At 32.9% G+C, this 57,671-nt stretch carries 44 protein-coding genes (1 of these 44 cut by a window edge); 26 read left to right on the forward strand and 18 right to left on the reverse strand.

Annotated elements, in window-relative coordinates; genetic code table 11:
* The 7 genes from ASE21_RS20280 to ASE21_RS20310 form a co-directional block, all read right to left on the reverse strand.
* A protein-coding gene (locus ASE21_RS20280; RefSeq protein WP_057124514.1) for a TrmH family RNA methyltransferase crosses the window boundary here: on the reverse strand, window positions 1-491 show its 5' portion. Its footprint begins 298 nt before the window's first position; the window shows 491 of its 789 coding nt (coding positions 1-491); its start codon is at window positions 489-491; its stop codon lies off the left edge, out of view.
* Between the two features lie 188 nt (window positions 492-679).
* Complete coding sequence (locus ASE21_RS20285) at window positions 680-1,765, reverse strand: phosphoglyceromutase (RefSeq protein ID WP_057124515.1); 1,086 nt, start codon at window positions 1,763-1,765, stop codon at window positions 680-682.
* 127 nt (window positions 1,766-1,892) lie between these two features.
* Window positions 1,893-3,224 carry a DUF58 domain-containing protein gene (locus ASE21_RS20290; RefSeq protein WP_057124516.1) on the reverse strand — a complete coding sequence of 444 codons (1,332 nt, stop codon included), beginning with the start codon at window positions 3,222-3,224 and terminating at the stop codon, window positions 1,893-1,895.
* 124 nt (window positions 3,225-3,348) lie between these two features.
* The gene (locus ASE21_RS20295) at window positions 3,349-4,362 is read right to left on the reverse strand and encodes an AAA family ATPase (protein ID WP_057124517.1); all 1,014 of its coding nucleotides are present in this window, start codon (window positions 4,360-4,362) and stop codon (window positions 3,349-3,351) included.
* 37 nt (window positions 4,363-4,399) lie between these two features.
* Window positions 4,400-5,605 (reverse strand): DUF4350 domain-containing protein, encoded by a 1,206-nt coding sequence (locus tag ASE21_RS20300; RefSeq protein ID WP_057124518.1) that lies wholly within the window; start codon window positions 5,603-5,605, stop codon window positions 4,400-4,402.
* Window positions 5,605-6,372 (reverse strand): hypothetical protein, encoded by a 768-nt coding sequence (locus ASE21_RS20305; protein ID WP_057124519.1) that lies wholly within the window; start codon window positions 6,370-6,372, stop codon window positions 5,605-5,607. Before ASE21_RS20305 ends, ASE21_RS20300 begins: the two co-directional genes overlap by 1 nt.
* Before the next feature lie 12 nt (window positions 6,373-6,384).
* On the reverse strand, window positions 6,385-7,365 hold the full coding sequence (locus ASE21_RS20310) for a stage II sporulation protein M (RefSeq protein WP_057124520.1): 981 nt from the start codon (window positions 7,363-7,365) through the stop codon (window positions 6,385-6,387).
* Between the two features lie 20 nt (window positions 7,366-7,385).
* On the opposite strand from ASE21_RS20310, the gene ASE21_RS20315 reads away from it, so the two are divergent.
* The 6 genes from ASE21_RS20315 (at window position 7,386) to ASE21_RS20340 (ending at window position 13,140) form a co-directional block, all read left to right on the forward strand.
* A complete protein-coding gene (locus tag ASE21_RS20315; protein ID WP_057124521.1) occupies window positions 7,386-8,129 on the forward strand; it encodes an RDD family protein in 744 nt (247 codons plus the stop codon).
* A 32-nt stretch (window positions 8,130-8,161) separates the two neighbouring features.
* Complete coding sequence (locus tag ASE21_RS20320) at window positions 8,162-8,764, forward strand: trimeric intracellular cation channel family protein (RefSeq protein WP_057124522.1); 603 nt, start codon at window positions 8,162-8,164, stop codon at window positions 8,762-8,764.
* Between the two features lie 90 nt (window positions 8,765-8,854).
* On the forward strand, window positions 8,855-9,805 hold the full coding sequence (locus ASE21_RS20325; protein ID WP_057124523.1) for a peptidoglycan bridge formation glycyltransferase FemA/FemB family protein: 951 nt from the start codon (window positions 8,855-8,857) through the stop codon (window positions 9,803-9,805).
* On the forward strand, window positions 9,802-10,908 hold the full coding sequence (locus ASE21_RS20330; RefSeq protein WP_057124524.1) for a DegT/DnrJ/EryC1/StrS family aminotransferase: 1,107 nt from the start codon (window positions 9,802-9,804) through the stop codon (window positions 10,906-10,908). Before ASE21_RS20325 ends, ASE21_RS20330 begins: the two co-directional genes overlap by 4 nt.
* Window positions 10,905-12,401 (forward strand): oligosaccharide flippase family protein, encoded by a 1,497-nt coding sequence (locus ASE21_RS20335; RefSeq protein WP_057124525.1) that lies wholly within the window; start codon window positions 10,905-10,907, stop codon window positions 12,399-12,401. Before ASE21_RS20330 ends, ASE21_RS20335 begins: the two co-directional genes overlap by 4 nt.
* Window positions 12,394-13,140 (forward strand): acyltransferase, encoded by a 747-nt coding sequence (locus tag ASE21_RS20340; protein ID WP_242410314.1) that lies wholly within the window; start codon window positions 12,394-12,396, stop codon window positions 13,138-13,140. Before ASE21_RS20335 ends, ASE21_RS20340 begins: the two co-directional genes overlap by 8 nt.
* Here the strand turns inward: ASE21_RS20340 and ASE21_RS20345 are convergent, their stop codons facing one another.
* Entirely contained in the window at window positions 13,141-14,040 is a 900-nt protein-coding gene (locus tag ASE21_RS20345; RefSeq protein WP_057124526.1) for a glycosyltransferase, read from the reverse strand.
* Between the two features lie 48 nt (window positions 14,041-14,088).
* Here ASE21_RS20345 and ASE21_RS20350 point away from each other — a divergent pair, with 48 nt between their 5' ends.
* The 3 genes from ASE21_RS20350 to ASE21_RS20360 are packed head-to-tail and all read left to right on the forward strand — an operon-like array spanning window position 14,089 to window position 16,677.
* On the forward strand, window positions 14,089-15,186 hold the full coding sequence (locus tag ASE21_RS20350; protein WP_057124527.1) for a glycosyltransferase: 1,098 nt from the start codon (window positions 14,089-14,091) through the stop codon (window positions 15,184-15,186).
* A 4-nt stretch (window positions 15,187-15,190) separates the two neighbouring features.
* Window positions 15,191-15,595 carry a sugar 3,4-ketoisomerase gene (locus ASE21_RS20355; protein ID WP_057124528.1) on the forward strand — a complete coding sequence of 135 codons (405 nt, stop codon included), beginning with the start codon at window positions 15,191-15,193 and terminating at the stop codon, window positions 15,593-15,595.
* A complete protein-coding gene (locus ASE21_RS20360; protein WP_057124529.1) occupies window positions 15,592-16,677 on the forward strand; it encodes a glycosyltransferase family 4 protein in 1,086 nt (361 codons plus the stop codon). Before ASE21_RS20355 ends, ASE21_RS20360 begins: the two co-directional genes overlap by 4 nt.
* Before the next feature lie 8 nt (window positions 16,678-16,685).
* Here the strand turns inward: ASE21_RS20360 and ASE21_RS20365 are convergent, their stop codons facing one another.
* Both ASE21_RS20365 and ASE21_RS20370 read right to left on the reverse strand, forming a co-directional pair.
* Window positions 16,686-17,537 (reverse strand): glycosyltransferase family 2 protein, encoded by an 852-nt coding sequence (locus tag ASE21_RS20365; protein ID WP_057124530.1) that lies wholly within the window; start codon window positions 17,535-17,537, stop codon window positions 16,686-16,688.
* Window positions 17,537-18,220 carry a cell division ATP-binding protein FtsE gene (locus ASE21_RS20370; RefSeq protein WP_057124645.1) on the reverse strand — a complete coding sequence of 228 codons (684 nt, stop codon included), beginning with the start codon at window positions 18,218-18,220 and terminating at the stop codon, window positions 17,537-17,539. The genes ASE21_RS20365 and ASE21_RS20370 overlap by 1 nt, the downstream gene beginning before the upstream one ends.
* 341 nt (window positions 18,221-18,561) lie before the next feature.
* Between ASE21_RS20370 and ASE21_RS20375 the strand changes: the two genes are divergently transcribed.
* The 11 genes from ASE21_RS20375 (at window position 18,562) to ASE21_RS20425 (ending at window position 39,454) form a co-directional block, all read left to right on the forward strand.
* Window positions 18,562-21,579, forward strand: coding sequence for a tetratricopeptide repeat protein (locus tag ASE21_RS20375; RefSeq protein WP_057124531.1), 3,018 nt, complete (start codon window positions 18,562-18,564; stop codon window positions 21,577-21,579).
* Window positions 21,580-21,680: 101 nt separating this feature from the next.
* Window positions 21,681-22,544 (forward strand): PhzF family phenazine biosynthesis protein, encoded by an 864-nt coding sequence (locus ASE21_RS20380; RefSeq protein ID WP_057124532.1) that lies wholly within the window; start codon window positions 21,681-21,683, stop codon window positions 22,542-22,544.
* Window positions 22,545-22,692: 148 nt separating this feature from the next.
* Complete coding sequence (locus ASE21_RS20385) at window positions 22,693-24,447, forward strand: TonB-dependent receptor (RefSeq protein ID WP_057124533.1); 1,755 nt, start codon at window positions 22,693-22,695, stop codon at window positions 24,445-24,447.
* A gap of 171 nt (window positions 24,448-24,618) precedes the next feature.
* Window positions 24,619-25,068 carry a hypothetical protein gene (locus tag ASE21_RS20390; RefSeq protein ID WP_057124534.1) on the forward strand — a complete coding sequence of 150 codons (450 nt, stop codon included), beginning with the start codon at window positions 24,619-24,621 and terminating at the stop codon, window positions 25,066-25,068.
* Between the two features lie 589 nt (window positions 25,069-25,657).
* Window positions 25,658-27,334, forward strand: a complete 1,677-nt coding sequence (gene asnB / locus ASE21_RS20395) for an asparagine synthase B (RefSeq protein ID WP_057124535.1) — start codon at window positions 25,658-25,660, stop codon at window positions 27,332-27,334.
* 309 nt (window positions 27,335-27,643) lie between these two features.
* Window positions 27,644-29,260, forward strand: a complete 1,617-nt coding sequence (gene asnB, locus ASE21_RS20400; RefSeq protein ID WP_057124536.1) for an asparagine synthase B — start codon at window positions 27,644-27,646, stop codon at window positions 29,258-29,260.
* 184 nt (window positions 29,261-29,444) lie between these two features.
* Entirely contained in the window at window positions 29,445-32,183 is a 2,739-nt protein-coding gene (locus ASE21_RS20405) for a M16 family metallopeptidase (RefSeq protein ID WP_057124537.1), read from the forward strand.
* Between the two features lie 370 nt (window positions 32,184-32,553).
* On the forward strand, window positions 32,554-34,494 hold the full coding sequence (gyrB, locus tag ASE21_RS20410; RefSeq protein WP_057124540.1) for a DNA topoisomerase (ATP-hydrolyzing) subunit B: 1,941 nt from the start codon (window positions 32,554-32,556) through the stop codon (window positions 34,492-34,494).
* A gap of 108 nt (window positions 34,495-34,602) precedes the next feature.
* Window positions 34,603-35,538 carry a malate dehydrogenase gene (mdh, locus tag ASE21_RS20415; protein WP_057124541.1) on the forward strand — a complete coding sequence of 312 codons (936 nt, stop codon included), beginning with the start codon at window positions 34,603-34,605 and terminating at the stop codon, window positions 35,536-35,538.
* Window positions 35,539-35,765: 227 nt separating this feature from the next.
* Window positions 35,766-38,756: a protein translocase subunit SecDF gene (gene secDF, locus ASE21_RS20420; protein ID WP_057124543.1), complete on the forward strand. Its 2,991-nt coding sequence runs from the start codon at window positions 35,766-35,768 to the stop codon at window positions 38,754-38,756.
* A gap of 83 nt (window positions 38,757-38,839) precedes the next feature.
* Window positions 38,840-39,454, forward strand: coding sequence for an acyloxyacyl hydrolase (locus ASE21_RS20425; RefSeq protein ID WP_057124545.1), 615 nt, complete (start codon window positions 38,840-38,842; stop codon window positions 39,452-39,454).
* 56 nt (window positions 39,455-39,510) lie between these two features.
* On the opposite strand, the gene lgt is transcribed toward ASE21_RS20425, so the two are convergent.
* The 6 genes from lgt to ASE21_RS20455 form a co-directional block, all read right to left on the reverse strand.
* Window positions 39,511-40,470 (reverse strand): prolipoprotein diacylglyceryl transferase, encoded by a 960-nt coding sequence (gene lgt, locus ASE21_RS20430; protein WP_057124547.1) that lies wholly within the window; start codon window positions 40,468-40,470, stop codon window positions 39,511-39,513.
* Window positions 40,471-40,539: 69 nt separating this feature from the next.
* On the reverse strand, window positions 40,540-40,779 hold the full coding sequence (yidD, locus tag ASE21_RS20435; RefSeq protein WP_057124548.1) for a membrane protein insertion efficiency factor YidD: 240 nt from the start codon (window positions 40,777-40,779) through the stop codon (window positions 40,540-40,542).
* A gap of 21 nt (window positions 40,780-40,800) precedes the next feature.
* Window positions 40,801-42,279 carry a cysteine--tRNA ligase gene (cysS, locus tag ASE21_RS20440; RefSeq protein ID WP_057124549.1) on the reverse strand — a complete coding sequence of 493 codons (1,479 nt, stop codon included), beginning with the start codon at window positions 42,277-42,279 and terminating at the stop codon, window positions 40,801-40,803.
* 55 nt (window positions 42,280-42,334) lie between these two features.
* The gene (locus tag ASE21_RS20445; protein ID WP_057124551.1) at window positions 42,335-42,700 is read right to left on the reverse strand and encodes a four helix bundle protein; all 366 of its coding nucleotides are present in this window, start codon (window positions 42,698-42,700) and stop codon (window positions 42,335-42,337) included.
* 91 nt (window positions 42,701-42,791) lie between these two features.
* Window positions 42,792-43,463 carry a GTP cyclohydrolase I FolE gene (gene folE / locus ASE21_RS20450; RefSeq protein ID WP_057124552.1) on the reverse strand — a complete coding sequence of 224 codons (672 nt, stop codon included), beginning with the start codon at window positions 43,461-43,463 and terminating at the stop codon, window positions 42,792-42,794.
* A 186-nt stretch (window positions 43,464-43,649) separates the two neighbouring features.
* Window positions 43,650-44,846 (reverse strand): pyridoxal phosphate-dependent aminotransferase, encoded by a 1,197-nt coding sequence (locus ASE21_RS20455; protein WP_057124553.1) that lies wholly within the window; start codon window positions 44,844-44,846, stop codon window positions 43,650-43,652.
* A 122-nt stretch (window positions 44,847-44,968) separates the two neighbouring features.
* On the opposite strand from ASE21_RS20455, the gene ASE21_RS20460 reads away from it, so the two are divergent.
* The 5 genes from ASE21_RS20460 to ASE21_RS20480 all read left to right on the forward strand — a co-directional run bounded on the left by ASE21_RS20460 (window position 44,969) and on the right by ASE21_RS20480 (window position 52,798).
* Window positions 44,969-46,300 carry a PDZ domain-containing protein gene (locus ASE21_RS20460; protein ID WP_057124555.1) on the forward strand — a complete coding sequence of 444 codons (1,332 nt, stop codon included), beginning with the start codon at window positions 44,969-44,971 and terminating at the stop codon, window positions 46,298-46,300.
* 159 nt (window positions 46,301-46,459) lie between these two features.
* Complete coding sequence (locus ASE21_RS20465; protein ID WP_057124556.1) at window positions 46,460-49,090, forward strand: gliding motility-associated C-terminal domain-containing protein; 2,631 nt, start codon at window positions 46,460-46,462, stop codon at window positions 49,088-49,090.
* 19 nt (window positions 49,091-49,109) lie between these two features.
* Window positions 49,110-50,039 carry a type IX secretion system membrane protein PorP/SprF gene (locus tag ASE21_RS20470; RefSeq protein ID WP_057124558.1) on the forward strand — a complete coding sequence of 310 codons (930 nt, stop codon included), beginning with the start codon at window positions 49,110-49,112 and terminating at the stop codon, window positions 50,037-50,039.
* A 10-nt stretch (window positions 50,040-50,049) separates the two neighbouring features.
* Window positions 50,050-52,179, forward strand: coding sequence for an OmpA family protein (locus ASE21_RS20475; protein WP_057124646.1), 2,130 nt, complete (start codon window positions 50,050-50,052; stop codon window positions 52,177-52,179).
* Window positions 52,180-52,312: 133 nt separating this feature from the next.
* On the forward strand, window positions 52,313-52,798 hold the full coding sequence (locus ASE21_RS20480) for a hypothetical protein (protein ID WP_057124559.1): 486 nt from the start codon (window positions 52,313-52,315) through the stop codon (window positions 52,796-52,798).
* Between the two features lie 137 nt (window positions 52,799-52,935).
* Here the strand turns inward: ASE21_RS20480 and ASE21_RS20485 are convergent, their stop codons facing one another.
* Window positions 52,936-53,316: a DUF1573 domain-containing protein gene (locus ASE21_RS20485; RefSeq protein WP_057124647.1), complete on the reverse strand. Its 381-nt coding sequence runs from the start codon at window positions 53,314-53,316 to the stop codon at window positions 52,936-52,938.
* Between the two features lie 252 nt (window positions 53,317-53,568).
* Between ASE21_RS20485 and ASE21_RS20490 the strand changes: the two genes are divergently transcribed.
* The gene (locus ASE21_RS20490) at window positions 53,569-56,202 is read left to right on the forward strand and encodes a valine--tRNA ligase (protein ID WP_057124560.1); all 2,634 of its coding nucleotides are present in this window, start codon (window positions 53,569-53,571) and stop codon (window positions 56,200-56,202) included.
* Window positions 56,203-56,288: 86 nt separating this feature from the next.
* Here the strand turns inward: ASE21_RS20490 and ASE21_RS20495 are convergent, their stop codons facing one another.
* Window positions 56,289-57,608, reverse strand: coding sequence for an APC family permease (locus tag ASE21_RS20495; protein ID WP_057124561.1), 1,320 nt, complete (start codon window positions 57,606-57,608; stop codon window positions 56,289-56,291).
* Between the last annotated feature and the right edge of the window lie 63 nt (window positions 57,609-57,671).

Here is a 57,671-nt window from a genome sequence, read left to right on the forward strand (position 1 = left end):
CAGCCAACGCTTGATCGTACAATATTCGGATTGTATAAATCGCTTTTTGGGTCTGCAATTAAAACGGCATCAAGATTTGCCGCATCGGCAGTGCGTAAAACAGCGCCGACATTTCCTGGTTTTTCAAGAGATTCTGCTACTAAAATTAACGGATTATCGGATAATTTTAAATCAGACAATTGCAGTGATTTGGTTTTGGCTACAGTCAAAATACCTTCAGTTGTATCGCGATAAGCAAGTTTTTGATAAACTTCTTTATTGATTTCGATTAATTCAGCCGATGAACCAACTAATTTATTAATTTGATTTTCAGTAATCAAATCCGGTAAAAATAAAACTGTTTCAATTTTGTAACCGCCTTTAATGGCTAATGAAATTTCGCGTTGTCCTTCGATCAAAAAAGTTTCGGTTTGTTTTCTTGCTTTTGCTTTTTCCTGCAACAAAGCAAGTGATTTTATAAACGGATTTTGAACTGAAGTGATTTGTTTCATTTTTTTAAGCGACTAAGTTTCTAAGACGCTAAGGTACTGAGATTTTTTCGTCCTGCAAGGTTTTTAAAACCCTGCATGTTTCTGAATGATGATTTTTTTTGCCGCGAATTATACGAATTACACCAATTTCTTTTCTGATTTTACTAAATCATAATTCGTGAATATTTGTGCAATTCGCGGCAAAAAAACTATTTCTCAAAAATTTCTTTGACTTCGTCAGCAACAGGATGATCTGTTGTGAAATTATATCCCATAATTTTGGCAAAAGTCTGAGCAAATTGTTTCTGGTAGAATTGAGAATCTGTTTTGATTTCGCCTTTTGGAGCAATTTCAGGTCCAATTGCGGCAAACCAAATTTGCGAGGCGCCTTCTACATCTGCACCATGATCTGTCCATTGCGATTTAATTTTGTCGCCGCGTCCGTGATCAACAGTTATAAATAAAGTTGTTTTGTTTTTGTACTGCGAATCATTTTGTACAAAATCCCAGATTTCTTTAATCCATTTATCAACCTGATTTGCAGCATCAAGATACGATCTGTAATGTCCGTGATGTCCCCATTCGTCGGTTTCGCCGTAAGAAATATATAATATTTTTGGTTTCTTTGTTTTGAGTTCGTCCATTGCCTCATAATGTGTAAAAACATCAAGGCACTCATCTTCATGAAAAGGTTTAAACGAATTATTACGCATTTCGTTTAAGAGTTTTTGAGTTTGGGTTGGCTTATTTCCACCCACATTATCAAAAGCAGAAATTACAGGAAAACCGCTTCTTTCTTCATTTAAAATTCTGTCAAAAGCGTCCCATGCGCCAAATGCGGCAACTTTTCCTTTTAGTCTGGATTGTTTATTTAAGTATTCTAAAACATTTACGTTTGGATTGGGTTTGTAACCATTAGAATTAACCTGAAGGTCCACATTTCCGGTCATAATTTCGCTGTATCCGGGATAACTAAACCAATACGGATTGGAAACATCTACTTTACAACCAAGATCGCGATTTCCGTAAATTTGACCTTTGGAGGCAATTTCAGACCAGAAAAAAGGCATGATTTTTTGACGGGAAGCCGCAAAATCTGAACCGGCATAATTTTTATAAATATAAGTACTGTCTCCCTGATTGAATTTTTTATCATTGGCAATTGCCTGATCTAATCCTTTAAAAACTTCCTGCCATCTAAAACCATCGGTTGTAATGATAATGATGTTTTCTGTTTTTTGTGCAGAAGCAAAAAAGCTGGAAAAAATGAATAAAATAAGAATTGATTTTTTCATGTTAAAGATTTACGAAGTTCATAGAAACAAAGATTCAAAGATTTTTGATTGTTTTAATGCTTAACCAATTAACTTGACATCTTAATAACACTTATTTTACATTCTCACAACATAACATCTCAGAGTTTTATAAAATCCCTCTCGCTTTAATCTCCAGATATTTATTAATAGCATCCAAAGTCAAATTTTCAGGCTGCGTTAAAACCGAATGTATTCCGTATTTCTTTAATTCATTGGCGATAAGACGTTTTTCAAACATGAATTTTTCGGCAATAACTTTGTCGTAAACTTCCTGAATGGTGTCTGTCTTTTTGTTTATGATGGCATTTAATTCGGTATTTTGAAAGAAAACCACAACGAGTAAATGACTTTTTGCAATTCCTTTTAAATAAGGCAATTGCCGATTTAAACCGTCCATCGTTTCAAAATTCGTATACAGAATAATTAAACTTCTCTGATTGATGTTTTTCTTGATATCAACATACAATCTACTGTAATCACTTTCGAAAAAGTCGGTTTTAATGTTGTATAAAGTTTCGAGAATTTTCTGCATCTGCGAACCTCTTCGTTCTGCAAAAACACGGTTTTCAACTTTTTTAGAGAAAGAGAAAAGTCCGGCTTTGTCTTGTTTTTTCAAAATTACATTGGCTAAAACCAAAGTCGAGTTGATCGCATAATCTAATAAACTTAAACCATCAAAAGGCATCTGCATTACACGGCCTTTATCGATCGCCAAATAAACTGACTGCGATTTTTCGTCCTGAAACTGATTTACCATCAGCGCATTTTTCTTCGCTGTAGCTTTCCAGTTCAAAGTTCTAAGATCGTCGCCCTGAACATACTCCTTAATTTGTTCAAATTCCATTGTATGACCAATTCTGCGGATTTTCTTGATTCCGTATTGGTATAAATTATTCGAAAAAGCCAGTAAATCGTATTTTCTCAATTGAATATACGATGGATAGGCTGGTACCATTTGATCTTTAGCAAAAGAAAACCTTCTTGAAATTAATCGCAATGGCGAAGAAACATAAATGTTTAAGTAACCAAAATGATATTCGCCGCGTGCAGTAGGTCGAAGATCGTATCCAAATTCTTTTTCTTCTGAGGCTTTTAATCTTTTTACAAGTTTAAAATCACGAACCTGAAACTGAAACGGAATTTCATCAATTATTTTAACTAAAATTGGAAAAGTATAATGATTCCTGATCTGAATGCTTATTGGGTTTAAATCTCCGTTTGAAAGCTTTTCAGGTGCAATTCTTTCAGCTTCAATTCCTGTTTTAGCAAGATATAAAATTAGAATATCCAGACCCAGAAAAGTGAACAAAACCAAAATGATAAACCAGACTGCATTGTACAAATTCGGAAAAATAAAAGCACAGATAAATAATGCTATAATGCCCAAAAGCACATAGAAAAAGAAATTGTTGAGATATAGGCTTTTTATGAATTTCATTTTTAGTTTACAGTTTTAGTCTCTGTTTTTAGTTTTCAGTCTCAGTTTTCAGTCTCAGTTTCCGGTTCCCAGTCTCAGTTTAAACTGTACACTGTGACTGAAAACTGCGACTAAAAAAAGATATTTATCTAGGAATTTCTACTGTTTCGATAATTTGTTTAATAATTTCAGAACTTGTAATTCCTTCCATTTCACGTTCCGGAGTTACGATAACACGGTGCTGTAAAACAGGAATTGCAGCTTCTTTAATATCTTCCGGAGTAACAAAATCGCGTCCGCGAATGGCTGCAAAACCTTTTGAAGCATTCAGAATAGCAATCGATGCACGAGGTGAAGCCCCTAAATATAAAAAGGCATTTTCGCGTGTATTTACTACAATTCTTGCAATATATTCTAATAAGTTTTGTTCAACTCTGATTTGTTTGATTAAAGCCTGATACTGATTTATTTCTGCAGAAGAAAGAAGTGTTTGGATGGCTTCTAATTTTCCGTGATCCTGCAATAAATGCTCTCTCTGGATAATCAGGATTTCTTCATTTAATTTTGGATAATCAATTGTAATTTTGAATAAGAATCGGTCCAGTTGTGCTTCCGGTAAACGGTAAGTTCCTTCCTGTTCAATTGGGTTTTGGGTTGCAATTACTAAAAACGGAGTTTCAAGTTTATAACCAGAACCGTCAATTGTAATCTGGCGTTCTTCCATAACTTCAAAAAGAGCAGCCTGTGTTTTTGCAGGAGCACGGTTGATCTCGTCAATTAAAATTAAATTAGAAAAGATTGGTCCTTTTTTAAATTCAAATTCGGAACTTTTTAAATTGAAGACGGATGTTCCTAAAATATCAGAAGGCATTAAATCCGGAGTAAACTGAATTCGGCTAAAGCCAATATTTAATGTTTTCGCAAGCAGTTTTGCTGTAATAGTTTTAGCAACTCCCGGAACACCTTCAAGTAAAACGTGTCCGTTTGATAAAATCGCCACCAAAAGCTGGTCAACCATTTTGTGCTGTCCTACAATTACGGTTTCAATTTCTTTTTTAATGGCATTAACGTGCTCTAAAAGCGGTGCTAAATTTATTCTGGTTTCAAAATTCACATTTTCATTTGTGATTTCTGTTTCGGGTGTATTAATATCGTCCATGTTTGGTATGTTTATCTGATTGCGTTTTTATATTTTTTTAATGTAAAATCTTTTCGATTGCATTATTAATCCGGATCAAATCCTCTTCAATACTATCGTGGTAACTGTTTCTGTGTTCATTAATTAAGAATACCAGTTCCTGAATATCTTTTTCATCTTTTCCTGTTTTGTGATGCAGTTTTGTAACAAAAGTATCATCCAGTTTTGTGGTATCAATTAAATATTCGGTTCTGATTCTTTCCAGAAAATAAATAATTTTTTTGTCAATTATATTGGTATGGTCGCCTTCCTGATAATATAAATTTCCAATTGTTTTGGTAAAATCAATCGTCAAATTAGACAACGGCTGTAAAATTGGAACAATTCGCTGCTTTCTTTTGGCATTGAAAATCATAAAAATAAACATTCCGATTAAGAATAAATACCATGCCCATTTTAATGCCGGCTGACTTAAAATATATCGAAGCGGCGAATTGGAAACATGTTCATCATTCTGTACTTTTGTGTACCAAAAAATATCTCCTTTCGGAACATAAGAAAGTGCATTTTCTGCGTATTGAAAACGGTCTTTTTTCAATAAATTATAATTGGTAAAAGCTGCAGGATAAAGGTGCAGGAAGAAATTTCCGTTTTTATAAGGAACTTTTATAAAATTGACATTTCCTTTCTTTTTTGGATTTCCGTGATAGCCTAATACAGTCGTATTTAGTGTATCAAATTTTGTGAAATAATCTATAATTTCACTTGTCGATGTATAGGTTTTTTTGCTCAAATTTTTATTTGCCATCCATACAGAAGCACTATCTGTCGTACGAAAATTTGAATTATACTTAATTTTTAAACTGTCTAATAATGGTGGAGGAAAACTTGCCATACTCAGGAAAGCATTATTTCCGTGTGAAACGAAATACATAATTTCTTTTATCGACTGATCGTCAATATTGTTTTGTGCAGAAATATTAATAAAAGTTCCTTTTACGGTATACGTTTCAACCAGTGAATCTTCATTGTATTTTGAATCTAAAAATTCATAAGGTGTTACATCGGCAATTCTCTGGATTTTTTGTTTCTTAAAAATGCTTCCAATTTCTTTGTCAAAAACATATAACCCAAATGGAATTTTGTCATTGACAGAATAAGTTGGGCGCCAGTCAATTGGTTTTGGTTTGTTGTAATCTGAAACTAGAATGAAAATAAAAATAAGAACCAGTACAGCAATGTATATTTTGATACTTTTATTCATTAACTAAAGGTTTTTATTGAATTCTTAAATCTGTTTTGTGCTTTGCTGAAAGTAGTTTCATCAATTTCAAATTCACCGTACCAAATATAATTATAAAGGTAAGACAAGTAGGTAAACTCTTCTTTAAGTTTAGGGTTTTGAATTTCGTATAAATAATCTGAATTTGTTTTTTCTATATCCCATTCTATATAATTATTCTGTGCCATTATTTTTAATAACCAAAGATAATAATATCGTACAGCAGTACGTTTTTCGCCTGCTTCAAGACTTTCTTTTATCAGTTTTTCAAAATCTAAAAGGTGAATATTTTTTTCAATATCAGAATAATAAACGGTTCTTTTACTGGAATTTTTACCAAAAATCCATTGTCCTTCTTTATTAATAACTGCTTTTACAATTAAGTAAATCACAAGTATTATAACTAAGGCCGCAATAATTCGGATAAATATGGTAACAAAATTCAAAGAAGATTCTGTAGTACTAAATGAGAAAAGATTTCTTAAAATACTTGCCAGCCAGTCTTTAAAGCGCTGCCAAAGGCTTTTTTCCGGAGTTTTGTATTCATAAACAAAATCGGAACTTTTATATTTTTTCTGATAGTTTTTTGAAAAAGTTTTAGCTTCAATCGAATCTGAATCAACCTTAATATCTTTTTCAGTATATTTTACTGTGGAAATTTTCGGAGGTTCTTCTGTCGTCAGCGAATCCTGCGCATTCGAAATACTGCAGAAAAGAAAAAAGTATAAAATAAATAAAATTTTATTCATCACTGGGTTTTATTAATTCGTTTTGGCAGATAAAGCATGTACTTTTTTATAAACAATTGAAGGATAAACCAGGTAATAAAATGAAATTATTCCTAAAGTACCCAGTATAATAATACAGCTTAGCCAATTTGGCATATCGATAGAATATCGGGTAATAAAACCTTCAAGAAAGCCGGCACTGATTGTAAAGGGAAAAGTACTTAAAAATATTTTAAAACTGTTTTTAAAACCTATTTTAAAAGAATCTATTCTCGAAAAAGTTTTGGGAAACAAAATAGAAGCACCCAAAATAAATCCTGCCGTAGATTCGATTACGATACCAAAAATTTCCATTGCGCCATGAATCCAGATTCCGCGTACACTTTGCCAGAAAACATTTTGGTCATAAAAAAAATATTGAAACGCACCCAGCATCAGAGAGTTTTGAAGAAAAACATAAAATGTACCTATGCCGGCAAAAATTCCATACATATAGCATCTTGCGCCTACATAAAGATTATTCATCGTAATGCCAATGAAACTTCCCCAGTTAGATCCTGATCCGTAAACAGCCATTGGATTTCCTTTTTTGATGTTATCCAGTGTCATATTTACATAATCGTCGCCAAGAATTAACCGAATAAAACTTTCATCGTAACGTGCAGAGACCACGCCCATTGCAACGGTAATAAAAAAGAGGATAAAAGCATACATTAAATACCTTTTGTATTCAAAAAGTAAAAGCGGAACTTCAATTTTAAAAAACTCAACAATTCTGTTTTTCTCCGTTCGTTTCGTTTTGTAGATTTTTTGATAAATCTGCGAAGCCAAATGGTTTAAATACACAACTGTTTTACTTTTAGGGTAATACGTTTGAGCATAAGAAAGATCATTCATTAATTGAATGTACAAATTTGCTAATTCGTCAGGATTTTTCTTAGCTTTACCGAAAATAGCTAGCTCAAATTCCAGCCATTTTTCTTTATTTTGTTTGATAAATGCAATTTCTCTCATTGAGGGCTAAAATATAAAATATGTCAGAATTATCTATAAATACAACACAAAATGTTAAAATAAATTTTATCGCGGCTTCTGTGGGCGAGAGGCTGGGTGCATATTTAATTGACGCGGCGATTAAGCTCTCTTATATTTTTCTAATTGTATGGGTATTTTTTTACTGGATAGACATTGACAGACTAATGGGGAATATCGATACATGGTCACGAGCAGCAGTGATGATTTTGCTTTTTTTTCCATTAATTATTTACTCCATAACTTTAGAAAGTATTTTTGAAGGACAGTCATTTGGAAAGAAACTGGTTAAAATAAAAGTCGTAAAAATTGATGGTTATCAGGCCGGATTTGGCGATTATTTAATAAGATGGTTTTTTAGAATAATTGATTTCAGCTTATTTAACGGACTTATCGCTATAATTTGTGTTGCTTCGAGTAAAAAATCTCAGAGACTGGGAGACATGGCAGCCGGAACAGCAGTTATTACGCTAAAAAATAAGATTAATATCAGCCACACCATTTTAGAAGATATTGGCGAAGCCTACGTGCCAACATATCCTTTAGTAATTAAATTATCAGATAATGATATGAGAATTATCAAAGAGACATATCAAAGTGCTTTGGCAAAAAATGACCATGAAATTATTTACAAGCTGGTCGCAAAAATTGAAAGCGTAACCGGAATCAAAAATCAGTCTGGAAATAACAGCGATTTTATCAGGGTTGTCCTTAAAGATTATAACTTCTATACACAGAACATGTAATTATCTCATCACTAAATCTTTTGCATCTTAAAATGTTTCATTTATTAGATATTATCGGCACAATGGCATTTGCAATGTCGGGCGCATTAACGGCAATGCATAAAAAATTAGATCCGTTTGGGGTTTTTATTATTGCTTTTGTTACGGCCGTTGGCGGAGGAACCCTTCGTGATGTTTTAATAGGAAGAACTCCTGTTGGCTGGATGATGAACCTTCAATATGTTTATGTCATTATTTTAGGTTTTTTGCTGGCTATTATCTTCAGGAAAAAATTTGATAAATTAAGAACTTCTTTATTTTTATTTGACACAATTGGTTTAGGGGTTTTTACTTTAATCGGCCTCGAAAAAGGAATTACAACGGGTCTTCATCCGGTAATCTGCGTTGCCTTGGGAACTATGACGGCATGTTTTGGCGGAGTAATCAGGGATATTTTATGCAATGAAATTCCAACGGTTTTTAGAAAAGAAATCTATGCCACAATCTGTATTTTTGGCGGAATAGTTTTTTTTGTACTTCGAAAATTAAATTTAGAAGATGATGTTTTATATCTTGTAACTTCTGTGGTAATAATTTCTATTCGTTTATTGGCTGTAAAATACAAATGGTATCTTCGTGCTTTTGAGCATAAATAAAGATTAATGATTTAGTCACAGATTAAATTATTAAAAGATTTTTTCTGCTAATTAAAAATCACAAAAATCTTTCTAATCAGTGGTTGTAAAATGAATAAATATACTGTAAAAAAATACGATCACGACGATTATAAAATTTGGAATGATTTTATAGATCAAGCCAAAAATGCATCGTTTTTGTTTCATCGTGATTTTATGGAATATCATAAAGATCGTTTCGAAGATTTTTCACTTTTAATTTTTGAAGAAGAAAAATTACGAGCAGTTCTGCCGGCAAATAAACAAGGGAATTCGGTTCATTCTCATCAGGGACTTACTTATGGAGGATTGGTCTTTTTGGCTAAATTAAATGCAGAAAAAGCAGCCTTTATTTTAGATGCGATCTTGCTTTTTTTAAAAGAAAACGTCATTGAAATCTTTTATTATAAACCAATTCCCGTTTTTTATTTCCCAACAGGCAATCAGGAAATGGATTTTTTTCTATTAAAAAGAGGAGCAGTTTTAGAAAGGAAAGAAATGAATTTAGCGATAAATTTAAATTCGCCTCTGAGAATTTCAAAAAGTAAATTAAAACATTTCAGGAGAATTGAAAATTTGGATTTGGATATAATGGAAGAAGAAGATTTTAATCCTTTTTGGAATGAAATTTTAGAGCCAAGATTATCAGAAAGATTCAATGCAAAACCAGTTCACTCTAAAGAAGAAATAGCACTTTTAAAACAGCGTTTTCCAAATAATATCAGACAATTTTCTGTTTACCAAAATAATTGTATTATAGCCGGGATTACAATTTTTGAAACTGCAAATGTTATAAAATCACAATACGGTGCAACTTCAAAAAAAGGCGAAGAATTTAGAGCATTAGATTTTTTATTCATTAATCTGATCCATAAATATAAACGCAGGGGGAAACATTTTTTTGATATGGGAATTGTAAATTCTGATGACGAAAAGGATTATAATTGTGGTCTTTTAAAGCAAAAGGAAGAACTAGGATGTACGATTTACAATCAGGATTTTTATAAATTGGAAATAAAATGATACCATTTTTAGATCTAAAAAAAATCAATGAACCTTATGAAATCGCTTTTCAGCAAAAACTGAAATCAGTTTTAGAAAGCGGCTGGTATATTCTGGGATCAGAAACAGCATCGTTTGAAAAGGCTTTCGCCGAATACTGCCAGACTCAATATTGTATTGGAGTTGGAAATGGTTTCGATGCGTTAGTTTTGATTTTCAAAGGTTATATTCAATTAGGTAAACTCAAAAAAGGCGATGAAGTTATTATTCCTTCTAACACTTACATTGCAAGCATTCTGGCTGTTTTACATGCAGATTTAGTTCCGGTTTTGGTAGAACCGAAACTGGAAACCTACAATATAAATCCAGATTTAATTCCGGAAAAAATTACTTCAAAAACAAAAGCCATTTTAGCGGTCCATTTGTATGGACAATTGGCAGAAATGGATCAAATAAATGAAATTGCAAACCAGCATAATTTATTAATAATTGAAGATTCAGCTCAATCACACGGAGCAGTTAACAATCAACAATTAACAATTAATAAATTTAAATCAGCTTCTGCTTATAGTTTTTATCCGGGGAAAAACTTAGGATGCCTAGGTGATGGCGGCGCGGTTACGACAAACGACCGGGAATTAGCAGAAATGCTTTTTTCGCTTCGAAATTATGGCTCACAGCAAAAATATTATAACACTTATATTGGTGTAAATTCAAGATTAGATGAACTTCAGGCAGCATTTTTAAATTTAAAACTTCCAAATTTAGATTCAGATAATGATAAACGCAGAGCAATTGCAAAACGTTATTTATCTGAAATTAAAAGCGATAGAATTAAACTGCCTTTTTGGGACTTTTCAGATAATCATGTTTTTCATTTATTTGTCATTAGAACAGATAACAGGGAAGATTTAAAGAATTATTTAAATGAAAACAACATTCAGACAATGATTCATTATCCAGTTCCTCCACATAAACAAAAAGCATTTTCTGAATGGAATAATTTGTCATTTCCTGTTACAGAAAAAATTCATAATGAGGTTTTAAGCTTGCCACTGAATCCGGTTTTGACTAAAACAGAAATTGATTTTATTATCGAAATTTTAAATAATTATAATTGGTGAGTGATACAAAAAAGTCATATCAGCAAATTTTAAAAACGACTTCACTTTTTGGAGGCGTTCAGTTTTTTTCGATTTTAATTTCTATTGTAAGAACTAAATTAATAGCCCTTTTTATTGGCCCTGCGGGAATGGGAATTATTGCCTTGCTGAATTCGACTCTGGGTATTGTAAGCAGTATTTCAGGTTTTGGAATTGAAACAAGTTCTGTCAAAAGCATTTCTGAAAATTACATAAACAATGATCTGAAAACAGTTTCAAAAACGGTTCAAATTGTAAAACGGCTTGTTTTTTTTACAGGAATATTTGGAATGCTGGTTACAATTGCTTTTTCAAAAGTTTTAAGCATTCTTACTTTTGGAGATTCAAGCCAGACCTATTCATATGTATTACTTTCAATTACTATATTATTTAAGCAGTTATCCGGCGGACAATTGGCAATTTTGCAGGGATTAAGATCATTGCGGTTTTTAGCTGAAGCTAATTTTTACGGAAATCTTTTTGGACTTATTTTTTCGATTCCGCTATACTATTTTTTAAAAATAAATGCTATTGTTCCCACTATATTTATTGCTTCATTATCCGCTTTAATTTTTTCATTTTACTATGTGAAGAAAGTCAAAACGGAGCGGCATAAAATCCTAAAAACAGACTTAATATTTGAGGGAAAATTAATTGTAAAGCTAGGTTTTATGCTGACTATTAGCAGCGTCTTAACCCTTTTGTCAACCTATTTGATTCAAATTTATATTGGAAAAACAGGTGGCCTGGAACAAGTCGGATTTTACAATGCCGGATTTACCCTGCTGAACTCTTATGTTGGAATTGTTTTTACCGTAATGAGCACAGATTATTTTCCCAAATTGGCATCAATTAATGCTGATAATGAAAAAGTCCGAGCAAGTGTACAGCAGCAGGCTTTTATTTCTGTTTTAATTATTACGCCAGTCATTGTTTTATTTCTTGCGTTTAGTTCGTTGATTATAAGATTGTTATATACTTCAGGCTTTAATCCTGTTATTCCAATGGTTTCCGCTGGGATTTTAGGAATGCTGTTTCGGGCTGTTTCCTGGTCAATGGGATTTATTTTAATAGCAAAAGGTGATTCTGCAATGTTTGTAAAAACTGCTGTTGGATTTAATATTTTGTCTTTAATAATGAATATTTCCGGATATTATTTTTATGGGCTTGAAGGTTTAGGATTTAGTTTCTGTCTTTACTTTTTATTCCATTTTACAGGATTAAAAATCATTACCAAAAACCGTTATAATTTTTATTTCGGGAAAGATTTTTATCAAATTTATTTAGGTTGTTTTATACTTTGTATAATTACATATTTGCTGCGATTTATAGAAATACAAGTTTTAAAATACGTTTTATTTTCGCTTATGATTGTGCTATCCTTTAGTTTTAGTTTGTACGAAATCAATAAAAAGATGAATTTACGCGAAATATTTACGTCATTTGTGCAGCGAAAAAGAGATAAAAATGATTAAGAGCAGTTATAAAAAATTCCGGTCATTATATCATAAAATCAGGTTTTACTATTCTGTAAACTGGACCAAAACGCTGTATTTTAATTTTAAAAAATTCCCTTTTGAAACCGCTAAAAAACTTCCTGTCTTCTTTTACGGAAAAGTAAAATTTACATCGATTAAAGGCGAAATACAAATTGATGGAAATATTCAAAAAGGAATGATAGGTTTTGGTCAGCCTTATGAATTAAATACGGTTCACAAAGGAATTGCAGAAGTTTTTATTTTGGGAAAATTAATTTTTAAAGGAAAATTTCAATTTGGAAAAGACTGTTTTGTTTTTATTGGAGAAAATGCTTTTTGCAGCTTAGGGAACATGGCTTCTATAGCTTCCGGAGGGAAATTAATTTGTACAGAAAAAATTGTTTTAGGAGATTATGCCAGGTTTGGCTCAGAATCGCAGATTATTGATACCAATTTCCATGATTTAATTGATACTCAAACGGGTGAAAAACTACCAAAATCAGCTCCAATATTTATAGGAACCTATAATTTTATGAGCAACAGGGTTTCCGTTTTAAAAGGGACAAAAACGCCGGATTTTTGTACCGTTGCTTCAAATAGTTTATGTACAAAAGATTATACTTCTTTAGGCGAAAATATTTTAATTGGAGGAGTTCCTTCAAAATTAATCAGAACGCATATTTCAAGGGACTGGCAGGGAGAAAAACAGCAGCTTGATGATTTTTTGACTATTTAATTAAGAAAAAACTATTCTAACACGCTGCTTGATTTCCAACATTAAGTATTTTAAAAACAGCCCATAATCGGCTGTTTTATAAGTTAAAATTATTTCAAAATGCATTCGTTTTAAAATCGCTTTTTGTTCTTCTTTTGTTCTGTTTAATGCAATTGCTTTCTTAATAATTAAATAAGTAGAGTAATTTATTTTTCTGGATCGGGAGTCATTTTTAATATAAAAATGAGTTCCTAAAGAAGTAGCGGTGATTCGCTTTTTTATTAAAATTTCATCGATATAATCAATATTATATTTTCGCGAAGCTCTAATCCATAAATCTAAATCTTCGTAAGCAAGATTTTCATCATAACCCTGCAAGTCATCAAAAACCGATTTTTTAACCATCGATGAAACTGAGCAGATACTATTTCCGCCGCTAATTACATTCAGATAAATATTTCCTGTTTTTCTCTTATCAATAGTTTTTTTTAGTTGATTTACAGAAAAATAATAAGAATCGAATTCGCCGTTTTCCGTTATTAATTCAGCATTTCCGTAAACAATTCCGAGATTTTTAAAACGTTTTTCTTTAAAAGCTTTTAGCTGTAAGGAAACACAATTTGAAATTAAAATATCATCGCAGGCCAAATCAATAATATAATTGCCTTTTGCGAGTTTTAACGCTTTATTGAAGGATTTTGTGCTTCCCAGATTTTTTTCATTTTGAATAAACTGAATTTCAGGATAATCCGTAAGCCAGTTTTTAATTACTTCTCTGGAATTATCTGTGCTAAAATCATCAACAATTATAATTTCAACAAAAGGATAATCCTGATTTACAGCAGAAAATAAACTCTCTACAACAAATTTTTCGTGATTATAACACAAGCAAATAATGGTCACTAATGATTTATCTTGCATATTGTTTTTAAAGAGTTATATATTTGATACGAAAATAAGAAATCACGAATGATATTGTCTCACAAAAAAAATAAAATTGCCTTAATTGGTTATCGTCTCAGCGGAGGCGGAAGCGATAAAGTAATGGCAAATTTGTCTGTTTTTTTTGAAAAACAAGGTTTTGAAGTTCATATTATCATTGTGTTAGATGAAGTCAGTTTTCCATATTCAGGGAAGCTGGTTAATTTGGGTCTGCTAAAAAACAAAAACAATGGTTTTTTTAATAAAGCCACAAGATTAAAGGCTTTACGAGATTATTTAAAAGAGAATAAATTTGATTTTATTATAGATTTCCGTTTTAGGACTAAAATAATTCAGGAATTAATTTTATCCAGATTGATTTATAATGCTAAAACTATTTTTACGGTTCATAGTTTTTTGATCGATCATTACATGCCAAATAATTCCTGGCTGACAAGATTAATGTATAATCATTGTTTTGCCAATGCTGCCATTACGGACGAAATGAAAAAGTTGATTGAAACCAAACATCAGCTCAGAAATGTTGTAATGATTCATAATCCAGTTAATTTGGAGGAAATTGAGGAAAAACAACAAGAAAATATTACTTTGGATTTTGACTTTATAGCAGCAGTAGGACAATATGAAAACGACATAAAGCAATTTGATAAATTGATAGAAAGTTATACCAAATCTGATTTAGCTAAAAAGCAGATTTATTTGATTATTATTGGGAACGGCGATGAAACAAAGCTGCGTAAAGTAATGGCAGAGCACAATATTTCAGACTATGTTCATCTTTTAGGATATCAGGAGAATCCGTTTAAATATATAAGCAAAGCAAAATTTTTAGTTTTAAGCAGTAAAAATGAAGGATTTCCGAATGTTATTTTAGAATCTTTAGCCTGTAAAACTCCGGTTATTTCTTTTGATTGTGATTTTGGCCCGCGCGATATCATTACTTCTTTTGAAAACGGAATTTTGGTAGAAAACCAAAACTGGCAAAAACTTACAGAAACAATGAATTTGTTTGTTTCTGATGAAAATCTGTACCATTATTGTAAAAAGAATGCACTTAAAAGCATTGAGCCATTTTTATTAGAAAAAATTGGTAATCAATGGTTAAATTTGATGAAAGCTAATTAATACTATGACAACGATTCAAGATCTTACATTACTGAAAATACCTGTTGTAGAAGACTTAAGCGGAAATTTGGCTTTTATTCAAAATGACGTTTTGCCTTTTAAATTCAAACGGGTGTATTATCTTTTTGATGTTCCAAGCAGTGCTTTTCGGGGCGGACATTCGCATATTGAGCAACAGGAAGTTATCATTGCTCTAAGCGGTAGTTTTGAAGTAATTGTAAATGACGGTAAAGACAAAAAAAGTTATTTGCTGAATAAACCAAATGTAGGTTTGTATTTGCCAAAAGGCATTTGGAGAGAATTAGAAAACTTTTCGTCAGGCTCTGTCTGTTTGGTTTTGGCTTCGGATGTTTTTGAAGAAAGTGATTATATTCGGGATTATGAAACGTTTTTGAATTCCAAAAAATGAAACTCCTTTATATTGTTCCCAAAATAAAAAATGCCGGCGGAGTTGCCAGAGTTTTGTCTATTAAGGCCAATTATTTTGTGGAGCATTTTAATTATGAAGTACATATTTTATCTCAAAATGAAGAAGAAGAATCTTTTTTTTATGATTTCAATTATAAAATTATCTTTCATAATATCCATCTAAAAGGAAATACTTTTCAGTTTTTAAAAGCATATAAAAAGCAGTTAAACAAGAAGATCCAGGAAATTAAACCCAATTGTATTCTAGTTGCTGATAATGGATTAAAAGCTTTTATTTTCCCACTTATTGTTAAAACCAAATTACCGATTGTTTTTGAATGTCATGGTTCAAAGTTTATTGAAGAAAAACATCAAAAAAATGATTTTTTTTCAAAATCAATTCAGAAAACAAAATATCACTTTAAAGATTTTGGTGCACGAAAATTCACAAAAATAGTGGCTCTTTCAGAAGAAAGCCTGAAAGAATGGAATGTAAAAAACGGAATTGTAATTCCAAATCCTTCATGGATTCATTCAGAAAAAATTGCAGCTTTAAATAATAAAAAAGTAATTGCGATTGCTCGAAATTCATATGAAAAAGGATTAAGCCGATTATTAATAATCTGGGAAAAGATAATTGAAAAACATCCGGACTGGACTTTGGAAATTTTTACTGACGAAGTTGATTCTTTAAAGAATATTACAGCTGATTTAAAAATGACTTCGAAAATAAAAGTTTCTGCTTTTATTAAAAATATAGAAGAAAAGTATTTAGAATCCTCTATTTACGTAATGACTTCGAGAACAGAAGGTTTTCCTATGGTTTTGCTTGAAGCCATGTCTTTGGGTTTGCCTTGTATTGCTTTTGATTGTCCGACAGGTCCGAGATCAATAATTAAAGATTCTGAAAACGGATTTTTAATTCCGGATAATGATTTTAAAATGTACATTGAAAAGCTTTCTTTTTTAATGGAAAATGAGGAAATAAGATTAGAATTTGGCAGAAATGCAAAACAAACTTCAGAGCATTTTTCGACAGAAAAAATAATGGAAAGATGGAAACAGTTTTTTGAAAATCTGTAGAAGCAGGATTATTTTAAGAAACAAAAATATCCCAATTTATATAGGTCAAATAAGAATAATGAAGGTTTCTGTGAAAGTAAATTCCGTTCTATTTTTAATTGATTTTTTTTGAAAACCAACGATGTAAAACGAGTTAGTTTTAGTTGTTTTAAAAATTCGAAAGTCTTAATTATTTTACTTTCTGCAGAAGTTATCTTTTTTGAATTATAAAGAAAGAATAGATTCTCCAGAGCTGTTTTAGTTTTACTTAAAAATATTTCTGAAGTTTCTAAATTAAGATGAAAAACAGGATTTTGAATTGAAGTTATTTCGAACCCCTTCTTTTTTAAAACCAAAAAAAAGCATAAATCTTCGTAACCATATTTTGTAATCGATTCATCAAAAGGATATTGAAAGAAAATCTCTTTTTTGATCCACAAATTTGAAGTTAAAACCGATGCTGTTTCTCTTTTTTGTCCATAAATCCAGCGCAAAAGCTGTTGTTTTTCAGGAATTTTATCTTCGTAAACAATTCCTCCAAAAAGAATATTGTTTTCCTCAGCAATCTCCGCAATATATTTTTCAATAAAATTATTTTCAGCCGGAAAAGTATCGCAGTCTAAAATTAAAAGCCATTCATTATTTGCTTTTTGAGCAAGTGAATTGATATTTCTTCCTCTTCCTAAATTAACTTCATTTATAAAAAACGAGCACTTTGAAAAAGAATTAATTACTTGATTTTTAATGTTTTTCTGCGAATTTGAAGCGTCATCCTGACATAGGATTTCAAAATTAATTCCGCATGAATTACACTGTTTTACAAGTTCGTTTACGAGCGGTAAAACATCATAATTATAAACCGGAATTAAAATCGAAAGCATTACACGCTTCTTTGTACCACTTCAAAGATACGTTCCTCTTCACACTTTAATGTTTTTGATGGAAATTTCATTAAAAGTGCATAATCGTGCGTTGCCATGATAACCGTTTTGCCATTGGCATTAATGGTTTTTAAAACTTCTAAAACCTCAGAACTTGTCTGCGGATCAAGGTTTCCTGTAGGTTCATCGGCAAGGATAAATTCAGGATCGTTAAGCAAAGCTCTTGCAATTGCAACTCGCTGCTGCTCACCGCCTGAAAGCTGGTGCGGCATTTTATTAAGGAAATCTTTCATTCCAACTTTATCCAGAACTTCATCAATTTTGTATTCCATTGCTTCTTTTTCGACCCATCCGGTTGCTTTAAGAACGAAAAGCATATTGTCTTTAATAGAACGGTCCGGAAGCAGTTTAAAGTCCTGAAATACAATTCCAATTTTACGTCTCAAATACGGAATATCTTTCTCTTTTAAGGTTGCCAAATCAAAATCAACAATGTGTGCTTCACCTTCTGTTAGAGGCAGATCTGCATATAAAGTTTTTAAGAAACTACTTTTTCCGGAACCAGTTTTTCCAATGATGTAGATAAATTCACCATGCTGAACGTCCAGATTAATATGAGATAAAATTTTTCTTCCTTCCTGATATATAGTGACTTCTTTAAGAGATAGTACGGTTTGTGACATAATAAAATTGATTTGAATGGTAAAAGTAATAAGATAACGATTGGATTCAAAATAAATTTCAATCATTTCTGAATAAAATCGCTAAAAAGAGCATAAAAAATTAAACCTTATAAGTTATAATAAGTTCATTTAATTTGAACTGCATTATGTTCCGATTAAATTTGCTTGCAGAACTCTAATTATTGCAAAATATTCAGTTTTTGAATGTTTGAGAACCAATAATTTGTGACTTTATAAGTAGTTTAATCACAACTATTAAACGATTTGTTCATAATAAATAACAGAAACGTTTCGTTATAAACGGTATAAAATGATAAATTTGAATACTAAATATAACTAAAATGCGTAGACTTTCCAGGTTCTTTTTATTCCAAATTATCCTTACTTCGACTATAGTTTCGGCACAAAAATCAGCTATTTATACCTACGAATTAAAGGATTTTGACAAAGCACTGGCTTTATATAATGACAAACAATACGCTTCGGCACAACATATTTTCGAATACGTAAAAAACAATACTGCACCCACAGAAGAAGTGAAATCAGACTGTGCTTACTACATTGCCAATTGCGCTATCAGAACCAATCAGCCAAATGCTGATGCGTTAATGGAAAAATTTGTTGATGATTACCCAACAAGCACCAAGCAAAACCAAGCCTATATAGAAGTGGCTCAATACTTTTTTGAGCAGGGTAATTACCCAAAAGCTCTGCAGTGGTTTGACAAAGTTGATGAAAATTACATGAGCAAATCTGAAGCTGATAAATTTAATTTTCAAAAAGGATACAGCTATTTTAATGCAAAAAATAAAAAAGAAGCGACAGCGTATTTTAATAAGGTGGTAAACTCTCCTGAGTTTGGGTCGCAGGCCAAATATTATTTAGGATTTATGGCTTATGAAGGCGACGATTATAAAGAAGCTACAAAATACTTTGATGAAGTTTCCGGAGAAGAAAAGTACAAAGAAAAGCTTTCGTATTATCAGGCTGACATGAATTTTAAATTAGGGAATTTCCAAAAAGCAATTGATTTGGGTCAAAAAGCAATGGCGAAATCCAATGATATGGAAAAATCTGAATTGAATAAAATTATAGGCGAAAGTTACTTCAATTTAAAACAATACGATAAAGCAATTCCGTATTTAGAGCAATACGCAGGCAAAAAAGGAAAATGGAATAATACCGATTTCTATCAGTTAGGTTACGCGTATTATGAACAGAAAAATTACGAAAAAGCCATTTCTCAATTCAATAAAATTATTGAAGGAAAAGATTTTGTAGCTCAAAATGCGTATTATCATTTAGGTTTAAGTTATTTAAACACAGGTAAAAAACAAGAAGCTTTAAATGCATTTAAGAATGCTTCGGAAATGGATTTTAATGCACAAATCCAGGAAGATGCTGCATTAAATTATGCTAAAGTGAGTTATGATATTGGAAATGCGTATCAAACGGTTCCGGGAATTTTACTTGATTTCTTAAAAAAATATCCAAATAATTCAAGCAGGGCAGAAGTAGAGAAACTTTTAGTAGATTCTTATATTTCGACTAAAAATTATAAAGAAGCTTTGGCTTTATTAGAAAAAAACAGAAGCGCAGAAAATAAAGCAGCGTATCAAAAAGTACTTTTTTACAGAGGAGTAGAGTTGTTCAATGAGTCCAATTATACTGAAGCTGCCAAAATGTTTAAAAGTGCCGTAAGCGAACAAAAAACTCCTGAGTTTACAGCTCGTGCAACATTTTGGAAAGCTGAAACAGAATATGTTACAGATGATTTTCAAAATGCTTTACTGACTTATAAACAGTTTGCAGGACTTCCTGCCGCAAAATCGACAGACGAATATAAAAACATCAATTACAACATTGGTTACACGTATTTTAAATTAAAGGAATACGATAATGCGGCGAATTCTTTTCAGGCCCAAATTGATAATTCAAAAGAAGATAAAGTACGTTTAAATGATTCATATCTGCGTTTAGGAGATTCTCGTTTTGTAAACTCCAAATACGCACAGGCAAACGAAGCTTATGCAAAAGCAATCGATGCCAGAGGAGTTGATGCCGATTATGCTCAGTTTCAAAAAGCACTTTCATATGGTTTTATGTCAAAAAATGATCAAAAAATCAGCGAGTTGAATAATTTCCTTAAAATGTATAAAAAATCAGAATATCGGGATGATGCGTTATTCGAATTAGGAAATACTTACGTGGCAGATAAAAAGAATGATTTAGCGATTAAAACTTATGATGAGTTAATTTCAGAATATAAAAATGGATCTTTTACCTCAAAAGCTATTTTAAAACAAGGCTTGATCTATTATAATTCAGACCGCGACGAACAGGCATTAACAAAATTCAAAAAAGTTGCTGCAGAATTTCCTAAAACCCCAGAAGCATTAGAAGCCGTTTCGACAGCAAGATTAATTTATGTTGATTCAGGAAAAGTGGATGAATATGCCACATGGGTTAGAACTTTAGATTTTGTTTCGGTTACAGATGCAGAACTGGATAATGATACTTACGATGCTGCTTATAAACAATACAGCCAAAATAACAGCAAAGCGGCAATTACAGGATTTGCAGGTTATGTAAGCAAATTTCCATCTGGACTGCATGCTTTAGAAGCTAATTTTTATCTGGCGCAATTGTACTATGCGGAAGGTTCTGAAACAAAATCAATTCAAAATTATCAATACGTAATTGAGCAGCCAAGAAGCGAACTGACAGAGCAGGCCTTAAACAGACTGGCTCAGATTTATTTAAAAGCAAAAGACTGTGATAAAGCAATTCCGGTACTGGTTCGTCTGGAAAGTGAAGCAGATTATCCTCAAAATAAAAACTTTGCACAAGCAAATCTGATGAAATGTTATTATGACAAAAAAGATTATGATAACTCGGTTCTTGCTGCAGATAAAGTTTTAGAAAATCCAAAAGCTGATGCAAACGTAAAAGCCGATGCTCAGATTATTGTGGCACGTGCAGCTATTCAAACCGGAAATGAAGATAAAGCAAAAGCTGCATATGCCAAACTATCTACAACTTCAAAAGGAGAATTGGCTGCAGAAGCATTGTACTATGATGCATATTTTAAAACCAAAGAAGGAAAATTTGATGCTTCGAATGCTGCAGTTCAAAAACTGGCAAAAAGCTATTCTGCTTACAAATATTACGGAGCTAAAAGTTTGGTTTTAATGGCGAAAAACTTTTATGGATTAAAAGACAGCTATCAGGCAACTTATATTCTGGATAATGTAATCAACAATTTTACAGATTATCCGGATGTTGTTGAAGAAGCCAGAAAAGAGCTGAGTGCAATTAAGTTAGAAGAATCAAAAACGAATTCTTCAATTAATAAGTAAAAAAATAGAAATAGATAATAGAAAAAAGAAAATAGATTGAAGCAAAGATTGGAAGTCTAATTTCTATATTCTTTTCTCTTTATTCTAAAAAAATATAAGAAATGAGTTTACCTTTTTATATAGTTGATGTTTTTGCTGATAAAAAATATGCCGGAAATCAGCTAGCGGTTTTTTTAGATGCTGAAAACCTTAAGGCGGAAGAAATGCAGCAAATTGCCCGTGAAATTAATTTTGCTGAAAGCACATTTGTTACAAAATTAGATCGGGAAAATAATAGAGCTGAAATCAGGATTTTTACTCCGGCACATGAAATGCAGTTTGCGGGGCATCCGATAATTGGTACTTCCTGGGTTTTGATGAATAAAATATTCGAAAATACTCCGGAAAAAATCGCGCTGGAAGTTCCTATTGGACCAATTGCGATTAATAAAACTGAGGATTTAATATGGCTGAAAGCAGCACAGCCAAAATTTTGGGATGTTTTTGCCAAAGAAGATTTCCCATCTTTCAGCAATCTGACAATTGATGATTTTGACAATCAATATCTAATTCAGGAAGTTACAACAGGAAGCGCTTTTGTGATCGTACCGTTAAACAGTCAAAGAGCATTGGAGAATTTGGTTTTGGACAAGGATAAAACAAACGAATGGCTGAAACAGCATTGCAAAACGAATCACAGGGCCTTGTATTTTTACAGTTTTGAAAACTCGAAACTGAGCAGCAGAATGTTGTGTGTTGAAAATAATCAGCTGGTTGAAGATGCAGCAACAGGAAGTGCGAGCACTTGTTTGCAGGCTTATCTTTTAAAATATCATGCTTCAGAAATTGAATTAACAAATCATCAGGGAGATTATATCAACAGGCCGTCTCAAATTTATTTTAAAGGTAAATTAGAACAAGATCAATTTGATATAAAAATAGGTGGTAAAGCTCAGTTTGTTGCTAAAGGAGATTGGGAAGCTTAGAATTTTAGAATTCAGATTTTAAATTTAAGAACATAGAAAATAGAATAAAGAAAATAGAGTAAATGAAATGAGAAATTTAGAATAACGAGAAGTCTATTCTCTTTATTCTATAATCTTTTCTCTAAAAATTCTCTGAAAAAAAATAAATATGAAAATTAACTGCCGAAATAAATTCATCGTTTTATTAGTGCTATTGGTGTGCCAGCTTTCGTTTTCGCAAGTTAAGAAGAATGAAAGCATAGGAACTGAAACGGTAAACGTAGTAAAACCTTATTCGCCAACCATATCTGACGCTTTTAAAGTAAAAGAAGCCCCTTCGCTTGACGATGCAGGAAATCAGCCGAAAGAAACTATTAAATATAGTATTTTGTCTGTTCCGGTGGCTTCGACTTTTACGCCTTCAAAAGGAAATGCACAGGGTGTGGATAAATCTAAAAAAGAAAGATTATTTAATAATTATGCCACACTTGGAGTTGGTAACTACGGAACACTAAACGCTGAATTATTCGTAACTCAGGATTTAGGAAACAATGATTATTTAGCCGGAATGCTTCGCCATCATTCTTCGCAGGGCGGAATTAAAGATGTAAATCTTAATGATGAATTTTATGATACCGGAGTAAATATTGGTTATGGTGTAAATAATCGTGATGTATCGTGGGGTGTTGATCTGGGTTATCAGAATCAGGTTTATAACTGGTATGGTCTGCCGGCTGATTTTGGAATGACTTTAGCACCGGGAACTCAGGAAGATTTGATTAGAGGAATAAATCCGAATCACTCTTACAATACCATTTCATTAGGTGGAAATGCAGAATTTACAGAAGGTATTTTTAGTAAAATTTCGACAAAATTCACGCATTTTTCAGACAGTTTTTCTTCTGCTGAAAATCGTTTTTATTTAAAACCCACTTTCAAGGTTGATGTGATGGATCAGGCAATAAACACTAACATTATTGTAGATCACGTAAGCGGTTCGTTTGAGCATAATTATGCATGGGACAACGTTGAACCATTAAAATACAGTTTGACAAATTTTGGAATTGAGCCAAGTTTTGTAGTGCATGAAAACGACTGGACTTTAGAATTAGGAGCCGGATTGTTTTATGCTTTAGATTCTGAGAACAGCGGAAATAAATTTTATATTTATCCAAAAGTAAATGCATCATACAAATTAGTGGGCGATTTAATGATTTTCTATACGGGAGTTAACGGAAGTTTAAACCAAAATTCCTATGCCGATTTTGTAAACGAGAATCCGTTTTTGTCTCCAACTTTAAACATGAGACCAACCAGTAATCAGTATACTGTTTTTGCAGGGTTAAAAGGAAAACTGGCTAATAATGTAAGCTATAATTTAACGGGTTCTTATTTGAATGAAAAAGACAAAGCATTATTTAAAAGCAATGATTACACAGAAGATTTTTCGAACCAGAGTTATGCGTTTGGAAATTCATTTAGTGTAATTTATGATGATGTAAGGACTTTTCGTTTTTATGGAGAATTAAAAGCTGATTTTTCTCAGAATGTTTCTTTTGGAATCAACGGAACTTTTAACAGCTACAAAACAGACGGATTGGAAGCATGGAATTTACCTTCTATGAAACTAAGTTCCAATCTTGATGTGAACATTACAAAACAATGGTACGCAGGTTTAAATGTTTTCTATGTTGGGGAGCGTAAAGATATGCAGTCCAATCTGACTCTTGGAACAGATCCTGTCATTACAACTTTAAAAAGCTATTTTGATGCCAATGCGCATTTAGGATATAAATACAACGAGCGCCTGACTTTTTTCTTAAAATTAAATAATATTGGAAATCAGGCTTATGAAAGATGGCTGAACTATCCAGTTCAGGGCTTTCAGGTTTTAGTTGGAGGAAATTACAAATTCGATTTTTAAAAAAACAGCTGTCATACGACGCTATGGGATAAACTTTTTTTCAGAATAAAAAGGTGCCTTTTTTCGGTCATGAACTCATGAATTTTTTGGAGTAGATTCGTGAATTCGTGGCTGTTTTTTTTAATAAAGAAAAAAACTTAGCATCTTTGCATCTCAGCAGTATCTCAAAAAATGACTTTTAAAGAAAAAATACACTCACATTATCTGCAAATGGTTCAAGACCGAATAGATGTTTTTAAAGACATGATTTCGGGATTGACAGAAGATTCTAAAAATGATGCAAAAGGATCTGCGGGAGATAAGCATGAAACCGCTTTATCGATGATGCATATCGAGCAGGAAAAACTCACCAACAAATTAAAAGAAGCTATTGCTCAAAAAGCTGTTTTAGATAAAATTGATTCGGCAAAAAAAACAGAAAATATAATTTCCGGAAGTCTGGTAAAAGCAAACGGAATTTATTTATACGTAAGTGTTGCGCTTCCCAAAATTGCAATTGACGGAACTAATGTTATTGCGCTTTCTCCACAATCTCCTTTAGGAAACCATTTAATGGGAAATAAGGCTGGGTTTCAGTTTGAAATAAATAAAACTCATTATATTGTCGAAAGTGTTGAATAATTAGGTTAAAATGCAGATTTAGTCCCTACGGGACAATTTTACTCTGCGGGTTTTTTTCTACCGATATTTAATCTCTACGAGATATGCTCCGTTAGGAGCAAAATATTGGTAGCCAATATAATGTGTATGATATAAGATTGTCCCGTAGGGACTAAATATAATTCGATCTTGTCATTCCGAGGAACGAAGAATCTTCACAAGTAGTTCCAGAATCTAAGTTGCCAATCTTTATCGAATTTCTTGCGAAGATTCTTCGTTCCTCAGAATGACAAACGTATGCTAATTGAAGATAGAATAATTTTTGAACAGCTTTTTGCAATCTGTTTGCGAATCTTTTACGAATGTCTAAATAACTCAAAATTTAATTCAAAAAATCATTCTAAACTTTCAATTTTAAACCAGTTTTTCTTCTGAAATTAAAATTTTCAAGTTTAAGACTTTTTTTGATGTCAAAATTTTACATTTAGTATGTAAATTAATTATTTTAATTAATATTTGTAACTGATTTTACTATTTGTGTTTTTCAATTGTAACTAATACTTCATCTTTGCCTTATCAAAATAAAATTTAAAAGTTAAAATATAAAATTATGTGTGGAATTGTATGTGCCTTTGATCTAAAGCAAAAAGCTGAAGCTTTAAGACCTCAAGTATTAGAAATGTCTAAAATCATTCGTCACCGCGGACCGGACTGGAGCGGAATTTACAGCAATGATAAAGCCATTCTTTCTCATGAGCGTTTAGCGATTGTAGATCCAGCTTCAGGAAAACAACCTTTATTTACAGAAGATAAAAAATTGGTTTTGGCTGCAAATGGTGAAATTTACAATCACAGAGAATTGCGTAAACAATTTGAAGGAAAATATAACTTTCAGACAGAAAGTGACTGCGAAGTTATCCTGGCTTTATACAAAGAAAAAGGAGTGAGTTTTGTTGACGAATTAAACGGAATCTTCGGATTTGCGATTTATGATGTTGATAAAGATGAATATTTTGTTGCCCGCGACCATATGGGAATTATTCCATTGTATATTGGCTGGGATCAGCACGGAACTTTTTATGTTGCTTCTGAATTAAAAGCTTTGGAAGGATATTGTACTAAAATCGAATTATTCCCTCCGGGACATTATTTATCAAGCAAAGATGGAGAATTTGTACAATGGTACAAAAGAGAGTGGGTTGATTATGATGCGGTTAAGGACAACGAAACAAGTATTCCTGAAATCAAAAAAGCACTTGAAGCTGCAGTTCACAGACAATTAATGAGTGATGTTCCTTATGGAGTTTTACTTTCGGGAGGTTTAGATTCTTCTATTACTTCGGCTGTAGCCAAAAAATTTGCGCAAAAACGTATTGAATCAGATGATACTACAGATGCATGGTATCCGCAATTACACTCTTTCTCTGTAGGTTTAGAAGGTTCGCCGGATTTAGCTGCAGCAAGAAAAGTGGCAGATCACATCGGAACTATTCACCACGAAATTAAATTTACAATCCAGGAAGGTTTAGATGCTGTTCGTGATGTAATTTACAACCTGGAAACGTATGATGTAACTACAGTAAGAGCTTCAACTCCAATGTGGTTAATGGCAAGGGTAATCAAATCAATGGGAATCAAAATGGTTCTTTCAGGAGAAGGAGCAGATGAGTTATTTGGAGGATATTTATATTTCCACAAAGCGCCAAATGCCAGAGAATTCCACGAAGAAAACGTTCGTAAATTGAGTAAACTTCACATGTACGACTGTTTACGTGCCAACAAAAGTTTAGCAGCATGGGGAATTGAAGGTCGTGTTCCGTTCTTAGATAAAGAATTTATGGATGTTGCGATGCGCATTAACCCGCAAGATAAAATGATCAACAAAGAACATCCGATGGAAAAATGGGTTGTTCGTAAAGCTTTTGAAGATATGCTGCCGGAAAGTGTGGCGTGGAGACAAAAAGAGCAGTTTTCTGATGGAGTAGGATACAGCTGGATCGATACTTTAAAAGAAGTTGTAGCGAGAGAAGTTTCAGATGAGCAATTGGCAAATGCGAAATATAAATTCCCATTACAGACTCCAACTTCTAAAGAAGAATACTATTATCGTTCGATCTTTTCAGAACATTTCCCAAGTGATGCAGCGGCATTATGTGTTCCTCAGGAAGCCAGTGTAGCTTGTAGTACAAAAATCGCTTTAGAGTGGGATGAAGCTTTCAAAAACATGAACGATCCTTCCGGAAGAGCAGTTGCCAGCGTGCATGACGATGCGTATGCAAAAGCATAAATGAGTTAATTATTAGAATTAGTATATATATTGCAGAAAGGCGTTCTTATTTAAGAACGTCTTTCTTGTCTAAAATTGTTAAATTCTATATTTCAGTTCTTTATAAAAACTTTTCGATAATTATTTAACTTACTTTTTTTATATTTGACATTCCCCAAAAAAGTTAAATACCTAAGATTTTAATATTGAAAATGTAGGAAAGCAAAAAATAATATTTAGTTTTGCTTTTCAACCGAATAATTTTAATGATTTTTTAATGTTCAGTTTATCTGAACTCAAACATAAAAATAAAATAAAAAATAGAATAGTATGTCTGGATTATTAGCCGTTATTGGTAAAGGAAAAGACCCGCAGCTTGTAAAACAACTTTCTGAGAGAATGTCACATCGCGGACCTGATGAAAGTGATTTGCATATTATGGAGAATGGAAGTATACTTTGTCATGAAAGTTTATCCATTATCGATCTGCAGTCCGGAAAACAGCCTATTCAGGGAACAAACAAAGCATGGATGGTTCATGATGGGGAAATCTACAATTATCAGGAACTAAAAAATACGGTTTTAAAAGAGCATACTTTCAGAACAAATTCAGATTCAGAAGTAATCGTGCATTTGTATGAAGAATTTGGATATGATTTTTGTAACAAACTAGACGGAGATTTTGCTTTCGTAATTATTGACGGTGATAAATATATTGCCGGAAGAGATCCAATTGGTGTAAAACCTTTATATTATGGTTTAGATGAGAGAGGAAGAATTTATTTTTCTTCAGAAATGAAATCAATTGCAGATCAGTGTAAATCATTTTCAACTTTTCCTCCGGGGCATTATTATACGGCAAAAAGCGGTTTTGTAAAGTATTATCATCCTGAATACGAAGATCATAAAAATGCAGATCAACCACTAGATTTAAGCTTAATTAGAGAAAGCCTGATTGAAGCCACCCGTAAACGTTTAATGAGCGAAGTTCCTGTTGGAGTTATCTTGTCCGGAGGTTTGGATACTTCTTTAATTTCATCAATTGCTTCCAGACTGCTGAATGATAGCGGTAAAAAGCTGCCTTCTTTTTCTATTGGTTTAGATGCAGATGCGCCGGATAATGCTGCAGCGAGAAAAGCGGCTGAGTTTTTGGGAACAGAGCACCATGAGATACATTTTACAGTAGAAGAAGGTGTTGCTATTTTAGAAAAAGTGATTTCTCATATCGAAACCTACGATATTATCTCTGTACGTTCCGGAGTTCCAATGTATTTATTGTCTAAAGCAATAATTGATAAAGGAGTAAAAGTAATTCTTTCAGGAGAAGGTGCCGATGAGATTTTTGGAGGACATTTGTATTTTAGAAATGCACCTTCGGCAGAAGAATTTCAGGACGAAACGATCGAAAGAGTCCAAAAGCTTTTTACAGCCGATTTACTTCGTGTTGATAAAACAACTATGGCAAACGGAATAGAAGCCAGAGTGCCGTTTTTAGATAAAGATTTTCTGGATGTTACGATTCGAATAAAAACCGAAGAGAAACAGCCAAAAACACATAACGGAATTGAAAAATATATTTTAAGAAAAGCATTTGATACGCCGGAAAACCCTTATTTGCCAAGTGAAGTTTTATGGAGACAAAAAGAACAGTTTTCTGATGGAGTTGGATACAACTGGGTGGACCAATTAATAGAATATTGTTCATCTCAGGTTACTGATGAGCAATTGGCTGGAGCAAGTGCCGAATTTCCGTATAATACACCAACCACAAAAGAAGCGTATTATTACAGATCAATTTTTCATAAATATTATCCGCAGGTAAGTGCGGCGCAAACCGTTCGTAAGTGGATTCCGAAATGGCAGGAAAACCTTGATCCGAGTGGAAGAGCGAATGCGGCCCATTTGCAGGGAAATTTCGAAAATGTAAAATCGGAAGCTGCCGTTTAATAATATTAAATTCCAAACTTCAATAGGAATTTTTAAAACTAAAACCTGAAACATATTTTTGTTTCAGGTTTTTTTATACCTGTACATTTTCAATTTCTAAATCTTTATGAATGTCATTTTTTAGTTAAGAAAAATATTATATTTGATTATCATTAACAAATTAATAATCAATCAAACACATCCTATGAAAAACGTATTACTAGGTGGAATTTTATGCTTTGCATTAGTTTCATTGAGTCCGCTTTATGCACAAAAAAAAGTTGAGGCACCCAAATACATTACCAATGTAGAAGGTGTCAAAGAATATTCTTTAAATAATGGATTAAGAGTTCTTTTAATTCCGGATGCTTCTCAAAGTAATATGGTAGTTAATATTGTCTACAATGTTGGGTCCAGAAATGAAGGTTATGGAGAAAAAGGAATGGCGCACCTCTTGGAGCACATGCTTTTTAAAAGTACCAAAAATTTAGGAGATATTAAAAAGATGCTTTCTGATAAAGGAGGAAATGCAAACGGAACAACCTGGTTTGACAGAACAAATTATTACGAAGTTTTTCCGTCAAACGATGAAAACCTGAAATGGAGTATTGAAATGGAGGCCGACAGAATGATTAATTCAACTATTCTGCAAACCGATCTTGACAAAGAATTTTCTGTAGTAAGAAATGAGTTCGAAATAGGCGAAAATAATCCCGACGGAGTTTTACAGGACAGAATCCTTTCTTCCGCTTATTTGTGGCACAATTACGGAAACAGCACAATTGGAAGTAAAGAAGATATTGAAAGGGTAAAAGCTAACAGACTGCGCATTTTTTACGAAAAATATTATCAGCCAGACAATTCAACCTTAATAATTGCGGGTAAGTTTGAGGAACAAAAAGCACTGCAGTATGTTGGGCAGTATTTTGGGGCAATTCCGAGGCCAAAAAGAGTTTTAGATAAAACGTATACAATAGAACCTGCTCAGGATGGGGAAAAATATGTAGAGCTTAAAAGAGCAGGTGACAGTAAAAATGTAGGTGCTTTATATCACACGGTATCTTATGCAGATAAAGATTATGCCGCAATCGATGCGCTGGGCGAAATCCTGACTGCAGATCCATCAGGTTATTTGTATAAAGCATTAGTAGAAACACAAAAAGTTTCTAATATTTACTTTTGGCAGCCTACAGTTAGGGATGCAAGTTTTATTTATTTTGGAGTTGCCGTTCCAAATGATAAAGATGTGTATACGACAAAAGACATTGTAAGAAGCGAGCTTGATAAAATAGGTACAATAAAATATACAGATCAGGATGTAAACCGGGCAAAAGCAAAAATCATCAAACAGATAGAAACAGTAAAAAACAACACTATTTCGTTTGCTATTAACCTCACCGAAATTATTGGAGCAGGCGATTACAGACTTGGCTTTTTGTACAGAGATGAAGTAGAAAAATTAACCAAAGAAGATATTCAGAGAGTTGCTGAGAAATATTTTAAAGCAAACAATAGAACAGTGGGGGTTTTTATTCCGTCTAAAGATGAAACCAGAGTTAAATCAAATGAATATACAGATGAACAATTGGCAGCCCTGGCAAAAGATTACAAAGGAAAAGCCTTAGAAAAAGAAGCTGCAGCATTTGAAGCATCAATTAAAAATCTAAAACAAAATTTTGTTGAAGGTAAATTGTCAAATGGCATTAAATACGGATTAATCAAAAAGGAAATAAAAGGCGGAAAAGTTCAGGCAAGTTTCAAGTTTCCGGTTAGTAATGAAAAAGATTTAGAAGGTAAAAGCGATGTTGGCGAAATCCTGGCTCAATTATTAAAAACAGGAACTAAAACACAGACCAAAGAGCAAATTCAGGACAAATTAGATCAGTTAAAATCTTCTATTAGTTTTAATTTTTCCGGACAAACATTATCAGTTAGTGTTAATACTTACAAAGAACATTTTAAAGAGGTAATGGGAATCTTAGGCGATTTATTGGCAAACTCTACTTTTCCTGAAAATGAACTTACCAAAACAATCAGCGAATATAATACATATCTGGAGTCCAGTCTTAATGATCCGCAATCTGTGGCATTTACAGAAATCTCGAGAATAACAACACAATATCCAAAAGGAAGTATTTTTTATACACCAACTATTCAGGAACAAATTGATGCCTTTAAAAAAATAAAACAATCAGAAATTGTTGATTTTTATACTACTATTTTAGGCGGAAATAATGGAGTAGGAAGTGTAGTTGGAGATCTGGATGCGAAAATGACAGGTGAAATTTTAGAAAGTACCTTTGGAAAATGGAATTCTAAATCAAAATACGAACTTGCTTTGCCAACATATTTTGAAACCAAAAAATTAGATAAAGATATTATTACACCGGATAAAGAAAATGCAGTTGCGCTGGGAAGAATCAGTTTTAAAATGGATAGAAAAAATCCGGATTATCCGGCATTTGTTATGGCAAATGAAATGTTAGGAAACGGTGGGTTTTTAAGTGCCAGAATTCCAATGAGATTGCGTGAAAAAGAAGGTATAAGTTACGGTGCAGGTTCTTTTGTGGATGTACCAATTACAAATGATGCAGCTGCGTGGACCTACTATGCATTTTTGAACCCAACAAAAAAGAGCGCTGTAGAAACTGCCGCAAAAGAAGAAATCGCAAAAGCATTAAAAGACGGATTTACAGCTGAAGAATTAAAATCAAATATGAATAGCTGGCAAAACGAAAGAAAAACAAGATTAGGCGTTGACACTACTTTAATGGATCTGGTAAATAATTATTTGCAATACGGAATTGCGCTGGATGATTATGACCAGCTTGAAACTAAAGTCAAAGCCTTAAAGGTTGAAGACGTAAATAAGGTTCTGAAAAAGTATCTTTCTCTTGACAGTATGAGCTCTGTTTATGCAGGGGATTTTAATAAGAAACAATAAAAAATAAATTCCAAAATTTAAATCTCAAATTCTAATTTTTAAAAGTGAGGGATTTAAATTTTAAATCTGTTAAAGCCGAAATGCATTTTAATGTATTTTGGCTTTTTTATGACTGAGGTCAAAATTGGAATTTGGAATTTAAATTTTGAAATTTTAAAAATTGATAATTCAATTTTTATGTTATTCCCATTTTTGGAATTTTGAATTTACGAATTTGGAATTTAAAATTAAGTTTTAGAATTATTTTTTGGTTTTTAAGACAATTGTGTTAATAACTTAAACGCTTTAAGTCGGAATTTTATGGGTATATACCTTCGGTTTTTATATATTTGCGTGTTAGACAGTAAATACATTTTTTAGAATAAATTATATGAGCGAAGAAATCAAGAAGAACAATTATTCAGCAGATAGTATTCAGGCATTAGAAGGAATGGAGCACGTAAGAATGCGTCCATCGATGTATATTGGAGATGTAGGGGTTCGAGGCCTTCATCATTTGGTTTATGAGGTTGTTGATAACTCTATTGATGAGGCGATGGGAGGATATTGTGATACTATTGGTGTTACAATAAACGAGGACGGTTCTGTTACAGTTGAAGATAACGGTCGTGGTATCCCGGTTGATTTGCATAAAAAAGAAGGAGTTTCTGCACTTGAGGTTGTAATGACTAAAATTGGTGCCGGAGGTAAATTCGATAAAGATTCTTATAAAGTTTCGGGAGGACTTCACGGAGTTGGGGTTTCTGTAGTGAATGCACTTTCTGTTCACATGAAATCTACGGTTTTCAGAGACGGAAAAATCTACGAGCAGGAGTACGAAAGAGGAAAATCATTATATCCGGTAAAACAAATCGGAGAAACAGATAAAAGAGGTACACGTCAGACTTTCTTTCCGGACGATACCATCTTTACACAAACTACAGAGTTCTCTTATGATACTTTGTCAGCACGTATGCGTGAGCTTTCTTTCTTAAATAAAGGAATCACGATTACTTTTACAGATAAAAGAGAAGTAGATGAGAAAGGGGAATTCAAAAGCGAAGTTTTCCATTCAGATGAAGGTCTTAAAGAATACATTCGTTATTTAGACGGAAACCGTGAGCCAATTATTTCTCACGTAATCAGCATGGATCACGAAAAAGGTGAAATCCCTGTTGAGGTTGCTTTAATCTATAATACAAGTTATTCTGAGAATATTTTTTCTTACGTAAATAATATTAACACACACGAAGGAGGTACACACCTGCAGGGTTTTAGAAGTGGTTTAACGAGAACGCTTAAAAAATATGCAGATGCTTCCGGATTGTTGGATAAACTGAAATTCGAAATTGCCGGAGATGATTTCCGTGAAGGATTAACGGCGATTATTTCGGTAAAAGTTGCTGAACCGCAATTTGAAGGACAAACCAAAACAAAACTTGGAAACAGAGAAGTAGTTTCTCCGGTTTCTCAGGCAGTTGGAGAAATGCTGGAAAATTATTTGGAAGAAAATCCAAATGATGCCCGTGTAATTATCCAAAAAGTAATTTTGGCTGCTCAAGCTCGTCACGCTGCTAAAAAAGCACGTGAAATGGTACAGCGTAAAACCGTTATGGGCGGTGGCGGACTTCCGGGGAAATTGTCAGATTGTTCTGAACAGGATCCGGCAAGATGTGAGGTTTACTTAGTCGAGGGAGATTCGGCTGGAGGAACAGCAAAACAAGGACGTGACCGTAACTTTCAGGCAATTCTTCCATTACGTGGTAAGATTCTGAATGTCGAAAAAGCAATGCACCATAAAGTATTCGAAAATGAAGAGATTCGAAATATTTTTACAGCTTTAGGAGTTACTGTTGGTACGGCAGAAGACAGCAAAGCATTAAACCTTGAAAAACTTCGCTATCATAAAGTAATTATTATGTGTGATGCCGATGTCGATGGTAGTCACATTTCTACCTTAATATTAACGTTCTTCTTCCGTTTCATGAAAGAACTTATTGAAGAAGGACACGTATACATTGCAGCACCACCTTTATATTTGGTTAAAAAAGGAAATAAAAAAGAATATGCGTGGAATGATGTTCAGCGTGATCAGGCAAACGAGAGAATGGGAGGAAGTGCTGCCATCCAGCGTTATAAAGGTCTTGGAGAGATGAACGCAGAGCAGTTGTGGGAAACTACAATGGATCCTGAATTCAGAACATTACGTCAGGTAACAATCGAAAGTCTTGCAGAAGCAGACAGGGTTTTCTCTATGTTAATGGGAGATGAGGTACCGCCACGTAGAGAATTTATCGAAAAGAATGCCGTTTACGCAAATATCGATGCCTAATAAAAAATAACTTTCAATTCGTTTAATTGTTTAAATTTACTTAAACGATTAAACGAATTGTCGATTTATAGAACAAACTAATTATTAATAACCGATAAAGTAAAAAATATGAAAGTTACCATTGTAGGAGCAGGAAATGTTGGAGCTACATGTGCAGATGTTATTTCTTATAGAGGAATTGCAAGCGAGGTAGTGTTGTTGGATATTAAGGAAGGTTTTGCCGAAGGGAAAGCATTGGATATTACTCAATGTGCGACAAATACTGGTTTTAATACCAAAGTATCTGGCGTCACAAACGACTATTCTAAAACTGCCGGAAGCGATGTAGTGGTTATTACATCAGGAATTCCAAGAAAACCAGGAATGACAAGAGAAGAATTAATTGGTATAAATGCAGGAATTGTAAAAACAGTTGCCGAAAATGTACTAAAATATTCTCCCGATACTATAATTGTTGTAGTTTCAAATCCAATGGATACTATGACATATTTAGCTTTAAAAGCTACAGGATTGCCAAAAAACAGAATTATAGGTATGGGAGGTGCGTTAGACAGTTCTCGTTTCAGAACGTATCTTTCTCTTGCTTTAGATAAACCGGCAAATGATATTTCGGCAATGGTAATTGGCGGGCATGGTGATACCACTATGATTCCGTTAACACGTTTAGCTTCTTATAACGGAATTCCGGTTACGCAGTTCCTTTCAGAAGAAGCATTGCAAAAAGTTGCTGCAGATACTATGGTTGGAGGTGCAACGCTTACTGGTCTTCTGGGTACTTCTGCGTGGTATGCTCCCGGAGCTTCGGTTGCGTATTTAGTAGATAGTATTTTAAACGACCAAAAGAAAATGATTGCATGTTCTGTATTTGTAGAAGGCGAATATGGTCAGAATGATATCTGTATAGGAGTGCCGTGCATAATTGGTAAAAATGGAGTAGAAGAAATCCTCGATATCGATTTAAACGACCAGGAAAAGGCTTTATTTGCAAAAAGTGCAGATGCAGTTCGTGGTATGAATGATGCTCTAAAATCGATTTTAGTATAATAAAAACACTAAAAAAAGGAAAAGGCTGCACTTTTGCAGTCTTTTTTTTGAGATTAATTAATAAATAAATTGGTTAATCTTTTCGTTAATTATATATTTGCTCGATTTAAAAAAAATGTAGTAATTCGTGATCTCGATTTTTTAGTTTTAAAAACTCATGTCAGGGCTTATTTTTAGGGAATTTAAAACCAAAAACAAACATAAAACATAATTAATTTTTAGTAATAATGCAGAATAAAGGACTTATTAAATTTTTCGCAATTCTATTTGCATTGGTAAGTATTTACCAACTATCTTTCACTTTTGTGGCAAATAATGTCAAAAGTGAAGCTAAAGCTTTTGCAGGAGATAATCCTGATAAAGAGCTAAAATATTTAGATTCTATTGGTAAAGAAAAAGTGTTTGATCTTGGTTTTACTGACTTCACTTATAATGAAGTAAAAAACAAACAATTAAATAAAGGTCTTGACTTAGAGGGAGGAATCAACGTAATTCTTCAAATCTCAGTAAAAGATGTTTTAAAAGGATTAGCAAACAATTCTAAAAATCCGGTATTTAATAAATCATTAGCCGATGCAACTGCAAATTTAGAAGGAAATAAGACCTATTTAAATAAATTTTTTGAAGCTTTTGAGGCAAACTCAAACGGAACTACAAAATTAGCTTCTCCGGATATCTTTGCAAACAGAAGTTTACAAGGTGAAGGTGGAATCGATTTCCAAATGACTGATGCACAAGCTCAAAAAGTAATCAAAAGAAAAGTTGACGAGTCTATCGAAAGTGCTTACAAAGTATTAAGAGAGCGTATCGACAAATTTGGTGTAACACAGCCAAACATCCAGAAATTAGGAGAAACAGGAAGAATCTTAGTGGAGCTTCCAGGTGCCAAAGATGTTGACAGGATTAAAAAATTATTAGGTGGAAAAGCTCAATTAGAGTTTTGGGAAACTTATAAAATCGAAGAAGTTGGTAACTTCTTAGTGTCTGCTAACGAAGCTTTAAAGAAAACTGAAGTTAAGAAAACAGAAACTAAAACTGTTGCTAAAGATTCATTGAATGCTTTATTAACTGATACTAAAGATTCAGTTGATACTAAAAAAGGAAATAATCCTTTATTCGACAAAATGATCGTTCAGGGCGGCGGACCGGTTTTAGGTTATTTCGCTGTAAAAGATACTGCAACTATTAACGAATATTTCAAAAGACCAGAAATTAGAGTTTTATTAGCTGCTGATCAGCACTATGCAAAATTTGTATGGAGCAAACCAACTACTATTAAAGATCCAAAAGCAAAAGATCCAAAAAATGCAGCAGATCTTGAGGCTGTTGAATTATATGCTTTAAAAGGTAACAGAGATAACATTCCTGCAATGAGCGGTGGTGTTGTAACTGATGCAAAAGATACTTTTGACCAAATGGGTAAACCAGCTGTTTCTATGCAAATGAACAGTCAGGGAGCTAAAGTTTGGGAAGAATTAACAGGAAGAGCTTTTTCTCAAAAAGGTTATATCGCTATTGTTTTAGATAACATCGTATATTCTGCACCAGGTGTTACAAGTGGACCAATCGCTGGAGGAAGATCTGAAATTACAGGTTCTTTTGATGTTGCTGAAACTAAAGATTTAGCTAACGTATTAAACGCAGGTAAATTACCGGCTTCTGCAGATATTATCCAGTCTACTGTTGTAGGACCATCTTTAGGTCAGGCTGCAATTGACGCCGGAACAATCTCATCTGTATTAGGATTTTTATTAGTTTGTGTATGGATGGTATTCTATTATGGTAAAGCAGGATGGTACGCAAACCTTGCTTTATTATTAAACTTACTATTCTTATTCGGAATTATGGCAAGTTTTGGTTTCGTATTAACATTGCCGGGTATTGCAGGTATCGTATTAACATTAGGTACAGCTGTAGATGCTAACATTATTATCTACGAAAGAGCAAAAGAAGAATTACGTGAAGGAAAATCACTTTCTGAGGCTGTTCAGGCTTCTTACGGATGGCATGGTGCAATGCGTTCAATCATTGATGCAAACGTAACTCACGTTTTAACTGGAGCGATCTTGTTTATCTTTGGAACAGGACCAATCAAAGGTTTTGCTTTAACATTACTTATTGGTATCGTAACTTCATTGTTTACGTCTATTTTTATTGCCAGAATTTTCATCGACAGAAATATAGCCGGAAAAGGTGATTTAACTTTCTCTACAAATATTACTAAAAACTGGTTTACTAATTTCCACTTTGACTTTATTAAAATCAAAAAATTCACTTATATCTTCTCTTCAATTGTTGTTGTAGTAAGTTTAATTTCGATCTTCTTCGTTAACGGATTAGATGAAGGTGTGGATTTTGTTGGAGGTAGAACTTTCCAGGTTAAATTTGAAAAACCAGTTGATGCAACTGTAGTTTCAGATGAATTATCTGCTGCTTTCGGAACTCCGGTTGAAGCTAAAATTTTAGGTGATGATGATCAGTTGAAAATCACTACTAAATATAAAATTAAAGAAGACGGTGTAGCTGTTGATGAAGAAGTAAACCAAATATTATACAAAGGATTAGCGAAATATTTCCCTAATACTACTTATGATAAATTTACTAATTCATTTGATGGTAAGAGAGTTGGAGTTTTACAAGCTTCTAAAGTTGGAGCTTCTATTTCAGAAGATATCAAAACAAACTCTTACTGGGCAGTTCTTGGAGCAATGGCAGTTATTTTCATATACTTAATGATCTCTTTCCGTAAATGGCAGTATTCATTAGGTGCGATTGCAGCTGTTGCGCATGACGTAATCTTCGTATTAGGAATTTATTCTTTATGTTATAAATTCATGCCTTTCCACATGGAAATGGATCAGCACTTTATTGCTGCAATTCTTACTGTAATTGGGTACTCTATGAATGATACGGTAATTGTATTCGACAGAATTAGAGAGTTTATCATCGGAAACCGTAAAGGAAGTTTTGAAGATATCGTAAATGCTTCTATTAATACTACATTATCAAGAACATTGAATACTTCATTAATGATGATCATTGTATTATTAACGATGTTTATCTTTGGTGGAGAATCAATCAGAGGATTTATCTTTGCAATGTTGATTGGTATTATTGTAGGTACTTATTCTTCATTATTTATCGCGACTCCGGTATTGGTAGACACGATTACAAGTGATGAAAAACATACAATTGAAGACAAGCATAACAAAGCATAATTTAATTGCTTAAACTATATAAAAAGATCCGGTTTTTACTGGATCTTTTTTTTGTATTATATTTAAGAACTTTAAAACCAATTATGAAGAGAAATTTAATTTTATGTTTAATGCTTGTTTTTAGTGCATTAAAAATGAATGCACAAATGGATGATTCCAGATTCTCTCTTGGTGTTAATTACGGTTTTGGAAGCGAATTCAATAATAAAGATTATACTTTTACAAACCACTTCTATAAGGTTGGATTATATTATAAGTTAAGGCAGAAAAAACATTTTCAATTTGATATTTTTGTGCAGCCTGAGATTAATTTTGCCAAACATCAATTGTTGAATTTGTATTTTGTGAAACCTGAAACTCCTGATTTTGAAAAGAAAAGGGAAGAATTTACAAAATTAAAAGACGTACATGAATATGTTTTAAATCTTGGTTTTTTGATTCGGAAACCTTTAAATGAAACCTTTTCTATCTATTTTTTAGGAAGTATTGGTCCGATGATTACAGATACTGAAACAGAAAGAATGTCCAATGGTTTTGCTTTTGCAGATGTGCTGGCTTTGGGTTTTTCTATAAAATGGGAGAAAATACAGTTTGATGTCAGGCCCGGAGTAAGACATGTTTCGAATGCAGGATTAGGAAGTAAAAATGCGGGCTATAATACCAAAAATATTGAATTTGGAATTTCATATCCTTTATAAAAAAAGTCCGGTATTAATTAATACCGGACTTATATTTTTAAATCTCTAATGTTCTTCTAAGAAGCAGCAAGAGGGTTTCTTTTTGCTCTGATAATAAAGAAAAGACCAATTATAATAAAAGGTATACTCAGCCATTGTCCTGTTGAAAAATAGCCTAATTCTTGTTCGATTCCGCCCTGGCTTTCTTTTACAAACTCTACTATAAAACGTACAACGAATAAAAGGACTAAAAATAAGCCAAATAAATATCCGGTTCTAAGTCTTGCATTTGTTTTCCAGTATAAGAAAAATAAAGCTGCAAATACAAAAATGTAGCAAAAAGCTTCATATAATTGTGTTGGATGCTTCGCAGGAACTTGTGCAAGTAAATCAGCAAATTTTGGATCATTTACAATTGCATTGTAAGCTTCTTTTGGATTTGCAATATGAGTTTCATTTACTGCCTGGGCTTTGTTAAATTTATCATGTAGAAAACGAATTCCAAAGGCAGAAGTTGTTTCGTGTCCTATAATTTCAGAATTGAAAAAATTTCCCAGACGTACAAAGATAGCACCACTTGCAACCGGAATTACAACACGGTCTAAAATCCATAATAACGGTCGTTTTAAAATTATTTTACTGTAATAATACATCGCCACAATAATAGCAATTGCAGCACCGTGACTTGCTAAGCCTTGAAAACCTGTAAATTCCCAGCCTTTAATGAAACCAAAAAGTGTTTGATTTTCATTTTCTTTGATTGGTAAAAATATCTCAATTAAATGATTTCTAAAATACTCCCAGTCATAAAAGAAAACATGTCCTAAACGAGCGCCTATTAACGTTGCTAAAACTGTCCAGACAAATAGTGAATCTAATTTATCAATTGGTTCATGTTCACGTTCGAAAATCTTTTTCATTAGGAACCATCCTAAACCAAATGCGATTACGAACATTAAACTGTAATAACGAATCATAAAAAATCCTAAATCTATTCCTTCCGAAGGATTCCAAACAATGTTTAAAGGCTGTGTCATATAGTATAATGTTTTTATATTGTGTTTTGTAAAAATAAATATTAAATCCAGAGCTAATCTTATAAAAAGTTAATGTTTTTGTGAACATTTCTTTTCAGGTACAGGATCGTATCCGCTTCTTCCCCACGGGTGACAGCTTAAAATTCGTTTTATTCCTAAATATCCTCCGTAAAACAATCCGTGAGTTTGTAAGGCCTGAATCATATAAGTGGAACACGTTGGTTCAAAACGGCACGAAGCCGGAGTAAAAGGTGAGATAGCAGTTTGATAAAAGCGTACTAATAAAACAAATGGTGTAATGACTTTCATGATTTATTAGATTTTTTACTCTTAGATTGAAAAACTCGTTCCTTCTTTTCCGTCTTTTAATTGAATTCCTAAAGCAATTAACTGATCACGAATCTGATCTGAAAGTGCAAAATTCTTATCAGCTCTCGCCTGATTTCTCATTCCGATAAGCATATTAACAACACCTTCTAATTTATCATTATTACTGTCAGCTGCCTTTTCGTCACTCAAACCTAAAATGTCAAAAACAAAAGCATTTAAAGCGGTAGAAAATGTTTTTAAATCTTCGGCAGAAATAGTTTCTTTTCCTTCTTTTAATAAATTAATATAGCGAACGGCTTCGAATAATTGTGCAATTAAAATTGGTGTATTAAAATCATCATTCATAGCATCGTAGCAAGCTTGTTTCCAGCCGGCAAAATCAACAGAGCTTGTAGCGCCTGCGCTTATGCCCGGAAGAGCGTCAAGGGCTTCCATTAATCTTTTATATCCTTTTTCTGCTGCTGTAATTGCATCATCAGAAAAATCTAAAATACTTCTGTAATGCGCCTGCAGCATAAAAAATCTTGTAACTGATGCTGAAAAAGCTTTGCTTAAAATAGTATTATCACCACTTAAAATTTCTCCTGGTAAAATATTATTTCCGGTAGATTTTGCCATTTTCTTTCCGTTAAGTGTAAGCATGTTGGCGTGCATCCAGTAATTTACCGGCGATTGACCTGTGCAGGCTTCGTTTTGAGCAATCTCACATTCGTGGTGTGGGAATTTTAAATCCATTCCACCTCCGTGAATATCGAAATGATTGCCTAAATATTTTGTGCTCATTGCAGTACATTCTAAATGCCAGCCCGGAAAGCCATCGCTCCACGGAGAAGGCCATCTCATAATATGTTCTGGTTCAGCTTTTTTCCAAAGGGCAAAATCCTGTGGATTTCTTTTATCAGACTGTCCGTCAAGATCACGGGTATTTGCAAGCATATCTTCGATATTTCTGCCGCTTAAAACTCCGTAATTGTTGGTTTCATTGTATTTTACAACATCAAAATAAACAGATCCGTTGGCTACATAACCAATTCCGGTATCTATAATTTTTTTGATGATTTCGATTTGCTCTATAATATGGCCTGTCGCAGTAGGTTCGATACTTGGCGGTAAAAAGTTGAAAGCTTTTAAAATATCATGAAAGTCAACAGTATAACGCTGAACGACTTCCATTGGTTCCAATTGCTCTAAACGTGCTTTTTTAGCAATTTTATCTTCACCTTCATCAACATCATCCACAATATGACCAACATCGGTAATATTACGAACGTAACGAACTTTATAATCCAAATGCAAAAAGTACCTGAAAATAACGTCAAAAGACATAAAAGTTCTCACGTTTCCTAAGTGAACATTACTATATACTGTAGGTCCACAAACATACATTCCAACATTTCCTTCATGGATTGGTTTGAAATCTTCTTTTTCACCCGAGAGTGAATTGTATATTTTTAAGGGCTGACTGCTATATAGTGGCATAATATTAATGTTTAATCGTTTAATCGTTAATTTGTTTAATCGTGATTAGTCGGATTTATTGTTGTGAAAGATAATATTTTTTTAGGTTATTTATCTGATTGCAAATTTTTTCAAGTTTTTCACGAGAAACTATGTATTCATTTTCTGAAATATAATTTAAATCTTTTGAAAGAATTAAATGATTTAATGTTTCCATTGCTGATGAATAGGAGATCGTTAAAAAATGAGCTTTATCTTTGTTAGTATTCCTTGATGTTCCTTCGGCAATATTTGTTGCAATGGAAGAAGCACTTCTTTTTAATTGAGAAATAATACCAAATAATTCATTAGAAGGGAACTTAGCAGTTAATTTGTAAATCTCTAAGATGAAATTTCTGGAATTCTGCCAGACTTCTAACTTCTCAAACGAAAAAACGTACATGATTTTGGTTTTTGTTTAGATGTTTAATCGTGTAATTGTTTAATCGTTCTGTCTTATTCCGGTTAAACAATTACACGATTAACCGATTAAACTAAAATTGAGTATCTAACTTAATATAATCAAGAAATTCTCTTTTCGTTTGAGGATCTTTGAATTTTCCGCCGAATTCAGAAGTTACGGTACTGCTTTCGATGTCTTTAATTCCTCTGGAGTTTACGCAAAGGTGTTTGGCGTCGATAACGCAGGCCACATCTTCTGTTCCTAAAGCTTTTTGAAGTTCCTGAACAATCTGCATCGTTAAACGTTCCTGAACCTGAGGTCTTTTGGCGTAATATTCGACAATACGGTTCATTTTGGATAAGCCGATAACTCTTCCGCTTGAAATATATGCAACATGAGCGCGGCCAATAATTGGCAGTAAGTGGTGTTCGCAGGTAGAATAAACGGTAATGTTTTTTTCTACCAGCATTTCACCATATTTGTAATTGTTGTCGAAAGTAGAAGCTTTTGGCTGTTTTGCAGGGTTTAAGCCTCCAAATATCTCTTTTACAAACATTTTAGCAACACGGTTTGGAGTACCTTTTATGCTGTCATCTGTTAAATCCATTCCAAGAGTCTGCAGAATGCTTTCAACATCTTTTTTAATTTTTTCTATTTTTTCCTCATCAGTAATATCAAAAGCGTCTGCTCTTAAAGGGTTTTTGGCATTACTGCTGAAATGACTGTCACCTATTTCGTCTAAAAAATCTTCGTTATTTATCATTAAAAACTACTATTATAATGGGTATATCTTTTTAAGGCGGTAAAGATAATTAATAAATGGGAAACCTTTTCTATCGTTTTTATTATTTAATCAATCCTTTTTGGATATAATTTAAATCTGGTCTAAAAAGCAAAAGACAATAACGTAAATGGTTATTGCCTTTTGAAAGTTTAAGTTTAGTTTGTTTTATCTATTATTGTAAACCAGTAAAGCTTCTTTTAAAATATTTACTGCTGTAATTAGATCTTTTTTGTTTAAAACATAAGCAATTCGAACCTGATTCAGACCCATTCCCGGAGTTGAATAAAATCCTTTTGCAGGAGCAATCATTACTGTTTCCCCGTTAAGATTATAACTTTCTAAGAGCCATTGCGCAAAATCATCAGAATCTTTAATTGGTAATTCGGCAATACAGTAAAAAGCACCTTTTGGTTTGGTTACGATTACCCCTTCGATTTTATTTAATTCAGAAATTAAAGTATTTCGGCGTTCTTTGTATTCTCCAATAACTTCATCAAAATAACTTTGAGGCGTGTCGATTGCAGCTTCGCAGGCAATCTGTTCAATTGTTGGCGGACTCAAACGTGCCTGGGCAAACTTCATTACAGTTGCTAAGACTTGTGCGTTCTTAGTAATTAAACAGCCAATTCTTGCGCCGCACATACTATAACGCTTTGAAACAGAATCTACCATGATAACATTTTGCTGGACATCTTCTAAATTCATTACAGAAAAATGTACATCATCTCCATCGTATAAAAACTCACGATACACTTCGTCGGCGATTAAATATAAATCGTATTTTTTAATCAGACTGGCTAATTGTTTAATTTCAGTTTCAGAATATAAATATCCTGTCGGATTACCCGGATTACAAATTAAAATTGCTTTTGTTTTTGCAGTAATTAATTTTTCAACTTCTTCAATCCCTGGCAAAGCAAATCCCGTTTCGATAGTCGAAACAAGAGGCACTACAGTTGCACTCGTAGAAGAAGCAAATGCGTGATAATTAGCATAAAAAGGTTCAGGGATAATGATTTCATCTCCCGGATCTGTAATTGTGGCTAGTGCAAACAAAAGGGCTTCAGAGCCACCAGTTGTAACGATGATGTCTTCTGAGTTAACATTTACATTTTGGCGTTGGTAAAATTGAGCTAATTTTTTTCTGTAACTTTCATATCCGGCTGACGGACTGTATTCGATAATGCTTAAGTCAATATTTTTTACCGCCTCGATGGCCACTTCGGGTGTCTTGATATCCGGTTGACCAATGTTTAAGTGATACACTTTGTGTCCTTTTTGCTTTGCTAAATCTGCATAAGGAGCAAGCTTGCGTATCGGTGATTCGGGCATGTTTCTGCCTTTGTTTGAAATTGTTGGCATGAGATTTTTTATTGAAGTGCAAATTTGCATTTTTTTTTCGAATTTAACTTAAAGAATACACTCTCTTATAAAAATCTAACAATAATAAATATATTTACTAATTTTATAATAAAATATTGTCAATGAAAAAATATATTGTGTTGTTTTTTGGGTTATTGTTACCTTTTTTTGTAAAATCTCAAGATAATTTCATTATTGAAAGTAACAAACAGAAGGTAGTAATCCCTTTTAAATTGATCAATAACCTCATTTTTATTCCCATTAAAGTAAATGGAGTCGAACTGAATTTTCTATTAGATTCAGGAGTCGAAGAAACCATTTTGTTTAGTATGGATGAAATGCAGGAAGTTAAATTTAATAATGTTGAGAAAATCAGGCTTAGAGGTTTAGGTTCAGAAACTGAAATAGAAGGATTAAAATCGACAAAAAATGTTTTTGAAACACATGGGTTAAGATCTGACAATCATATGCTTTTTGTAATACTGGATCAAAGTTTTAATTTGTCATCTCATATTGGTATTCCTGTCAATGGTATAATTGGATATAAGTTTTTTAAGAATAATTTGGTTGAAGTTAATTATGAAAATAAAAAGGTAATAATACATACTAATAATGAATCATTCAGAAAAAAACTAGACAGGAAGTTTAAAAGTATACCTGTAACCATCGAAAAATCAAAGCCTTACATTTCTACAACAGCTGTTGTAGATAATGAAGAAATCCCTGCGAAACTTTTAATTGATATAGGCAACAGCGATGCTTTCTGGGTTTTTGAAAATAATAAAATTAAACTTCCCAAGAAAAACTTTCCAGACTTTTTAGGAAAAGGTTTTAGCGGTGATATTGAAGGACATCGCGCCAGAATTCAAAAATTTATAATTGATGATTTTGAATTTAAAAGACCCATTGTTGCTTTTCCTGATTCATCATCGATCAGAAATGTAAAGATGGTTCCCGATCGGATTGGGTCTGTTGGCGGAGAAATTTTAAAACGATTTACCGTAGTTTTAGATTATGCGGACAAAAAGCTTTATTTAAAGAAAAACAATAAGTTTAAAGAGCCATTTACTTATAACAAAAGCGGAATTACAATTCAGCATAACGGATTGCAATGGGTTCAGGAAACGGTTCATTTAGAAACTGTTAAAGTTGCTGTTTCATTAAATGAAGGAGAGCAAAATCAAAATCCAAATAACGGAGGAAATTTTAGATACAAATTTTCTTTGAAACCAATATATGAAATTATTAATATCCGAAAGAAATCTGCAGCTGAAAAATGCGGCTTGCAGAAAGGAGATATCATTACTTCTATTAATAATGAGAGACCTTATAAATATACTTTGCAGCAGATTAATCAGCTTTTAAAATCGGAAGAAGATAAATGGATATATTTAGAAGTTGAGAGAAATAGTTTGCTTTTAAAGTTTAGATTTAAGCTTGAAGATGAGCTTTAATGAAGGGATTATGATAAATTAATTTTTTTATAGTAAAATATTTTGTTTCATTAATGATTTTTAAAATTGTCTTGCTTTTGTGAAAAATTAAGTGTTAAAATTACTTTTTTGTTCAAGCAACATTAATAATTTATTAAGTTTATGAAAAAATAGCAGTTTATGGCCAAAAAATACAATCATTTCTTACGTATAATTTTATTTTTTGTTTTTTTATCATTTTTCCCTCAAGTAATTAATGCTCAATGTGCAGGTAATGACGCAAGTCTTACGGTTTGTGATATTCCGGATGCAAGCAGCAAAGCAATAGATTTATTCGCGCTATTAGGAAGTTCTGCGGTGTCGGGAGGTATCTGGACAGATGACAATTCATCCGGAGGATTAAATTTAACAACCGGAATTTTAAATGCACAGCTTATTAGAGCAAGTGGTATATATAATTATACATATACGGTTACAGGAAATGCCGGCTGCGTTGATAATACGGCAACAGTAACAGTAACCATTGGAGGATATTCTGGTGTAACTTCTCCTAATGCTTCTGTCTGTAGTTCTGTAGTTAATTTTAATCTTTTTCAAGCATTCAACGGAGTCGATGTTAGTCCACAGTTTAATGGGCAATGGCATAATGATACTACAAATGAAAATATTCTTGGATCTGCTGTAAACGTAGAACATTTAGAAGGGACTTTCTATTTTACATATACAATGCCCGCAATAGGAACTTGCCCAGCAATGTCATCAACTGCTATAATAACTGTTTTTAGAGCTCCAAATTCTGGGCAAGCAATTTCCCCTTTAATATTATGTGCAAGTGATGGTTTGTCTGCATATACAAATTTTGATTTATATAGTTTAATTTCTGGTTATGACTCTGGTGGATATTGGATAGAAGGTAAAACGGATGAATTAACCTTTAAAGGAGATCACAATGTGAATGTCGAAAACATTTATAATACATTTGGTGAAGGAATATATGGTTTTAATTATGTAGTTCCATCAACAAATCCGATATGTTCTGACGATTTCACAACTATAGTTATACGCCTTGAAAAAAGACTTGATTTTACAGGAGCGGTTTTAGAAGTTAACTCGGATATATGCGAAACAGAAATTCCAACAGCCTCTTATAATGCAACAATTACAAGAGGACCTGCTGATATCCCGAACGGGACATATTTCGTTGAATATAGTATTTCTGGCCGTGCAGGATATGAAAAGATTGCGGCAAATTTTTTAAACGGAGTTCTTACATTTCCTATTAGTTCAGAGAACTTTAAAAAGGTAGGGGTTTTTACTGTAAATATTTTAAAAATTTATCCTAATACTAGTGCTCAGGCTTGTCAAAATATTATAAATAATTTATCAGACGATTTGATTATTTATCCTAATCCTGATTTAATAGGTGCAATAATTACTCCGACAGCAACCTGTCAAAATCAGGAAGCAGTAATTCAGATTACAAATGCAGTTAAACTTGCAGATGGGGACTATGATATTGTGTATAATATATCTGGTGCAAATACTGTACCTGCACAAGTAGCAAGAATTACGGTTTCTGGTGGTAATGCAACATTTGTTGTGCCAGAAATATTCAATTCAAAAAGCGGTACCTCATTCGTCAGAATTACTGCAATTACTCATGTGATCTCACAGTGTGTTAACAGTGCTAACTTAATAGGTGAAATCCTTATCAACCCTTTACCAAACGGTTCACTTTTAAGATTACAAATCCAAAATGTATGCTTTGGTGAAGAAATAAAAGTAAATGTATCAGGGTTGCAGACTTTAACAGATATTACTTTGTCATACAGCCTTTCTGGCAGTAATGCTTCTAATATAGAGACTGTTAATTTAACTTCTGTGGATGGAAGTTCTAGTTTTGTAATTCCATCTAATTTATTGGTAAATTCTGGTTCAACAACAATTTCGATTGTCAAAATAAAAAATAATATTACTGGCTGTGAAAATGATGTAAGCGGAATCTCAGGTTCTTTTATACTCAATCCTATTCCTGCTGCCCCAGCTGCTGTAAATCAGTCGTTTTGTAAAACTGATGAGGCAACAATTGCAGCATTACAACCACAGGGGAATCAATATAAATGGTATATTTCCGAAACGGATGTTACACCGCTTCCAGCTTCATACATTTTAAAATCAGAAGATTATTATCTGAAAGAAACATCTGCAGCGGGCTGCGTTTCTCCTGCTTCTAAAATTACAGTAACCATTAATGACATTCCAGCACCGACATTAAATCAGGACGGACAGAATTTTTGTGGTTTAGATAATCCTACCATTCTTGATTTATCAAATAATACAGGTTCTCCTTCGACAGTGGTTTGGTATGATGCGCCAAATAATGGGAATTTACTTTCTTCGTCAACCAGATTAGTGGATAAAGCAACTTATTACGGATTTGATTTTTCACCAGCTCTAAATTGTGTTTCACAAGAGAATATTGCCGTAACAGTTTCATTGATTGTTTGTGATTCTCCTGAATATACATTTTTTGTTCCCGATGGATTTTCTCCAAATGGAGACGGAATCAATGATACTTTTACTATTCCGGACATTGATTTTCTGTATCCAAATTATACACTCGAAATTTTCAATAGATATGGAAACGGAATGTATAAAGGTTTTAAAAATAAACCGGCCTGGGACGGAATAAATTATGAGCAAAGCGGAATTGGAAGCGGAATAGCGCCAAACGGAGTATATTTTTACATTCTCTATTTTAATAAAGACAACAGACCTCCTCAACAAGGACGTCTTTATTTAAATCGATAATTTTTAATATAAAATTCAAATGAAAAAAATAATACTCTATATAACTTTCTTCTTTTACATGACATCGGTTTCGGCGCAGCAAGATCCGGAATATACACATTATATGTATAATATGAGTGTAGTAAATCCGGCTTATGCTACTGGCGTTCCTGCTATGATGAATTTTGGCGGATTCTACAGAACACAATGGGTTGGGGCAGTTGGTGCTCCAAAAACTTTTACGTTTTTTGGTCATACTGCAATCTCTGATAAAGTCGAAGCCGGTCTTTCTTTTATATCAGATGATATTGGTGATGGCGCAAAAAAAGAAAATAATATCTATGCTGATTTTGCGTACGTTTTAAAGTTAGGAGGAAAAAACAGGCTTTCACTTGGACTTAAAGCCGGAGTGTCGTCAATGCAGACTAATTTTAATGGATTTAAGTTTAATGATCCGGCGACTGATATGGCTTTCGCCGAAAACATAAACGCAACAAAACCTAATATTGGAGTTGGAGCATACTATTTTAGAGATAATTTATATGTAGGTATCTCTGCGCCTAATTTATTGAAATCAAAATATATTGAAGAAAAATCCGGAGTTAATGCTTTTGGTTCTGAAAACATACACACTTTCCTGACCGCAGGATATGTTTTTCAGGTAAATGATATGTGGAAAGTGAAACCTGCCTTTATGACAAAATTTGTAAAAGGTGCGCCTATTTCAATAGATCTAACAGCCAATGTTTTATACAATGAAAAATTTGAACTTGGTGCTGCTTACAGAATTGACGATTCGGTAAGTGCTTTGTTTAATTTTAACGTAACACCTACTTTAAGAATGGGTTATGCATACGATTATACACTTACAAATTTAGGTCAGTTTAATTCGGGAACACACGAAATTATGCTTCTTTTTGATTTGGATTTATTAGGAAAAGGATTTGATAAATCACCAAGATTCTTCTAAAATGAAAAATATGAAAAAACTACTCGTTATTATATTCGTATTTTCAATACAGTTTATAAATGCCCAGGATCAGGAATTGATTAGAGCAAAGAAATTTTTTGACAGGACTTACTACAGCGAAGCTATTGTTTTATACGAAAAATTAGCCGAAGAAAAACCATCACAAGAAGTAATTAAAAATCTTGCCGATTCGTATTATTATACAAGCGATTTGATAAAAGCACAACGCTATTATCGTCTCTTATTTAAAAATTACAATGACAATTTAGACAGAGAATATAGTTTCAGATATGCTCAGACATTAAAAGCTACCAATAATTACGACGAAGCAAATGCCGCTTTGAAAGAATATTATGCTAAATCGTCAAATCCGGATGATGCAGCAAATTTTGAAAAAGATATTAAAACCCTAGAAAATGTTTCGGCAATTGGGAAGAGATTTGAGATTAAAAATCTTCCAATAAATACGCCAAATTCAGAGTTTGGAGCTGTTGAATACAAAAACAATTTAGTTTTTGCCGGTGTTAAACTAAAGCCCGGAATATTTGATAAAAAATTTAAATGGGATGGAGAAACCTATTTGAATCTGGTTACCATTCCGCTAAAAAACAGCAATGCATCAGATTCAATTACACATTATTTTGCTAATGAATTGAAAACAGGAATGCACGAATCAAATGCCATTTTTACTAAAGATGGTAAAACAATTTACTTTACCCGAAATAATTCAAAAAACGGAAAGAAAAAGAAAGATGATAAGAAAATCTCTAATCTTCAAATTTTCAAAGCGGAGTTGGTTGATGGAAAATGGACAAAAGTAACATCACTTCCTTTTAACAGCCCAAATTATTCGGTAGAACATCCAGCTCTTAGTGCCGATGAAAAAGTATTGTATTTTGCTTCAGACATGCCGGGATCTGTTGGATCTTTCGATATTTATTCGGTAAACATAAATAAAGGAGCATTTGATACTCCAAAAAATTTGGGACCAGAAATTAATACTGTAAAAAGAGAACAATTTCCTTTTGCTTCTGCAGATAATAAGCTCTATTTTTCATCTGACGGACATTTAGGTTACGGATCTTTAGATGTTTTTGTTTCTGAAATTAACGGAAATGAATATTCGAAACCAATAAATATCGGACTTCCTTTAAATTCAAATTTAGATGATTTTGCCTTCAATATAAATTCTGAAACTAAAGAAGGATATTTTGCCTCAAATAGAGAAGGAGGAAAGGGCGGCGACGATATTTATCAATTTAAAGAGACTAAAGATTTAATTGTTGAAGACTGTAAACAATTTATAACAGGAATTATTACAGACATTGATACTAAGTCAGCATTAGAAAATGCTACAGTAATTCTGCAGGATTCAAATAATAAAACCCTTAATACTGTGACAACATCGGTAGATGGAAAATTTAGTTTTACCGTTCCATGTGAAGCTTCATATAAGGTTTCGGCTTTTAAAGAAAAATATACAAATGAGTCTAAAACTTTAACTTTAGACAATATCAGAGATAAAGAAAATGACGCTTCATTAGCCTTAAAATCTTTAGAAATAATTAAGCTGGAAGAAAAAGAAAATGCCGAAAAGAAAAGAAAGCAGGAAATTATTATAGAAGAAGAAAATAAGAAAAAAGAACAGCTTGCTGCAATAGAATTAAAGCAAAAAGAAAAGAAGGCAAAAGAAATTGAAATTGCTGCTGCAGAAGTAAAAAAGAACGAAAAAGTAAAAGAAATTTTAGAGAAGGAAAAAGATGTCGTAAGAGATAAAGACCGATTAATTATTAAAACGAATCCTATTTATTTTGATTACAATATGTGGTACATTCGTAAAGAGTCAAAAGTTGTTTTAGGACGTGTGGTAGAATTGATGAAGAAATATCCCGGAATGGTAATCGAAATTGGTTCGCATACCGATTCACGAGGAAATGCAAAATTCAATGAAGAGTTATCTCAGAAGAGAGCCAATTCAACAAGAGAATTTATACTACAATCCGGAATTGAGGCTAAAAGAGTTACAGCAAAAGGTTATGGAGAATCTGTGCCGATTATAAAATGTAAAACCGATGATGCCTGCTCAGAAGAAGATCATGAGCTGAACAGAAGATCTGAATTTGTAATTAAGAATTTATAGCATTTATATAATAAACCCGGCAGGTTTTAAATCCTGTTGGGTTTTATTTTTATATAAAAAAGTTGTAAAATCTTTTTGTTCGCTTCTTTTTTACTTAATTTTATAGAATAACCCTGAAACAAAATATTGAGATATGAAAAATCTGGTTTTGCCTTGTCTGCTTGTAATCTGTATCGGATTTCAAAGCTGTAAAAATGAAGAAAAACAAAAAGAAACTCAAGCCTTAAAAGCAGATGCCGAAACAATTACTAAAGTTGAGTGCTATCAGGCGATATATGAAAAAGATACAATTCAGTTAAAACTAAACACATTAAAGAACGGAAAACTGACTGGAAATATGATTATGAAAGTTGCACCTTCAACAGTTAGGACTGGCGAAATTGCAGGAGAATTTCATGGAGACACTTTATTTGCAGATTATACTTTTAAAGATTTAGCAAGTCAGGATAAAACATTCAAAAACCCAATGGCATTTTTAAAGAAAGACAAACAGCTTATTTTAGGAAATGGAACAATGCAGACCACAATGGGAGTTACTTATTTAGTAAAAGACAAACCAATCGACTTTGATCGTGTAAAATATAAATTTGATGCTGCTGAATGCGCTGACAAGAAATAGGAAATTTTTAACACAAAGAATCTTTGATAAAGTTTCAAACTTTGTCAAAAATTGAAAATGCAATTCAAAATTAAACTATAAAAAAAGCCGTTTCTAATTTAAGAAACGGCTTTTACTATTTTAAAATTTAAATTTTTTTATAAAACTTCACCCTTAATTTTAAGAGCAACTCGGCCATCAGGATAATTTACAGCATTGGTTTCAACAGTAATTGTTTTACGAATCGGACCGCTTGCCATGTTGTATTTCACATCAATTTTTCCTTTTTTTCCCGGCATTACAGCTGCTGCAGGTTTTGTAACAACTATAGAACTAACTGTAGATTCAGCACCAATAATTAATAGCGGTGCATCGCCTGTGTTAGTAAACTCAAAGGAGCGAACTCCATTATCAGTCTTAGAAATTTTTCCATAATCGATAGTATTGTCCACGGCTGCAAATTCAATTTTTGGGCCATTTTGTGCATAACCTATTGCGCTAAACAATACGACTGCAATAAAAGAGGCAACATTTTTCATTTTGAAATTGTTTTTAAGTTGTAAGTAAATATACATTGTTTTAATTAACACACAAATTATTAATTCGCTTTTTATAGTGTACTTAATTATTTACTTTTGCTGTCAATTACAATTACAAAAATTGAACCAAATTTTCTGTTTAATTGTTTAATCGTTAATTCGTTTAATCAATTGATGATTTGAAAAAGCAAAATCAATTAAACAGTTAAACAAAAAACGATTAAACAGTTAAACGATTAAACAACCTAATAAATGACAATTCCAGCACAATTTGACGCTAAGACGATTGAAAACAAATGGTATGATTACTGGATGAAAAACAACTATTTTCATTCTGAACCAGATCATAGAACACCGTATACTATTGTAATTCCTCCTCCAAACGTCACTGGTGTCTTGCATATGGGACACATGCTGAACAATACTATTCAGGATGTTTTAATTCGTAGAGCCCGTTTAAAGGGTTTCAACGCCTGCTGGGTTCCGGGAACAGATCACGCATCGATTGCTACCGAAGCAAAAGTGGTGGCTAAACTAAAAGCCGAAGGGATCAATAAAAATGATTTGACCCGTGAAGAATTCCTAAAGCATGCGTGGGAATGGACTGACAAATACGGAGGAACAATCTTAGAACAGCTTAAAAAATTAGGTGCTTCCTGCGACTGGGAACGTACCAAATTTACAATGGATCCGGATATGTCTGCATCTGTAATTCGTTCTTTTGTTGATTTATACAACAAAGGCTTGATTTATAGAGGTTACCGAATGGTAAATTGGGATCCGGAGGCAAAAACAACTTTGTCTGATGAAGAAGTTATTTACGAAGAACAGCAGGGGAAATTATTTTTCCTTAAATATAAAATTGAAGGAACTGAGGAATTTCTGACCATTGCAACTACACGTCCTGAAACTATTTTTGGTGATACTGCAATTTGTATTAATCCGAATGATGAGCGTTTTACACATTTAAAAGGTAAAAAAGCGATTGTTCCGATTTGCGGCAGAGTAATCCCGATTATCGAAGACGAATATGTAGATGTAGAATTCGGAACAGGATGTCTGAAAGTTACGCCTGCGCATGATATGAACGATAAAACGCTGGGTGAAAAACACAATCTTGAAATCATTGATATTTTTAATGAAGACGCAACTTTAAACAGCTTCGGATTACATTATCAGGGAAAAGATCGTTTTGTAGTTCGTACTGAAATTGCAAAAGAACTGGAAGAAATTGGAGCTTTGGCAAAGACTGAAACCCATTTAAATAAAGTTGGAACTTCTGAAAGAACTAAAGCGGTAATCGAACCAAGATTATCAGACCAATGGTTCCTGAAAATGGAAGAATTGGTAAAACCGGCAATTAAATCGGTTTTGGAAACCGGAGATATTAAATTACACCCAAAACGTTTCGAAAATACTTATGCGCATTGGTTAAACAATATCCGCGACTGGAATATTTCCCGCCAATTATGGTGGGGACAGCAAATCCCGGCATATTATTATGGTGACGGAAAAGAAGATTTCGTAGTTGCAGAAAACATTGAAGACGCGCTAAAGTTAGCACAGCAAAAAACTTCAAACCTGAAACTTGAAACCAAAGATTTAAAACAAGATGTTGACGCATTAGATACTTGGTTTTCATCATGGTTATGGCCAATGTCAGTTTTTGGAGGAATCATGGATCCTGAAAGTGCAGATTTCAAATATTATTATCCAACAAATGACTTGGTAACAGGTCCGGATATTTTATTTTTCTGGGTTGCCAGAATGATTATTGCGGGTTATGAATATGCAGGCGAAAAACCATTTACAAATGTATATTTGACTGGTTTAGTTCGTGATAAGGAACGTCGAAAAATGTCTAAACAATTAGGAAATTCACCTGATCCATTAGATTTAATTGAGAAATTTGGCGCTGATGGAGTTCGCGTAGGATTGCTTTTAAGTGCTTCTGCAGGAAACGATATCATGTTTGATGAAGAATTATGCAATCAGGGAAAAGCATTTTCTAATAAAATTTGGAATGCATTCAAACTGATTAAAGGATGGGAAGTTTCAGAAACTATTTCGCAGCCGGAATCATCAAAAGTAGCAATTGAATGGTATGAAGCTAAATTGCAGCAGACTTTAGTTGATATTGAAGATAATTTTGAGAAATACAGGATTTCAGATTCCTTAATGGCAATCTACAAATTGGTTTGGGATGATTTCTGTTCATGGTTTTTAGAAATGATTAAACCGGCGTATCAACAGCCAATTGACAGCGTAACTTTTGCGAAAGCGATCGAAATGCTGGAAAGCAACCTGAAGTTACTGCATCCTTTTATGCCTTTCTTAACAGAGGAAATTTGGCAGTTAATTGCCGAAAGAACTCCGGAAGAAGCTTTAATTGTTTCAACCTGGCCGGAATTAAAACCATTTGATGCAAAATTAATCACTGATTTTGAAAATTCAATTGAAGTAATTTCCGGAATTAGAACGATCAGAAAAGACAAAAATATTCCGTTTAAAGATGCAATAGAATTAAAAGGAATTAACAGCGAAAATGTTTCGACTTATTTTGATTCGATCATAACAAAATTAGGAAACGTTTCAGCTTTCGAGTATGTTTCTGAAAAAGTAGACGGCGCATTGTCTTTCCGTGTAAAATCAAATGAATATTTTATTCCGATTACGGGAAATATTGATGTTGAAGCTGAAATTAAAAAGCTGACAGAAGAATTGAATTATACAAAAGGATTCTTAAAATCTGTTGAAGCAAAACTTTCTAACGAGAAATTCGTAAACGGAGCTCCGGAAAAAGTACTTAACATTGAAAAACAGAAACAAGCTGATGCTTTAGCAAAGATTGCTACAATCGAGCAGAGTTTGGCTGGTTTGAAATAAGAAATAAATTTAAAAATTAAAAAGCTGTTCATTTGAACAGCTTTTTTTATAATATGATTTCTCATTCCTCAAAATGACAATTAGGATTACTTTTTAATCTTCTTCAAAACTAAAAACAATGGATATGAAACAACAGTGATTCCAATAATTACAATAAAACTTTTAGGGTCGCTGTAAATAAATCCAATTAATAAGGCAACAGAAGCAATAATAGCAATTATGGTTGTCCACGGATACCAAAAGGAACGATATGGTCTTGGTAAATCTGGTTCTGAATTTCTTAGTTTTAAAAGAGAAAAATAAGCCAGTCCCCAGACAATTATTGAAATGAATGCTGCGAATGAAAATAACACTTCGAAAGAACCCACAAAACAGATTAAAAATAAACTAAATAAGGATGAAACCAGAAGTGCAGCAATTGGAGTTCCGCCTTTATTTACAATTGTTCCCTTTTCGATAAAAAAACCGTCACGGCTAAGTCCGTAAAGAATTCTTGGCGGAATCATCATAAAAGCATTCAAAATACTGATTAACGAAAAAATAGAAATTACAGTAACGATTACAGCTCCGTTTTCTCCAAAAAGAATCTTGGCCACATCGGCGGCGGCCAAATTAGATTTTGCTAGAGTTTCAATAGGTAAAACATGAAAAAATGCCGCGTTTACTAAAATATAAATAGCAACAACAAGTAAAACTCCGCTGTATAATGATTTGGGAATGTTTTTTCCCGGATTATCATTTTCCTCGGCAAAAAAACAAACCGCATTCCAGCCGTTATAAGTTCCAATAATAAGCTGCAGTGATTTGAAAAATCCGAAAATAAGTCCAATTTGAAAGATAGAATTATCCGTTTCAATTTTAGGTGCTTTAACTCCAGAATACATAAAACAGGCAACTACCAAAGCCACAAAACAAATTACTTTTAAGAAACTGGTAATTTGCTGAATGACGCTTCCGTTTTTTACTCCGCTTAAATGAAGTAAAACAAATGCTAGTAATAACGAAATAGAAATTACAGTAGAATAATCAGCAAGTTTTGGAAATAGAATAATAATGTATTCGCTTATTACAATGCAGTAAAAGGCAGGCGGAATTGCATTTGTAATATAATCGAACCAGCCAGAAAGAAATCCGGCATAATTTCCAAATGCCCGTTTGATATAATTATAAGATCCTCCGGCTTTTGGTAACATGGTGGCAAGTTCTGCATACGAATTGGCGCCAAACAAAACATATAAGCCGCCAAAAAGCCATGATGCCAGAATGAGCCAGTAATTATTGAGCATTTCAGCGATATTTCCCGGTGTTCGCAAAATTCCAACTCCAATTGTTCCTCCAATTAAAACAGCAATATTAAAACTTAAACCTAAACTTTTCTTTAATTGGTTTTTTGCAGTATCTGACATATTTAAATTTTAAAGTGGAATTTGAAGGTAAAAGTAATTATAAAAGAAACATTTTTACAAAAT

The sequence above is a fragment of the Flavobacterium sp. Root901 genome, from assembly GCF_001429765.1.
Classification (GTDB): Bacteria; Bacteroidota; Bacteroidia; order Flavobacteriales; family Flavobacteriaceae; genus Flavobacterium.

Excerpts from the sequence above, each read along its gene's own strand:
- ASE21_RS20285 (WP_057124515.1), bottom strand. The coding sequence starts at position 1,765 with ATGAAAAAATCAATTCTTATTTTATTCATTTTTTCCAGCTTTTTTGCT.
- ASE21_RS20290 (WP_057124516.1), bottom strand. The coding sequence starts at position 3,224 with ATGAAATTCATAAAAAGCCTATATCTCAACAATTTCTTTTTCTATGTG.
- ASE21_RS20295 (WP_057124517.1), bottom strand. The coding sequence starts at position 4,362 with ATGGACGATATTAATACACCCGAAACAGAAATCACAAATGAAAATGTG.
- ASE21_RS20300 (WP_057124518.1), bottom strand. The coding sequence starts at position 5,605 with ATGAATAAAAGTATCAAAATATACATTGCTGTACTGGTTCTTATTTTT.
- ASE21_RS20305 (WP_057124519.1), bottom strand. The coding sequence starts at position 6,372 with ATGAATAAAATTTTATTTATTTTATACTTTTTTCTTTTCTGCAGTATT.
- ASE21_RS20310 (WP_057124520.1), bottom strand. The coding sequence starts at position 7,365 with ATGAGAGAAATTGCATTTATCAAACAAAATAAAGAAAAATGGCTGGAA.
- ASE21_RS20315 (WP_057124521.1), top strand. The coding sequence starts at position 7,386 with ATGTCAGAATTATCTATAAATACAACACAAAATGTTAAAATAAATTTT.
- ASE21_RS20320 (WP_057124522.1), top strand. The coding sequence starts at position 8,162 with ATGTTTCATTTATTAGATATTATCGGCACAATGGCATTTGCAATGTCG.
- ASE21_RS20325 (WP_057124523.1), top strand. The coding sequence starts at position 8,855 with ATGAATAAATATACTGTAAAAAAATACGATCACGACGATTATAAAATT.
- ASE21_RS20330 (WP_057124524.1), top strand. The coding sequence starts at position 9,802 with ATGATACCATTTTTAGATCTAAAAAAAATCAATGAACCTTATGAAATC.
- ASE21_RS20340 (WP_242410314.1), top strand. The coding sequence starts at position 12,394 with ATGATTAAGAGCAGTTATAAAAAATTCCGGTCATTATATCATAAAATC.
- ASE21_RS20345 (WP_057124526.1), bottom strand. The coding sequence starts at position 14,040 with ATGCAAGATAAATCATTAGTGACCATTATTTGCTTGTGTTATAATCAC.
- ASE21_RS20350 (WP_057124527.1), top strand. The coding sequence starts at position 14,089 with ATGATATTGTCTCACAAAAAAAATAAAATTGCCTTAATTGGTTATCGT.
- ASE21_RS20355 (WP_057124528.1), top strand. The coding sequence starts at position 15,191 with ATGACAACGATTCAAGATCTTACATTACTGAAAATACCTGTTGTAGAA.
- ASE21_RS20360 (WP_057124529.1), top strand. The coding sequence starts at position 15,592 with ATGAAACTCCTTTATATTGTTCCCAAAATAAAAAATGCCGGCGGAGTT.
- ASE21_RS20365 (WP_057124530.1), bottom strand. The coding sequence starts at position 17,537 with ATGCTTTCGATTTTAATTCCGGTTTATAATTATGATGTTTTACCGCTC.
- ASE21_RS20370 (WP_057124645.1), bottom strand. The coding sequence starts at position 18,220 with ATGTCACAAACCGTACTATCTCTTAAAGAAGTCACTATATATCAGGAA.
- ASE21_RS20375 (WP_057124531.1), top strand. The coding sequence starts at position 18,562 with ATGCGTAGACTTTCCAGGTTCTTTTTATTCCAAATTATCCTTACTTCG.
- ASE21_RS20380 (WP_057124532.1), top strand. The coding sequence starts at position 21,681 with ATGAGTTTACCTTTTTATATAGTTGATGTTTTTGCTGATAAAAAATAT.
- ASE21_RS20385 (WP_057124533.1), top strand. The coding sequence starts at position 22,693 with ATGAAAATTAACTGCCGAAATAAATTCATCGTTTTATTAGTGCTATTG.
- ASE21_RS20390 (WP_057124534.1), top strand. The coding sequence starts at position 24,619 with ATGACTTTTAAAGAAAAAATACACTCACATTATCTGCAAATGGTTCAA.
- asnB (WP_057124535.1), top strand. The coding sequence starts at position 25,658 with ATGTGTGGAATTGTATGTGCCTTTGATCTAAAGCAAAAAGCTGAAGCT.
- asnB (WP_057124536.1), top strand. The coding sequence starts at position 27,644 with ATGTCTGGATTATTAGCCGTTATTGGTAAAGGAAAAGACCCGCAGCTT.
- ASE21_RS20405 (WP_057124537.1), top strand. The coding sequence starts at position 29,445 with ATGAAAAACGTATTACTAGGTGGAATTTTATGCTTTGCATTAGTTTCA.
- gyrB (WP_057124540.1), top strand. The coding sequence starts at position 32,554 with ATGAGCGAAGAAATCAAGAAGAACAATTATTCAGCAGATAGTATTCAG.
- mdh (WP_057124541.1), top strand. The coding sequence starts at position 34,603 with ATGAAAGTTACCATTGTAGGAGCAGGAAATGTTGGAGCTACATGTGCA.
- secDF (WP_057124543.1), top strand. The coding sequence starts at position 35,766 with ATGCAGAATAAAGGACTTATTAAATTTTTCGCAATTCTATTTGCATTG.
- ASE21_RS20425 (WP_057124545.1), top strand. The coding sequence starts at position 38,840 with ATGAAGAGAAATTTAATTTTATGTTTAATGCTTGTTTTTAGTGCATTA.
- lgt (WP_057124547.1), bottom strand. The coding sequence starts at position 40,470 with ATGACACAGCCTTTAAACATTGTTTGGAATCCTTCGGAAGGAATAGAT.
- yidD (WP_057124548.1), bottom strand. The coding sequence starts at position 40,779 with ATGAAAGTCATTACACCATTTGTTTTATTAGTACGCTTTTATCAAACT.
- cysS (WP_057124549.1), bottom strand. The coding sequence starts at position 42,279 with ATGCCACTATATAGCAGTCAGCCCTTAAAAATATACAATTCACTCTCG.
- ASE21_RS20445 (WP_057124551.1), bottom strand. The coding sequence starts at position 42,700 with ATGTACGTTTTTTCGTTTGAGAAGTTAGAAGTCTGGCAGAATTCCAGA.
- folE (WP_057124552.1), bottom strand. The coding sequence starts at position 43,463 with ATGATAAATAACGAAGATTTTTTAGACGAAATAGGTGACAGTCATTTC.
- ASE21_RS20455 (WP_057124553.1), bottom strand. The coding sequence starts at position 44,846 with ATGCCAACAATTTCAAACAAAGGCAGAAACATGCCCGAATCACCGATA.
- ASE21_RS20460 (WP_057124555.1), top strand. The coding sequence starts at position 44,969 with ATGAAAAAATATATTGTGTTGTTTTTTGGGTTATTGTTACCTTTTTTT.
- ASE21_RS20465 (WP_057124556.1), top strand. The coding sequence starts at position 46,460 with ATGGCCAAAAAATACAATCATTTCTTACGTATAATTTTATTTTTTGTT.
- ASE21_RS20470 (WP_057124558.1), top strand. The coding sequence starts at position 49,110 with ATGAAAAAAATAATACTCTATATAACTTTCTTCTTTTACATGACATCG.
- ASE21_RS20475 (WP_057124646.1), top strand. The coding sequence starts at position 50,050 with ATGAAAAAACTACTCGTTATTATATTCGTATTTTCAATACAGTTTATA.
- ASE21_RS20480 (WP_057124559.1), top strand. The coding sequence starts at position 52,313 with ATGAAAAATCTGGTTTTGCCTTGTCTGCTTGTAATCTGTATCGGATTT.
- ASE21_RS20485 (WP_057124647.1), bottom strand. The coding sequence starts at position 53,316 with ATGAAAAATGTTGCCTCTTTTATTGCAGTCGTATTGTTTAGCGCAATA.
- ASE21_RS20490 (WP_057124560.1), top strand. The coding sequence starts at position 53,569 with ATGACAATTCCAGCACAATTTGACGCTAAGACGATTGAAAACAAATGG.
- ASE21_RS20495 (WP_057124561.1), bottom strand. The coding sequence starts at position 57,608 with ATGTCAGATACTGCAAAAAACCAATTAAAGAAAAGTTTAGGTTTAAGT.